The sequence below is a fragment of the Flavobacterium niveum genome (assembly GCF_055231775.1).
Genome location: NZ_JBUYSX010000003.1, coordinates 1 through 57,671, shown reverse-complemented (window position 1 = coordinate 57,671; position 57,671 = coordinate 1). Strand labels below are relative to the sequence as shown.

At 43.1% G+C, this 57,671-nt stretch carries 44 protein-coding genes, 1 tRNA gene and 1 pseudogene (1 of these 46 running past the window's edge); 25 read left to right on the top strand and 21 right to left on the bottom strand.

Annotation, left to right across the window (positions count from 1 at the left end; genetic code table 11):
• The 7 genes from ACZIX4_RS08655 to ACZIX4_RS08625 all read right to left on the bottom strand — a co-directional run.
• Positions 1-2,219 carry the 5' portion of an immunoglobulin domain-containing protein gene (locus tag ACZIX4_RS08655; protein WP_463335233.1) on the bottom strand. The gene continues 1,819 nt to the left of window position 1, outside the view, so only the first 2,219 of its 4,038 coding nucleotides appear in the window; it begins with the start codon at positions 2,217-2,219; its stop codon lies off the left edge, out of view.
• Positions 2,220-2,492: 273 nt separating this feature from the next.
• Positions 2,493-4,022: a RagB/SusD family nutrient uptake outer membrane protein gene (locus tag ACZIX4_RS08650; RefSeq protein WP_463335232.1), complete on the bottom strand. Its 1,530-nt coding sequence runs from the start codon at positions 4,020-4,022 to the stop codon at positions 2,493-2,495.
• A 29-nt stretch (positions 4,023-4,051) separates the two neighbouring features.
• Positions 4,052-7,078 (bottom strand): SusC/RagA family TonB-linked outer membrane protein, encoded by a 3,027-nt coding sequence (locus ACZIX4_RS08645; protein WP_463335231.1) that lies wholly within the window; start codon positions 7,076-7,078, stop codon positions 4,052-4,054.
• 259 nt (positions 7,079-7,337) lie between these two features.
• Positions 7,338-8,930, bottom strand: coding sequence for a solute:sodium symporter family transporter (locus tag ACZIX4_RS08640; RefSeq protein WP_463335230.1), 1,593 nt, complete (start codon positions 8,928-8,930; stop codon positions 7,338-7,340).
• On the bottom strand, positions 8,930-9,946 hold the full coding sequence (locus ACZIX4_RS08635; RefSeq protein WP_463335229.1) for a GntR family transcriptional regulator: 1,017 nt from the start codon (positions 9,944-9,946) through the stop codon (positions 8,930-8,932). Before ACZIX4_RS08635 ends, ACZIX4_RS08640 begins: the two co-directional genes overlap by 1 nt.
• A 76-nt stretch (positions 9,947-10,022) precedes the next feature.
• Positions 10,023-12,215, bottom strand: a complete 2,193-nt coding sequence (locus ACZIX4_RS08630; protein ID WP_463335228.1) for an alpha-galactosidase — start codon at positions 12,213-12,215, stop codon at positions 10,023-10,025.
• A 273-nt stretch (positions 12,216-12,488) separates the two neighbouring features.
• Positions 12,489-13,511, bottom strand: a complete 1,023-nt coding sequence (locus ACZIX4_RS08625) for an aldose epimerase family protein (RefSeq protein WP_463335227.1) — start codon at positions 13,509-13,511, stop codon at positions 12,489-12,491.
• A gap of 163 nt (positions 13,512-13,674) precedes the next feature.
• Here ACZIX4_RS08625 and ACZIX4_RS08620 point away from each other — a divergent pair, with 163 nt between their 5' ends.
• The 3 genes from ACZIX4_RS08620 to ACZIX4_RS08610 all read left to right on the top strand — a co-directional run bounded on the left by ACZIX4_RS08620 (position 13,675) and on the right by ACZIX4_RS08610 (position 19,422).
• The gene (locus ACZIX4_RS08620; RefSeq protein ID WP_463335226.1) at positions 13,675-14,559 is read left to right on the top strand and encodes an AraC family transcriptional regulator; all 885 of its coding nucleotides are present in this window, start codon (positions 13,675-13,677) and stop codon (positions 14,557-14,559) included.
• 127 nt (positions 14,560-14,686) lie between these two features.
• Positions 14,687-16,096, top strand: coding sequence for a sugar porter family MFS transporter (locus ACZIX4_RS08615; protein WP_463335225.1), 1,410 nt, complete (start codon positions 14,687-14,689; stop codon positions 16,094-16,096).
• 17 nt (positions 16,097-16,113) lie between these two features.
• Entirely contained in the window at positions 16,114-19,422 is a 3,309-nt protein-coding gene (locus tag ACZIX4_RS08610; protein ID WP_463335224.1) for a DUF5107 domain-containing protein, read from the top strand.
• Between the two features lie 156 nt (positions 19,423-19,578).
• Here the strand turns inward: ACZIX4_RS08610 and ACZIX4_RS08605 are convergent, their stop codons facing one another.
• Positions 19,579-20,619, bottom strand: coding sequence for a PLP-dependent cysteine synthase family protein (locus ACZIX4_RS08605; RefSeq protein WP_463335223.1), 1,041 nt, complete (start codon positions 20,617-20,619; stop codon positions 19,579-19,581).
• Between the two features lie 80 nt (positions 20,620-20,699).
• Positions 20,700-22,829 carry a S9 family peptidase gene (locus tag ACZIX4_RS08600; protein WP_463335222.1) on the bottom strand — a complete coding sequence of 710 codons (2,130 nt, stop codon included), beginning with the start codon at positions 22,827-22,829 and terminating at the stop codon, positions 20,700-20,702.
• A 73-nt stretch (positions 22,830-22,902) separates the two neighbouring features.
• Between ACZIX4_RS08600 and ACZIX4_RS08595 the strand changes: the two genes are divergently transcribed.
• The 12 genes and pseudogenes from ACZIX4_RS08595 to ACZIX4_RS08540 all read left to right on the top strand — a co-directional run bounded on the left by ACZIX4_RS08595 (position 22,903) and on the right by ACZIX4_RS08540 (position 36,951).
• The gene (locus ACZIX4_RS08595) at positions 22,903-23,226 is read left to right on the top strand and encodes a YbaB/EbfC family nucleoid-associated protein (protein WP_463335221.1); all 324 of its coding nucleotides are present in this window, start codon (positions 22,903-22,905) and stop codon (positions 23,224-23,226) included.
• 16 nt (positions 23,227-23,242) lie between these two features.
• Positions 23,243-24,367, top strand: a complete 1,125-nt coding sequence (locus tag ACZIX4_RS08590; RefSeq protein ID WP_463335220.1) for a hypothetical protein — start codon at positions 23,243-23,245, stop codon at positions 24,365-24,367.
• A 182-nt stretch (positions 24,368-24,549) separates the two neighbouring features.
• Positions 24,550-26,106: a glycoside hydrolase family 32 protein gene (locus tag ACZIX4_RS08585; protein ID WP_463335219.1), complete on the top strand. Its 1,557-nt coding sequence runs from the start codon at positions 24,550-24,552 to the stop codon at positions 26,104-26,106.
• Positions 26,107-26,220: 114 nt separating this feature from the next.
• On the top strand, positions 26,221-26,718 hold the full coding sequence (gene tpx / locus ACZIX4_RS08580) for a thiol peroxidase (protein WP_463335218.1): 498 nt from the start codon (positions 26,221-26,223) through the stop codon (positions 26,716-26,718).
• Positions 26,719-26,721: 3 nt separating this feature from the next.
• Positions 26,722-27,096 (top strand): diacylglycerol kinase, encoded by a 375-nt coding sequence (locus ACZIX4_RS08575; protein ID WP_463335217.1) that lies wholly within the window; start codon positions 26,722-26,724, stop codon positions 27,094-27,096.
• Between the two features lie 35 nt (positions 27,097-27,131).
• Positions 27,132-29,714 carry a DNA translocase FtsK gene (locus ACZIX4_RS08570; RefSeq protein WP_463335216.1) on the top strand — a complete coding sequence of 861 codons (2,583 nt, stop codon included), beginning with the start codon at positions 27,132-27,134 and terminating at the stop codon, positions 29,712-29,714.
• Positions 29,715-29,718: 4 nt separating this feature from the next.
• Complete coding sequence (gene lolA1, locus ACZIX4_RS08565; RefSeq protein ID WP_463335215.1) at positions 29,719-30,369, top strand: outer membrane lipoprotein periplasmic chaperone LolA1; 651 nt, start codon at positions 29,719-29,721, stop codon at positions 30,367-30,369.
• A gap of 8 nt (positions 30,370-30,377) precedes the next feature.
• A pseudogene (locus tag ACZIX4_RS08560) lies at positions 30,378-31,814 on the top strand (LptF/LptG family permease); the annotation flags it as partial.
• Between the two features lie 565 nt (positions 31,815-32,379).
• A complete protein-coding gene (ribB, locus tag ACZIX4_RS08555) occupies positions 32,380-33,525 on the top strand; it encodes a 3,4-dihydroxy-2-butanone-4-phosphate synthase (RefSeq protein WP_463335214.1) in 1,146 nt (381 codons plus the stop codon).
• A 150-nt stretch (positions 33,526-33,675) separates the two neighbouring features.
• Positions 33,676-33,763: transfer RNA gene (locus ACZIX4_RS08550), tRNA-Ser, on the top strand.
• 193 nt (positions 33,764-33,956) lie between these two features.
• The gene (locus ACZIX4_RS08545) at positions 33,957-35,489 is read left to right on the top strand and encodes a prolyl oligopeptidase family serine peptidase (protein WP_463335213.1); all 1,533 of its coding nucleotides are present in this window, start codon (positions 33,957-33,959) and stop codon (positions 35,487-35,489) included.
• Between the two features lie 160 nt (positions 35,490-35,649).
• A complete protein-coding gene (locus ACZIX4_RS08540; RefSeq protein WP_463335212.1) occupies positions 35,650-36,951 on the top strand; it encodes a BNR repeat-containing protein in 1,302 nt (433 codons plus the stop codon).
• A 39-nt stretch (positions 36,952-36,990) separates the two neighbouring features.
• On the opposite strand, the gene obgE is transcribed toward ACZIX4_RS08540, so the two are convergent.
• From obgE to rlmD, 5 genes are all read right to left on the bottom strand, one after another.
• Complete coding sequence (gene obgE / locus ACZIX4_RS08535; RefSeq protein ID WP_463335211.1) at positions 36,991-38,001, bottom strand: GTPase ObgE; 1,011 nt, start codon at positions 37,999-38,001, stop codon at positions 36,991-36,993.
• A gap of 99 nt (positions 38,002-38,100) precedes the next feature.
• Entirely contained in the window at positions 38,101-39,054 is a 954-nt protein-coding gene (locus tag ACZIX4_RS08530; RefSeq protein ID WP_463335210.1) for an alpha/beta hydrolase, read from the bottom strand.
• A gap of 118 nt (positions 39,055-39,172) precedes the next feature.
• Positions 39,173-39,964: a DUF6048 family protein gene (locus tag ACZIX4_RS08525; protein WP_463335209.1), complete on the bottom strand. Its 792-nt coding sequence runs from the start codon at positions 39,962-39,964 to the stop codon at positions 39,173-39,175.
• Positions 39,945-40,475, bottom strand: coding sequence for a DUF6452 family protein (locus ACZIX4_RS08520; protein ID WP_463335208.1), 531 nt, complete (start codon positions 40,473-40,475; stop codon positions 39,945-39,947). Before ACZIX4_RS08520 ends, ACZIX4_RS08525 begins: the two co-directional genes overlap by 20 nt.
• 13 nt (positions 40,476-40,488) lie before the next feature.
• Complete coding sequence (gene rlmD, locus ACZIX4_RS08515; protein WP_463335207.1) at positions 40,489-41,901, bottom strand: 23S rRNA (uracil(1939)-C(5))-methyltransferase RlmD; 1,413 nt, start codon at positions 41,899-41,901, stop codon at positions 40,489-40,491.
• A gap of 67 nt (positions 41,902-41,968) precedes the next feature.
• On the opposite strand from rlmD, the gene ACZIX4_RS08510 reads away from it, so the two are divergent.
• The 6 genes from ACZIX4_RS08510 (at position 41,969) to ACZIX4_RS08485 (ending at position 46,253) form a co-directional block, all read left to right on the top strand.
• Complete coding sequence (locus tag ACZIX4_RS08510; protein ID WP_463335206.1) at positions 41,969-42,523, top strand: DUF1697 domain-containing protein; 555 nt, start codon at positions 41,969-41,971, stop codon at positions 42,521-42,523.
• 6 nt (positions 42,524-42,529) lie between these two features.
• The gene (locus ACZIX4_RS08505; RefSeq protein ID WP_463335205.1) at positions 42,530-43,507 is read left to right on the top strand and encodes a helix-turn-helix transcriptional regulator; all 978 of its coding nucleotides are present in this window, start codon (positions 42,530-42,532) and stop codon (positions 43,505-43,507) included.
• A 130-nt stretch (positions 43,508-43,637) separates the two neighbouring features.
• On the top strand, positions 43,638-44,882 hold the full coding sequence (gene rocD / locus ACZIX4_RS08500) for an ornithine--oxo-acid transaminase (RefSeq protein ID WP_463335204.1): 1,245 nt from the start codon (positions 43,638-43,640) through the stop codon (positions 44,880-44,882).
• A 13-nt stretch (positions 44,883-44,895) separates the two neighbouring features.
• A complete protein-coding gene (locus ACZIX4_RS08495; RefSeq protein WP_463335203.1) occupies positions 44,896-45,366 on the top strand; it encodes a DUF5362 family protein in 471 nt (156 codons plus the stop codon).
• Between the two features lie 109 nt (positions 45,367-45,475).
• The gene (locus tag ACZIX4_RS08490; RefSeq protein ID WP_463335202.1) at positions 45,476-45,706 is read left to right on the top strand and encodes a hypothetical protein; all 231 of its coding nucleotides are present in this window, start codon (positions 45,476-45,478) and stop codon (positions 45,704-45,706) included.
• The gene (locus ACZIX4_RS08485) at positions 45,696-46,253 is read left to right on the top strand and encodes a Smr/MutS family protein (protein WP_463335201.1); all 558 of its coding nucleotides are present in this window, start codon (positions 45,696-45,698) and stop codon (positions 46,251-46,253) included. Before ACZIX4_RS08490 ends, ACZIX4_RS08485 begins: the two co-directional genes overlap by 11 nt.
• A gap of 57 nt (positions 46,254-46,310) precedes the next feature.
• Here ACZIX4_RS08485 and ACZIX4_RS08480 read toward each other — a convergent pair whose 3' ends face one another.
• The 5 genes from ACZIX4_RS08480 to ACZIX4_RS08460 are packed head-to-tail and all read right to left on the bottom strand — an operon-like array spanning position 46,311 to position 50,916.
• Complete coding sequence (locus tag ACZIX4_RS08480) at positions 46,311-46,949, bottom strand: alpha/beta hydrolase (RefSeq protein ID WP_463335200.1); 639 nt, start codon at positions 46,947-46,949, stop codon at positions 46,311-46,313.
• Between the two features lie 2 nt (positions 46,950-46,951).
• Positions 46,952-47,278, bottom strand: a complete 327-nt coding sequence (locus ACZIX4_RS08475; protein WP_463335199.1) for a hypothetical protein — start codon at positions 47,276-47,278, stop codon at positions 46,952-46,954.
• Positions 47,279-47,281: 3 nt separating this feature from the next.
• Complete coding sequence (locus tag ACZIX4_RS08470; RefSeq protein ID WP_463335198.1) at positions 47,282-47,731, bottom strand: hypothetical protein; 450 nt, start codon at positions 47,729-47,731, stop codon at positions 47,282-47,284.
• Positions 47,732-47,735: 4 nt separating this feature from the next.
• The gene (locus tag ACZIX4_RS08465; protein ID WP_463335197.1) at positions 47,736-48,989 is read right to left on the bottom strand and encodes a dihydroorotase; all 1,254 of its coding nucleotides are present in this window, start codon (positions 48,987-48,989) and stop codon (positions 47,736-47,738) included.
• A gap of 1 nt (position 48,990) precedes the next feature.
• Positions 48,991-50,916, bottom strand: coding sequence for a BatA domain-containing protein (locus tag ACZIX4_RS08460; RefSeq protein WP_463335196.1), 1,926 nt, complete (start codon positions 50,914-50,916; stop codon positions 48,991-48,993).
• A 117-nt stretch (positions 50,917-51,033) separates the two neighbouring features.
• Here ACZIX4_RS08460 and ACZIX4_RS08455 point away from each other — a divergent pair, with 117 nt between their 5' ends.
• Entirely contained in the window at positions 51,034-52,140 is a 1,107-nt protein-coding gene (locus ACZIX4_RS08455; RefSeq protein ID WP_463335195.1) for a lactonase family protein, read from the top strand.
• Between the two features lie 110 nt (positions 52,141-52,250).
• Here the strand turns inward: ACZIX4_RS08455 and ACZIX4_RS08450 are convergent, their stop codons facing one another.
• Positions 52,251-52,778, bottom strand: coding sequence for a DUF7935 family protein (locus ACZIX4_RS08450; RefSeq protein WP_463335194.1), 528 nt, complete (start codon positions 52,776-52,778; stop codon positions 52,251-52,253).
• A gap of 163 nt (positions 52,779-52,941) precedes the next feature.
• Between ACZIX4_RS08450 and ACZIX4_RS08445 the strand changes: the two genes are divergently transcribed.
• On the top strand, positions 52,942-55,287 hold the full coding sequence (locus ACZIX4_RS08445; RefSeq protein ID WP_463335193.1) for an ATP-dependent helicase: 2,346 nt from the start codon (positions 52,942-52,944) through the stop codon (positions 55,285-55,287).
• A 294-nt stretch (positions 55,288-55,581) separates the two neighbouring features.
• Here the strand turns inward: ACZIX4_RS08445 and ACZIX4_RS08440 are convergent, their stop codons facing one another.
• Positions 55,582-56,925: a DEAD/DEAH box helicase gene (locus ACZIX4_RS08440; RefSeq protein WP_463335192.1), complete on the bottom strand. Its 1,344-nt coding sequence runs from the start codon at positions 56,923-56,925 to the stop codon at positions 55,582-55,584.
• 142 nt (positions 56,926-57,067) lie between these two features.
• Here ACZIX4_RS08440 and ACZIX4_RS08435 point away from each other — a divergent pair, with 142 nt between their 5' ends.
• Entirely contained in the window at positions 57,068-57,328 is a 261-nt protein-coding gene (locus ACZIX4_RS08435; protein ID WP_463335191.1) for a hypothetical protein, read from the top strand.
• Between the two features lie 23 nt (positions 57,329-57,351).
• Positions 57,352-57,621 (top strand): hypothetical protein, encoded by a 270-nt coding sequence (locus ACZIX4_RS08430; RefSeq protein ID WP_463335190.1) that lies wholly within the window; start codon positions 57,352-57,354, stop codon positions 57,619-57,621.
• The last annotated feature ends 50 nt before the right edge of the window (positions 57,622-57,671 follow it).

Here is a 57,671-nt window from a genome sequence, read left to right as displayed (position 1 = left end):
TTGTTTATTTGTGTGTATGAAGCGAAGTCAGCAGTTGATGAACGCTCCCAACGTACTACGCTTCCTGTATAACCTGTAAGGCTTATAGCGCTTGGCAGGTCACCGTTACATACGTTTTGGCTTGGTGAAAGCGTACCTGCATTTACAGGGGCAGTTACTGTTACCGGGCTTACAGCTGAAGTAGCACTTCCGCAAGTTCCGCTGGTAGCTACAGCCCTGTAGTAGGTAGTAGTGGTAAGCGCAGCAGTAGTGTATGTAGCAGTTGTAGCACCATTTATATCAGCCCAAGTGCTGTTGTCAGTAGATTGTTGCCATTGAAGGTTACCAGTATAACCGGCTGCTGTAAGTGTTGTAGTGTTACCAGAGCATATTGTAGACTGTGCAGCAGTTATTGTACCCGCAGCTGAAGTTGCATAAACAGTTACCGGTATTGCAACCGAAGTTACAGGAGCACAAGCGTAGCCTGAAGGATAAGCCTGAACGTAGTAGTATTTAGTACCTGTAGTAGTTACAACCGGGTTGTAGTTAGTAGCAGTAGCACCGCTTATAGCTGTACCGCCTGTAGTGCTGTTGCTGGCACCGTCGTTAGCGGCAAGGTACCATTGGTATTGAGGTGCGTTACCTTCTGCGCTGGCAGATAGTGTTGTAGCTGTACCTTGGCATGTAGCTGCGCTGGTAGTTGTAGAAAGGAATACTGAGTTAAGGTATGCCATGTTACTGAAAGCTGCACCTGTAGCGTTAGTTACCACACAACGGTAGATACCGTAATCTGAAGCAGTAACGTTAGATATTGTAAGGGTTGCTGTGGTAGCGCCGCTTATATTGCTGCTGTTGCTTATTGCAACACCATTCCTTTCCCACTGGTAAGTAGGAGTTTCTGTACCTGAACCTGTTGATGAGATAGCGATTGTAAAGGTTGCTGAACCACCAGGGCAAACTGCCTTGCTTACAGGTTGGCTAGTAATTTCCGGGGCAGGTATGGTAAAGGTATCCCTGTTGTAAGCCATGAAAGCCATATCGTCTGTACCGTTTGTAAGCACTTTAAACTGTGCTACCTGGGTCCTGTTAGTTTCGTTGATACCGAAATCTGAAAGCTTATAGGCAAGCATCCTTATATCCCTTGTAGAACCACCCGGGTTACCTACTCCACTTACTGTAGCAGTATTAAATGATTGTCCGGCAGTAAGTGTAAAGAAGTCTGTCTTATAAGTTCCAAGTTTAGAAATTGAAGACATGTTGATTTCTACAGGCTTACCTACAATGTTACCGTTAACATCTATAAAGCAGTAAGTTGTAAAAGCAGAGGTAGTAGGGTCAGCCACCTGGGTAACCATGATGTCCGGGACGTTGTCACCAGCTTTGTTTTCAAGGATGTTGCCGGCACTAAAAGTAAGTGGGCTTGTAGAAGGAAGGTTAGTTAAACCTGTACCAAGGCCAAGGCCACGTGTACCGTCGATTAGCACGTCGCGGGCAGAAAGCCCCACAACCGATGGAGCTGTGTGTACAGAAGCTGTAGCGCTACCATCTATGAGGTTTGCAAGTACAATGTATACAGCTGAACTTACTGAAGGCACAGTACCTGAAATGTTATTTACCGGGATAGCCCTCCAGTTACCGGCAGTATAAGTACCTGTTGAAGTACTGCTGCTTAGTACGTTTGTTATTTCAGTTTCGCTACCGGTACTGTAAAGTGTACCATTGTAACGGAAAGCCATAAGGCTGTGTTGCTTGTCGGGCTGGGTGCCGTTTGTAGCATAACCGCTTCCGGCTGTACCACTGCTCCAGTAGCCATTGTAGTTAGTAATAATCCTGTCTACAACTGCACCTGAAGGAGTTTGCGCAGGCGGAGTGTAAGTATAAGATGCTGCCGCACTGGTATACGTAACATTTGATACTACCTTAGATACTGTGAAGTATTTGGTAGCAGCAGCGTTACCTGAAGCAACTACGGCAGGAACCACAACGGTCATTTGCGTAGGAGATACATAAGTAGTACTTAGTGCAGCTACAGTAGTACCACTGGTACCATCAACATAAAAGTTAACCGTAGCACCAGATGCAAAGTTAGTACCGGTTATGGTCATTGTTGTCCTGTAGGTTACATTAGTAGGCACAGTTGCCGTAACCGTAGGGGTGTTAGTGCTCTGGGCGTAAGCCGCTGCTGTAACAAACAGCACAAGCGCTAAACATAAATTCTTAATTGGGGTAATACTCTTCATGAAAAACTGATTTTTACTATTTCTGAAGCAAAGGAACTACAGAAAAGCAGGCTACACGGGCGTTTTTCGCTGTAGGATTAGCCAAGTGTAGATGAATGGCGAAGTTTACCCGTTGAAATAATTCGTCGAAAAACACCTTTTGCCGATGAATGGTGTTAAAAATCATTTTATAAATATCAAAAAAAACAGGGAGCCGTAACCCGGCTCCCTGTACATAGCTATACTGTAAAATAACATTTTACAAATGCTAACCCAAACTAATAACTCTAAACACTAATATCCCGGATTTTGATCCTCTGGGCCTATTTCATCATTTTGTTTTATCTCTTTAAGAGGTATAGGATAAAGCACATGATTTTGATTAATGGTTCCATTTTCCAATGCCCATTTATTTCTTACACTTGTAAGCTCAACAAATTTGCCTGTACGTATCAAGTCCATCCTTCTCCAGCCTTCAAAAGCTAATTCACGCATACGTTCATCAAGGATTTGATCCCTGAATTGTTGTTGTGAAAGCCCACTCCACGACATACCTGTGGGCAATGTACCACCAAATCCGCGTGTGCGTACCTGGTTTACGTAATTGATAGCATCACCTGTTTGTCCAAGTTCATTAAGGCATTCTGCGAGGCTAAGCAAAACATCAGCATAACGGATGAATGGCTTGTTTTTACCTGAATTCCAAAACGACTGCGAGCCCTGTGTACGGATATCCTCATATTTCTTAATGTGCGGATCCAGTTCGTCTCCACCTGAAGGTGATGGTAATGCCGGATTAATACCCTGATAGGTAAAACTGTAACGTATACTTGCATTTTTACGGGTATCACCTGTTTCCCATATACCGCCGGCTGTTTTATCTTTATAACAATACTGCGTAGGTAGGATAAGGTCATATCCCCCGAAATAAGCATATTGGTTTAAGTTTGCTACTGCCCTTGAACCGGTTTGCCATTGTATCTGGTTGTTATCCGGCCAGGTATTGTTATATTGCCATTCATATAATGACTCCTGGTTGTTGGCATAGTTAGGCTCCCACAGGTTGGCATAGCTTGGCAACAGGCTAAATTGTCCTGAGCTTATAACAGCTTCAAACTGTTGCTTAGCAAGGTTGAAATCCCTGTATCCTGATTCTTGCGGAGCAGACATATATACTTTGCCTAATAGTGCCTGTGCTACCCACTTTGTAGGTAACGAATGATTTTCCTGCGTTGCCGGAAGTTTAGCAATAGCCGTTTGTAAATCGTTTACTATATACGAATAAACTAAATCCAGAGGTTGCCTTTTATAACCATATTCTTCAGCATGTGCCGGATCCAGTACAGGTATCCTACCCCAGTACATGGCCAGTTCAAACATGGTTGTTGCCCTTAAAAAGCTTGCTTCTCCTATAAGAAGGTCACGCCTTGCAGCATCTTCCTCTGTATTAAGGCCAAGATAGTATATGGCTTTTGCAGCACCACTCACCACAGGCCAGCGGTCATCCCACTGCACAGTTATGGCGCTGTTTTCTGCTCCTTTATAGCCGTTATAACGGTCAAGCTCTGCCTGGTCAGGATCAGTCTGTACCTGATAAGCACCTTGCTGCGTTTCATCATTACCAAGAGAAAACCTAAGCCCTCCCCTATCCTTTTGTAAATTTCTCCATGAAGTTATTAAGCCTAATATATATGGATCAACGTTATCCATTTTAGAGAAGACTTCTTCTTCGGTAAATGCTGTTTCATTATCATGGTCCAGATAATCTGTACATGAAACCAAAAGCAAACTACAGGCCAGAGCTGTTAATATTATTTTTTTCATAGAATTATATTTAATTTTTTTCATAGCCTTTACAATGAAACGTTAACACCCATTACATACATGCGTGACAGTGGATAAGAGTCTCCCCCCTCCGGATCATAACCTTTGTATTTTGTAATGGTAAACAGGTTAGAGCCTGTAACATAAAGTTTCACGCCTTTCAGATACACTTTCTCTGCAAGAGTAGACGGCAGGTTATACGAAAGCGTAAGTGCATTAAGCCTTAAGTACGAAGCATTTTGTATCGCTTTATCTGTATCGCTCAGGTTAAAACGTCCACCGGCATAATATGCCCTTGGTATGTCGGTATTTGTATTGTCCGGTGTCCATCGGTCCTGAAGATCAGAATATGCGGCGCCCATACCATTTGAGTTCATGTAGCCACTATAAATACCGCTAATCCTTTTACCACCAATTGTGTAAGCAAATACAGCATTCAGCCCAAAACCTTTCCATGTAAAGTTGGTATTAAAACCACCATAAAAATCAGGGTTGGTATTACCTACGACATAACGGTCTGAATCGTTTATTTTACCGTCATGATTGCGGTCTACCACCATAATATCTCCCGGTTTTACAATACGTCCGCCGTAGTCAATTTGGCTTACTGCATCCATATCACTTTCCTGGGCTATTTTTTGATACTCGTATACATAAATAGAGTTTACAGGTTTACCAAGGAAGAAGTTTCCTGTTTGCTGTATATCCGAATTGTTGTAACCTCCATAATTCCATATGGTATCAACATCACCATGCAGTTTTGTAACCTTATTTCTTGCTGATGAAATATTTGCTGAAATATCCCAGTTGATATCATTACTCCTTATAATACTTCCATTAACACCTATTTCAATACCTTTATTTACCATAGAGCCAATATTGTCAAGTTGGTACTCGTAACCAGATACCGGCGTAATGTCCCTTAGCATAAGAAGATCGTCATTGTGCGTATTGAAATAGTTTACATTAAGGCTCAACCTGTTGTTAAATGCTGCAAAATCAACCCCTATATTTAATTGTTTTTGTTTTTCCCATTTAAGGTTAGGGTTACCTAAAACATTGTTTGATGTATAGGTTATAGTGCCATTGGTATAGCTTGGATTATATAGGGTATGGTAATAACCTATTGGTATATTTTGGTTACCTACTACACCATAATCTACACGCAGTTTCAACTGATTGATTGCTTGTACATCTTTAAGGAAATTTTCTTTAGACACATCCCAGCCCAGTGCAGCAGAAGGGAAAGCCCCCCATTTATTATTCTCACCGAAACGAGATGAACCGTCATACCTAAGAGTACCGGTAATAAAATACTTATCCTGGTAGTCGTAATTAGCACGGCCGAAATAAGACATTATACTTGAGGTTACAAAACTTGAACCCACACTAAAATTAGGCTTATCTGAAGCTGCACCCAGGTTTAAGTAATAAAAATCATCACTTACATAACCTTTAACTGTAACATCTGTACTGTTATTAGTATTCTTTGATACTGAGTAACCTCCAATAACACTAAAGTCATGGTCATTATTAATTGTCTTGCTATAAGTAATGGTGTTGTCCCATTGATAGTTATATTCCGAATATCTCCAGTGATGCCCTATACCATTATTATTGTTCTGAGCATTTCTTATAGATTGCCCAGTGTAAGTAGGTGTGTAATCAAAATTAGCCTGGTCAATTGCCGTAGCACTAAGCGTACTCCTTATATCAAAACCTTTGGCTGGTTTAATGTTTACAAAATTACTGCTGGTAAACATATTCCTCTTACTTACACTCATAATATCAAGGCTAAGTATAGGGTTATATAAGTTTGGATCAGGAGTTTCACCATAACGCAGGTATGTTGCTTCACGGTCTATAGGCAATAGTGGATTCGCACCAAGGGCAGTAGGGAATGCACTTCCCTCCTGATACGTTGCTTCACTGCGTGAAAAAGTAGTATTAGTACCTATTTGAAGCCATGACTTAACGTCCTGTGTAAGGTTCACTTTTCCGTTGTACCTTTTAAAACCAGAATTTTTTAACAAGCCCTGGTTATCAACATAGTTAAGGCTCACATAGTAACTTCCTTTTTCTGTACCACCACTAAAGCTAAGGTTATGGTTCAGCTGCACACCTGTACGGGTAACTTCGTCCAGCCAGTTGTAGCTTTTACCTGCCCTATATGAATCAAGTTCATATTGCGCAAATATCGGTGAGCCATCTGAGGTTACCAGATTGGTAAAATCTGCCCTGCTAAGCCCTGCAGGCACTCCGGTATAAGTTCCGTCCATATATGAATTTGCAAAAGCATCAACCCTAAGGTCAAAAAGTTGTTTCCCATTCATAAGCGGAACTTTATTTGCAAATTCTGAAACTCCTACCCAAGCATCATATTCAATTTTGCCTTCGCCTCCTCTTGAACCTTTTTTAGTTGTTATAACCACAACACCGGCTGCACCACGCGAACCGTAAATAGCTGTAGCAGAAGCACTTTTAAGAACATCGATACTTGCAATATCATTTGGGTTAATATTTTCAAAATTGCCTTCCATAATAAGTCCGTCTACAACAAACAGTGGGTTACCACCAAAATTCATTGAATTGATACCACGGATTCTTATTGATGCCGAACCGGCCGGGTTTGGATTCTGCTGAATGTAAACACCCGCAATACGTCCCTGAAGCCCTTGCACTACATTTGGCGTAGGTGTCTCTTTAAGCTTGTCACCCGAAAGACTCCCTACAGCACCCGTAAGGTCACTTCTTTTAACTGAAGCACCTACCAGTACAATCTCGTCCAACTCGTTGCTCGCTGATTTCAGTGTTACATTAATTGTAGTACGTCCGTCAACCGCAATCGATTGCGAGGTGAAGCCAATAAAACTGAACTGAAGCACAGCATCAGCAGCTACGTTTTGCAGGGTATAGTTACCATCCATATCGGTAACAGCAGAATTGGTGGTTCCTTGTACCAGTATAGTAGCGCCCGGCAGCGGAAGATTGGTATCATCCGTTACGGTACCACTTATACTCTGGGCCATGGCAGTGCCGCAGCACAAAAGAACCATACATAAGCATAAATGTCTTATCACATTTCTCATAAGGGTTTGGTTAAAATGTTAGGTTAATTAAATATTAATTGGGTATTTGTAATAGTAAAAAACTATATTGTACTATACTATTCTACTACAACACAAACATACAAATATTTTTATAACCTCCAAACTTAATTTTTGAGATTTGATAATATTTTTAAATAAATTTTTAGGTATTAAAAGTTTAAGCCTTTATATAAATAAAATACTTAAAATGAAGCAAAGAGATATACTATGCTATACCATATTTTGAAAACAAAATAAATATAGCCAACATACATATAAATAGTACAGCATAGGTAGCATAGCGATTTTTCCACGGGGCGGTAGGTACCTGCTGCATGTTTATTTCAGAGTAGTTAAAAACAGGAAATAAACGCGATGTAACCAGCATAAATACGGTGGTAAGCACAAACAGTATAGCCAGCATATGCAGGTAATGGATGTCTGCATCTATTATATAATTAATAGTAATGTAGCAAGCTATAAAAAATATAATACCCATTTTGGCCGATTGTGGCGGTACCCTCTTGCTTAAAAAGCCTATAAGCACTATGGTAAATACCGGCACACAAAACATACCCGACAGCTGCTGCAGGTAAGTATAAAACCCTGACTGCGCAAATAAAATAAACGGCGCCGCAAGCATGGCAGTTAGCGATATGGCTATTTCAAACAGACGGCTGGCGCGGAGTAGTTTTTGTTCGGTAACGGGCTGGCTCTTTTTTTCCAGCCAGGGTTTGTACAGGTTTAACGTAAAGAGTGTGCTGCTGCTGTTCAGCCCGGCATTAAATGTGGTTATAGCCGCACCCAAAACTACAGCCGCCGTAAGCCCTATAAATACATAAGGCAATGTATTTTTTACCACCAGCGGAAATACTGTAGCAGTATTATCTAAATGTGAAAACATGTGCACGCCTATAAGCCCGGGTATGTTTATAATAAAAGGCCCTGCAAGCTTACCTATACAGGCAAGCGCCATACCCTTTTGGCTGTCTTTAAGGCTTCTTGCAGACAGTGCCTGCTGTACAATAAACTGCTCCATACCCCAATAGTACAGGTTAATAATAAACATACCTGTAAATATGGTAAAGAACGGCACCTCATCTTTAGGGCCGCCTATAGCATTAAGATGCTCCTTATGGTTGTTTAATATCATGTTGAGGCCTTCACTCCAACTGCCGTGACCCAGGTATTTGAATCCAAAATAAGGGAAGGCTACCCCCACCACTATAAGCCCAAGGCTCAGCACAGTATCAGATATGGTTATGGCACGCAATCCACCAAGTAGCGAATACATAGCTCCTATGATGCCTATTATCCACACCATTATCCATATATTTTGCCAATAAGTAAGATGTAGAGGTTCAAGAAAATTAAACATACCTGTAAAAGCTACAGCCCCTCCGTATAACACTGACGGTAAAAGATTTACAAGATAACTACACAAAAAAACCAAAGAAACCAGCCTTTTTGTGGAAGCATCATAGCGCTTACCCAAAAAATCAGGTATGGTCATGGAACCGGTACGCAGGTAAATGGGTAAAAAATATTCGGCTACTATGAGCATAGCCAGCACAGAGCTTACACCCCAGGCTATGACACTCATATTATTAATGTAGATGGATTCGTTTTCACCAATAAACTGGTTAGCGCTTATATTGCTCAGCAGTAATGCACCTCCTACAATAACCCAATTGTTTTTACGGTCGGCAAAAAACAAACCCGAAGTGGTTTGTGCTATCCTCCTTCGGGTTTTTAAATATGATATTACGGCAATAAGGCCGGTAAAAAATAAAAAACTTGCTATGGCTGTCAGTTCCATTACAGCGAATTGCGTTCTATTAGTACGGTAGGTATTACTTCATGTATCGCCTCCCTGTTTAATACAAAATCAGCAGCCTTACGCCCCATTACAGAGAAATCGGTAGAAAACGTGGTAACACCGTCAAAGATAATTTCCTTAACAATATCATCATTATGCGAAATAAAACCTATGTCCTCCCCTATCTTCAGGCCTTTCAGCTTACTGTCTTTCAGCATTTCCCAAAGCTCAAGGTTGTGGATGGTAAAATACACTTTGCCTTTTTCCAGCGAACCCGATTCGTATTCCTGCTTTATAACACCATTAATATTATAATCCTTCATGAATTTTGCAAACGAATCCAGTATCTCAGACGGTTCTGCTGACGATGGCTTAAAGAAAAATATAAGCTCGTCATACTTTTTGATTTTATCTTTCAGCTTTTCAAATGCCCTGTACGATGAATCGCCAAACTCCTGTACCACATAGTTGTAGTCTTCATCGGTTTCCACATAGCGGTCTACCAGCAGCACTCGGCTTGTAGGCAGTTGCTTCAGCACATCGGGAGTTTTTTTATTAGGTATCGGTGCCACTACATACATGCCGTATTTCCCCTTAATATTCTGCACCACATTTTCAAACGTGTCAAAATTATTATGGTGGAAAAATATATCAAGCTGTACGTTACTGCCCAGCCCCTTCCTGAAGTTTTCGTAAAACGTCTCCTGGAAAATATCAAAGGCAAAGATAAGCAGTGCCACCTTCAGCTCCTGCTGTACATCGTTTGTGGCTACAAAATACCCTAAGCGGTTTTTACTTTCTATAATACCCCTGTGTACAAGGTCTTTATAGGCTTTTGCTATGGTTTCGCGTGCAAAACCGAGTTCGTTTATAATAGTATTTACAGAAGGCAACAGGTCGCCCTTTACTACCACCTTTTCGTCTATAGCGTTTATAATACCCTGCACCAGCTGCTCGTGCTTAGACAGGGAATTTACAGACTCCAGGCTTTTGATCTGCTTAATGATCTCCTTCATATATATTGTTACTTACTAAAGTAGGTTAGGTGGATTATTTTCAAACAAATTACAAATATATTACTAATAATGTAAACTACACACGTGTTAGTTTTAAAACCACACTGGTATGGTATGTATTTACATTAGGGTTAATACCTACCTTCATTAAAAAGTCGCCACTGTAAGTCGCTGCATTTATAACAGGTGTAGTACCGGGATACACATTAATCTCCTCAACTTTATAATTTGCTTTTGCATCAAGCCCCTTTAGTTTTACAGGCGTGTGTGTGCCGGCCTCGTACCTGTTTTTTACCAGGTAGGTAAATACTACCGCCTCATCCTTGCTTTTATTTACATAAGAAACTGATGCGGCATCTGCATCATAAGGGCTTAGCAAACGATACTGGTCACCCTGCCATATGGTACTGCGCAGTGCATTGTAGTTTTGTATGGCCTGTTGGCAGTATTGTAAATCACCATCACTAAGATGCTTTACTACAATATCAAACCCAAGCCTGCCCATCATGGCCACATCGGTACGGAATTTTATCGGCTGCTTGCCCCAGTCTGTAACGTGGGCTGCAGTGGCCAATGCAGGGTAAAAATATGAGTACTCCCACTGCATATAAATACGTTCCATAGGGTCAGTGTTATCACTCGGCCAAAACTCTGTGAAATACTCCAGCGTACCGTAATCTACACGGCCACCACCACCTGAGCAAAGCATCATAGGCACTTTAGGGTATTTCGCCCTTATGCGTTGTAGTACAGAGTACAAACCTTTTACATAGTCGGTATAAAAATTACCCTGGTTTTCTTTCAGGTATTTAGAATTGGCATTGTACACCACAGCGTTACAATCCCATTTTATATAAGCCAGTTCCGGGTTTTTGGTAAAAAGGTTGTCTACCATCCCAAAAACAAAATCCTGCACTTTCGGGTTGGTTAAGTCCAGTACCAGCTGGTTCCTGAAGTAATATTCCGGCCTGCCGTCTTGTTTCACTACCCATTCAGGATGATGCTTGTACAGGTCGCTTTTCGGGTTCACCATCTCCGGCTCTATCCATATCCCGAATTTCACCTTATTATCTTTAGCCGACTGTACAAGTGTACCAATGCCGTTCGGTAGTTTCTTTTTATTTTCCTGCCAGTCGCCTAGGCCGGCAGTATCGCCGTTACGCGGATGGGTATTGCCAAACCAGCCGTCATCAAGCAAAAACAGGTCTACACCCAGCTTTTTACTGTCGGCTATCAGCTCTTTAAGCTTGGTTTCATCAAAGTCGAAATACGTAGCTTCCCAGTTGTTCAGCAGTGTCATACGGTCGCCATTGCCATCCAGTATTTTATAATCGCGTGCCCAGTTGTGTATGTTTCGGCTTGCCTCTCCCTTGCCATGTGCAGAAAGCGTATACCAAAATTTAGGTGTGGTAAACGTTTCTCCTTTTTTAAGCACATAGTTTGCCGAAGCATTGTTAATGCCCGATATAATACGCAGGTTGTTAAGCGGGTCTACTTCAAACTCATTACGGAAGTTACCGGCCCATTCCAGCCCGCCCATTAGCACCTTGCCCTCATCTTCACCTGCCGGTTTTTCCAGCGACACCATAAACACTGGCGGCTGAAAAAGGTCGGCGCGGGTACCCAACTTAGAATCAAGCACTTTAATGCCATGGGTAAGATGGCTTTCTTCAGGGTTCATTTCCCTTGCCCAGTCGCCCTGGTATTGCCCCAGATAAAAATCGTTGTTCCCTTTAAGGTACAGGTTAGCCGAAGCATATTTGTTCAGGATTACACTCCCCTTTTCGTTATGCTTTATCGTAGCCCACTGTTCTATAACATCATTATCGTAAAAAGTTTTTATAAATAGATGTACTTCAAAGGCATACACCTGATCTTTCAGGATAATCTCGGTTTGCGAAACATTCTTTGCAGGCGAAGTGGTTTTATGCGAAACATAATGCAGGCTCAGCGAAATATTGCCATCAGCATGGGTTACGGCTATAGCAGGCTCAAACAGGTTTTTAGATCCCGCAGGCGTATAAGCCGAATTGTAAATACCGGTATACTCACTACCCTGGCGGTACTGTGACGATACTTTACCATAATCGCCCTCGGTAGCCAGTTTTTCACCAAAATACAAGGTACCCAGCTCTTTGTCTTTATTTACTTCAAGTACCAGGGCATTGCTTTTTGTGTTAACGGTAATAAGCTGCTGCGCCAGCAAAGGCATTCCTCCTCCGGAAAGTACAAACAGTAACGAAGCTACTGACTGCTTTATGTTTTTCATATTGTGTATATTGTTTATAACTGGTTATTTAAATAAGGTGATGTATACCATAAAACTGTTGCAAAAACAGGGAGTTTTATTATACTATTCTATTCTACAATAATACAACAAATTCTTTACAAAAAAAGTATTTGGTAAAAAAAAGTATTTTTTAGCAGCTTTTTAATTCTTTATACGCAATAATACTGGCAATAAATTATATAAACAGCAAACAAAAAACCCTGCACAATGTGCAGGGTTTTGGTAACAAGTAAAAACTATCTAACGCAAAATTTATCGTGTACCAAATTTACAGATGATGGTATGGTTATATATTTCGCCCGGACGTAGTGTGGTATCAGGGAAATGTGTATGGTTAGGGCTATCGGGATAAAACTGGCATTCAAGACAAAGCCCGTCAAATGGCTCGTACTTTTTACCATGAGCAGAAGCATGTTTCCCAGTAAGGAAATCACCGGTATACAGCTGCACACCCGGATAGCTTGTATACACCTGCATAAAACGGCCGGATGCTTCATGGTACAGTTCGCAAACTGCATCTGCACTGTCCTTATCGCATATATAATAAGAGTTGATACCACCTCCACGCATTACATCCTGAAGCAATTGTCCATCGAAGCACATAGTACCTACGGGCAATACTTTCCCTGTGGGCACATGGTCTGCGGCGGTTTCCAGCATAAAATCAGCATCTATATCCAGGTTATGCCTGTGTATGGTTTCTTTACAACCCGAGAGGTTAAAATACGCATGGTTGGTAAGGTTAACCGGTGTAGGCGCATCGGTAGTTACGGCATAATCCATAATCAGTTCGTTATCATCAGTCCAGGTATATTTTACAGCTACATCAAGGTTCCCCGGAAAACCTCCTTCCCCATCAGCAGACTGCAATGTGAACACTACACTACCGTCTTCTTCCGCATAGCCAAACACCTTTTTATTAAAACCCGCACTGCCACTGTGGTTATTATTTTCACCGTCGTTTTTATCAAGCTGATAGGTTATTTCGTCCACTGTAAAACCGGCATCTTTAATCCGATTGGCAAACGGCCCTACCGTAACCCCCATATAACAAGGGTCATCCACATATCCTTGTAGCGAAGGGTAACCCAGCACCACATTATCTTTATCCCCAAAACGGTCATTAACTACTATGGATTTTACTATTGCACCATAATTGGTTAATTCAACGTAATTTCCGTGAATATTTTCAAGCCTGAAAACTTTTATATCTTCAGAAAAAATTGCAATGTCATTATCAGTAAAAAAACTTTGAATTACTTTATTTTTAAGCATATTAAATTAAAAACCGTTTATTTGTGAATGATAAAATGTGTGGATGTTTAAAAAACAATTAAATCGTTGTAGTTTATTTCAAAAGTAATTTTGAATTTTGTACCGCGAATGGACATTAATTGCCAAAATATGGATTAAATTACGTTGGCATACCACTAATACTATGGAATCAGTAAAAGAAGGCTTCCTGGGGCAGCGCATGATAGTGTTGCCGAAAAACATTGTTTCGGGCATAAAAAAGAACGAGCTTATCAGTAAATTATATTTTACCGATGTTGGCTTTTTTCCTAATGCCATACACCACCACATACGCCGCAAAAACGGCAGCAAGCAGCACATCCTTATATATTGTTATAAAGGCGAAGGCGTAATTATTTGCGACAATAAACCCATAACGCTTAAAGCTAACACCTTTTTTATTATACCGCCGGGTGTGGCACATGAATACTATGCCCACGAAAACACCCCGTGGAGCATTTATTGGATACATTTTACAGGCGAACAGGCCGTGCAGTTTTACCAAAAGTTCGAAATGCTTTCCGGCGGGCGATCAGTCTCAGTTTCATTAGAGGAGCGCCGCATAGTACATTTTAACCGTATTATTGATTTCCTGGAAAGCGGCTACAGTGAGGCCAACATAGAAATTGTAAACATAAGCCTGTGGCAGCTGCTGGGTTCGTTTTTATACGAGCAGTATTATGAAGATAAAGACAAAAATTTATCAGAGAATAATACAGTTGAAGGCGCTATAGAATACATGAAGAAAAACCTTGATGCCCCCCTTAAAATAGATGAAATAGCCCAGAAGTTCAGTTACTCTTCATCTCACTTTTTTACCCTGTTTAAAAAGCAGACAGGGTACTCACCCATACACTACTTTAACCACCTTAAAATACAGAAAGCCTGCCAATACCTTAGCTTTACCAATATGAGTGTAAAAGAGATAAGCTTTATACTGGGCTTTAACGACCCGCTGTATTTTTCGCGCCTTTTCCGCAAGATAATGAACACCCCGCCGCTGCGCTACCGCAAAGAGTACCGCCATTAGCGCAATTGTTTTCGTTGTTTTACAACAGGCAGGTTATAATTAATAGAATAGTCCATTTATTCAAATAAAATATCCATAGCTATAAGGTTGTAGCCCACTAATTTTACAATCGCTATAATAACCTTATATGAAACAATTTAATTATACATTTTTACTCTCTATCAGCCTTGTGGCTGCACTTGGCGGACTGCTGTTCGGTTACGACTGGGTTGTAATTGGTGGCGCCAAGCCTTTCTACGAAGTTTATTTCGGAATTACAAATTCGCCTGCCTTACAGGGCTGGGCCATGAGCAGCGCACTTGTAGGCTGTGTGGCCGGTGCTGCCGTAGCAGGTAAACTTGCCGACACCTACGGGCGCAAACCGCTCCTTATAATAGCCGCCGTGCTTTTCAGCCTGTGTGCACTGGGTACCGGCCTCGCCGAAAGCTTTAATGCCTTTATAGCCTGGCGTATTATAGGCGGTGTGGGTATAGGTATAGCCAGTACTATTTCGCCTTTGTATATTGCCGAAATAGCCCCAACCGAAACCCGCGGGCTGTTTGTTTCCATAAACCAGCTTACCGTAGTTATAGGTATACTCGGTGCACAAATAACCAACATGTACATTACCGAAAAAATACCGGATGGCTTTACCGATATAGATATTTTAACCTCATGGAACGGGCAAACCGGCTGGCGCTGGATGTTCTGGGCCGGGCTGTTCCCTGCGGTGCTGTTCTTCGTACTGATGCTTTTTATACCCGAAAGCCCGCGCTTTCTATCAGGTAAAGGCAAGTATGACAAAGCTGCTGCGACACTTAAAAAGATAGGTGGTGATGAGTACACCCAAAAAGAACTTTCGTCTATAAAAGAAACCGTAACCGGCGAAGGCCACACCGGCAGTCTTAAGGAATTGCTTGGCAAAAGATCAATATCAATACTTATTATCGGTATAGTGCTGGCAGTTTTCCAGCAGTGGTGCGGTATAAATATCATTTTTAACTACGCGCAGGAAATATTTGTTTCGGCAGGCTACAGTATTAACGACCTGTTTATGAACATAGTAATTACCGGCGGCATCAACCTGATATTTACCATTGTTGCCATGGGTACTGTAGACAAGCTTGGCCGTAAAAAGCTGATGCTTATAGGCAGTGGCGCCCTGGCTATTATATATGCCGTAATGGGATATTTCTATTACACCCATGTTACAGGCTTGCCTATGCTGATACTGGTACTGGTAGCTATAGCCATCTACGCCATGACACTTGCCCCTATTGTATGGGTTATACTTTCGGAGATATTCCCGAACCGTTTCCGTGGTGCAGCCATGTCCATAGCCACCTTTGCGCTATGGATAGCCTCTGCCCTGCTGGTACAAACCTTCCCGTACCTTAACGAAAACCTGGGCACATCGGGCACATTCTGGATTTACGGCGTTATCTGCGCCCTCGGGTTCATATTCGTACTGAAAAAACTTCCTGAAACCAAAAACAAATCACTTGAGGAAATCGAAGAGATACTCCTTGAGGGAAAAGTTCCATCTGATAAAAATTAAAAAAAATCCCCGCAGTTATGAAAAAAGTAAACGTATGGAAGGAGACGGTGGTACTCCCTACCTATGAAGTGGGCAAACCCGAAAAAAATCCCGTTTTTATAGAGAAACGTGTATACCAGGGCAGCAGTGGTTCGGTGTATCCCTACCCCGTTATTGAAAAAATTGCCGACGAAAAAACCGATAAAGAATACCAGGCTGTTTTCCTTGAAAACGACTTTGTAAAAATAATGATACTACCCGAACTTGGCGGGCGTGTGCACATGGCATACGACAAAACCAAGCAACGCCACTTTGTGTACTACAACCAAGTGGTAAAACCCGCGCTTGTAGGCCTTACCGGCCCGTGGATAAGCGGCGGCATAGAATTTAACTGGCCGCAGCACCACCGCCCAAGCACCTTTGACCCCGTAGATTTTACCATAGAGGAATTTCCCGATGGCAGCGCCACCATATGGTGCAGCGAGGTAGAACGTATGTTCCGCACCAAGGGTATGGCAGGCTTTACCCTGCATCCTGACAAATCATATTTGGAAATAAAGGCAAAACTTTACAACCGTACACCGTTCCCGCAAACGTTCCTTTGGTGGGCTAACCCTGCCGTTAAGGTGAACGATGACTACCAATCGGTTTTCCCGCCCGATGTAAATGCGGTGTTTGACCACGGTAAGCGCGATGTGTCGTCGTTCCCTATTGCAAAAGGGACGTATTACAAAGTAGATTATTCTCCGGGTACCGATATTTCGCGATACAAAAACATACCGGTACCTACCTCATACATGGCTATTACTTCGAAGTATAACTTTGTGGGCGGCTATGAAAATGACTCAAAAGGCGGGCTACTACACGTGGCTAACCACCATGTTTCTCCCGGCAAAAAGCAGTGGACATGGGGCCACGGCGATTTCGGACAGGCATGGGACCGCAACCTTACCGACGAAGATGGGCCATACATAGAGCTTATGTGCGGTGTGTATACCGACAACCAGCCTGATTTCTCGTGGCTGATGCCGGGCGAGCAAAAGGATTTTGTTCAGTACTTTATGCCGTACCGCGACCTTGGTGTAGTGAAAAACGCTACCAAAAATGCCATGGTTAACCTTGAAAAAGAAAATGGGCAACTGATAGTTAAAACTTATACAACAGGTGTTTACCCTAATACTACCGTAACGGTTAAAGACGGTAAAGAAGTTTTGCTGAGCAAACAGTATGATGCATCTCCGGAAGTATCGTATGAAGCCAGTATAAGCTTTGCCAAAGATACGCTTGAAGGCTTGTCTATAGTTGTTACCGATGAAAAAGGTAATGTATTGGTCGACTGGAAATGGGAAGGTGAAAACACCAGCGAAATCCCTGAACCTGCCAAGCCCGCACTTGCCCCCGAAGATGTGGAAAACAACGAACAGCTGTTCCTTACTGCACAGCACCTGGAGCAGTACCGCCACGCTACCTACAGCCCGATACCTTATTATGAAGAGGCTCTAAGGCGCGATGCTGGCGATGTACGCAGCAACAATGCCCTCGGCCTTTGGCTGATGCGCCGTGCCAAATTCAGCGAGGCAGAGCAGTATTTCCGTGCGGCAGTAAAAACACTTACTCAGCGCAATCCCAACCCTTACGAGGGCGAGCCGTACTTTAATCTTGGCCTGAGCCTTAAATTCCAGCGTAAAAATGTTGAGGCATACGATGCTTTCTATAAATCGGCATGGAATGCCGCATGGCAAAACCAGGCGTATTATAACGTAGCACAAATAGACGCCATAAATAGTGATTACCAACTGGCCCTTACCCATGCTGAAAAATCGATATCTAAAAATACCAATGACCAAAAGGCACTGCACTTACAGGTAATACTGCTACGCAAGCTGGGCAATACAACCAAAGCATTACAGCTTATAGAGCAATATCTTGCTGACGACCGCTTTAACTTTGGCCTGCTGTATGAAAAACACCTGATAACCCATAGCGACGATACCCTGAAACAGCTTAATAAGCTGATGCGTGGCAACATACACACCTATATAGAATATGCACTAGATTATGCAGGTGCAGGATTCTACAATGAAGCCATTTCACTGTTAGGCGAAGGCCTTAATGTAGGCGAACAATACCCTATGGCATGGTATTACTTGGGCTATTTCTACGAGCTTAACGGTAATGCCGCACGCGCACTTGAATGTTATAAAGCTGCTGCAAACGCCAATCCGGAATATTGTTTCCCGAACCAGCCAGAAGCTGTTATAACGCTAAATGCTGCCATTAAGGCAAACCCAACAGACAGTAAGGCCTGGTACTACCTGGGCAACTTCTGGTATGCGACACGCCAATATGCTGAAGCCATAGAGAGTTGGGAAAATTCAGTTGCCATTGACAACACCTTCCCTACGGTACACCGCAACCTTTCGCTGGCATATTATAACAAGCTTGAAAATCCTGAGAAAGCGCTTGCAAGCCTTGAAAAAGCATTCAGCCTTGATACAGAAGATGCCCGTATACTTATGGAACTGGACCAGCTGTACAAGCGCCTTAACAAAGACCTTGTGTACCGCCTTGCATTCCTGGAGCAACACCTGGAACTGGTTATACAGCGCGATGACGTGTACCTGGAGCGTATAACCTTGTACAACCTGCTTGGTAAGCACGAGAAAGCCTTTACACTAATCCAGAACCGTATTTTCCACCCGTGGGAAGGCGGCGAAGGCAAAGTAACAGGCCAGTATATTATAAGCCTCACCGAAATGGCAAAACAAGCCATACAAACCGGAGACTACGATAAAGCCATAAGCTACCTGGAACAGGCGCAGGTATATCCGCACAACCTGGGTGAAGGCAAGCTGCACGGCGCGCAGGAAAACGACATCCATTACTGGCTTGGTGTGGCATACGACAAAAAAGGCGAAACAGAATTAGCGAAACAATGGTGGACACTTGCCGGCGAAGGCCTTAGCGAGCCGGCAGCTGCAATTTTCTATAACGACCAGCAGCCCGACAAGATTTTCTACCAGGGGCTTGCGCTTATAAAGCTTGGCGATACAAACGGGGTCGAAACCCGCTTCAGCAAGCTGGTGAGTTATGGTGAAAAGCATATCAATGATAATGTAACTATAGACTACTTCGCCGTATCGCTGCCCGACCTTATGATATGGGAAGATGACCTGAACAGGCGAAACCGCATACACTGCCTGTACATGCAGGGGCTTGGCTTATTTGGCCTTGCTAAAAAAGAAGAAGCCGAAAGCGCATTCAAGGCCGTCCTGGAACAGGAAAAAAGCCATTCGGGTGTAACCATTCACCTGAACATGCTGACGAAAGAAGAAGTAAATGTGTAAGTTTGCTTAGAGATAAGTTTATCTGATGTAAAAATCCGTTCCTGGCAGGGAACGGACTTTTTTTGTTCCATGTTGGATTTACATTTTTAAATAAATAAAAAAACCTCCGGTAATTACTTACCGGAGGCTAACGTATATAAAAGCAGAAATTAATTCTTACTTGATAAATTCAATCTTTTGTGCTTCTTCTATGTTGATGCTGTCAAAGAAACCCTGTTCGTTCATCCACTCATCACTGAATACTTTGCTCATGTAGCGTGAACCGTGGTCAGGAAAAATAAGCACTACATTGCTGTTTTCGTCAAACTCGCCGACTTCGTCATACTGTTTTGCAGCCTGAAGCGTAGCACCGCTGGTATAACCTACAAACAAGCCTTCGGTTTTGGCGATATGGCGGGCAGCATGGGCGCTGTCTTCGTCAGACACTTTCATAAACTGGTCTATCACTTCAAAATCTGTAGCGGTAGGGATAAGGTTCTTGCCAAGGCCTTCTATGCGGTACGGGTAAATTTCTTCGCTGTCAAACTCACGGGTTTCGTGATACTTTTTAAGCACTGAACCGTAAGCATCTACACCCAATATACGGATGTTTGGGTTTTGCTCCTTCAGGAAACGTGCAGTACCGCTTATGGTACCACCTGTTCCGCTGCAGGCTATAAGGTGGGTAATTTTTCCGTTAGTCTGTTCCCAGATTTCAGGGCCGGTGGTCCTGTAGTGGGCATCCATGTTAAGGTCGTTAAAATACTGGTTGATGTATACCGAACCTTTCATTTCTTCATGAAGCCTTTTAGCTACGCTGTAGTAAGAACGTGGGTCGTCTGCAGATACGTTTGCAGGGCAAACATATACTTTGGCACCCATAGCACGCAGCATGTCTATCTTGTCTTTAGACGACTTAGAGCTAACCGCCAGTACACAGTCATAACCTTTAATAATGCTTACCATGGCCACACTGAAACCGGTATTGCCGGAAGTAGTTTCAATGATGGTATCTCCCGGTTTCAGGATGCCCTTCTTTTCTGCTTCTTCTATAATATATAGCGCAATGCGGTCTTTGGTAGAATGTCCCGGGTTAAAAGCTTCAACTTTTGCGTAAAAATTTCCCTTTAATCCGTTGGTAACCTTATCGATCTTAACAAGCGGTGTATTGCCTATTAATTCCAATACGTTATTATAAGCTTTTATTTCTTCTTTCATAAAAAAAATAAGTTAGCAAGGCCTTTGTGTGTTTACGTTAGCAACCTCAAAACCTTGCAAAGCTAACAAAAAATTTTAAACTATTTTTTAATTCCTTCCAAATCTAATAAAAAACTGTACTCTTTTGCAACCTCCTTAAGCGCTTCAAAACGCCCTGAAGCCCCGCCATGCCCTGCCTCCATGTTAGTATCAAGGAACAGCTGTTTGTTTCCGGTTTTCAGTGTACGCAGTTTGGCCACCCATTTGGCAGGTTCCCAGTATTGCACCTGGCTATCGTGCAGGCCGGTTGTAACCAGCATATTAGGATATTCCTGCGCAGCAAGGTTATCATACGGAGAGTACGATTTCATGTAGTCGTAGTACTCTTTTTCGTTAGGATTACCCCACTCATCGTATTCGCCGGTAGTAAGCGGAATAGTATCATCAAGCATAGTGGTAACCACATCTACAAACGGCACCTGGGCTATAACGCCATTGTACAGCTGCGGCGCCATATTTACCACAGCACCCATAAGCAGCCCCCCGGCAGAACCGCCTTCTGCATATAAATGCTTAGTTGACGTGTAGCCCTGGGCTATTACATATTCAGAACAGTCTATAAAATCGGTAAATGTGTTTTTCTTTTGCAGCAGCTTACCGTTATCATACCAGTCACGTCCCAGGTCTTCCCCCCCGCGGATGTGGGCTATGGCGTAAATAAAGCCCCTATCCAGCAGGCTAAGGCGTATAGATGAGAAATACGGGTCCATAGATGCACCGTAAGAGCCGTAAGCATACAGCAGGAACGGGTTGCTGCCGTCTTTCTTAATGCCTTTGCGGTATACTACAGAAATTGGCACTTTAGTACCGTCTTTGGCTGTAGCCCAAATACGTTCTTCGGTATAATTATCCTTATCGAATTTACCGCCTAAAACCTCCTGTTCCTTCAATACGGTTTTCTCTTTCGTCTTCATATTAAAGTCGATAACCGAAGACGGCGTAGCCATACTCTGATAGCTGTAACGCAGTACATCCGTATCAAAATCAGGATTGGCAGCCGTAGCCGCAGTATAGGTTTCTATACCAAAAGGCAGGTAATACTCCTCCCCTTTCCAAGGCATAATGCGTATGGTGTTAAGGCCGTTTTCACGCTCGCTAACCACAAGGTAATCCTTAAAAATATCAACATCCTCCAGCAGCACATCGGCCCTGTGTGGAATCTGGTCTTTCCAGTTTTCCTTGCCGGTAGCGGTTTCAGGCGTAACCATCAGTTTAAAGTTGGTTGCCTTATCCTTATTGGTCACCACATACCACTTATCGCCATAATGGCTTATGCTGTATTCCAGCCCGCGTGTACGTTTTTGGAACAGCGTAAATTCGCCATCAGGCTTTTTGGCATCAATAAAACGGAACTCGGTAGTAAGCGTACTACTCGAACCGATTACTATGTACTTGCGTGATTTTTCTTTGTAAACAAACGCATTGTAGGTGTCGTCCTTTTCGTGGTACACCAGCGCATCATCGGCTACATCGGCACCCAGTACGTGCTTGTATATTTTTTCTGAACGCAGCGTTACAGGGTCTTTACGGGTATAGAAGAACGTTTCGTTATCGCCCGCCCATGTAGAGCCGCCGGTAGCATTCTCTATTTTAAACGGCAGGATCTCGCCGGTTTGCAGGTTCTTTACCTGTATGGTGTACTGCCTGCGCGATACGGTATCTACACCAAACGAAGCCCACTTGTTGTCTTCGCTGATGCTAAGCCCGCTAAGGTGGAAATACGTATGTCCCTTGGCCATTTCATTACAGTCGAATAAAATTTCCTCAGGCGCTTCAAGCGTTTCTTTTTTACGGGCGTATATAGGGTAATCCTTGCCTTTTTCGTAGCGGGTTATGTACCAGTAGCCGTTATATTTATAAGGAACCGAAGAATCGTCTTCTTTAATGCGGCTTCTCATTTCCAGGAAAAGCTCATCCTGAAACGCCTTGGTATGGGCGGTATTTTGCTTGTAATATTCGTTTTCGGCTTCCAGGTAGGCTATAACTTCGGGGTTTTCCCTCTGGTTCAGCCAGTAGTAGTTATCTATGCGTACATCGCCGTGTTTTTCCAGCTTTTCGGGCTTTATGGCAGCCACGGGCGCGGTTATTATTTCTGTCATTTTTATCGTGCTGTTTTGAGCATTTCCTGCAAAAGTAACAATAACACCAATTAAAAATAAGTGTTTTTTCATTCTTTTCAGATTATGATTTGGTAACCCAATTTAATACTTTTGCATACAACAGAAACACTAAAACCGGAAAAAAATGTTTGGAGACCTTATGGGAATGATGGGTAAGCTACAGGAAACCCAGAAAAAAATGGACGAAACCAAAAAAAGGCTCGATACCGTACTGGTAGATGAACAAAGTACTGACGGCCTGCTAAAAGTAACCCTTACGGCTAACCGTACGCTACGTTCTATAAGCATAGACGATGCGCTTTTAGAAGACAAAGAACAACTGGAAGATTACCTTGTATTAGTACTCAACAAGGCCATTGCCAAAGCCACAGCTGTAAACGAAGCCGAACTGGCTGCTGTGGCAAAAGATGGTATGCCGAACATACCGGGCATGGATATGTTTAAGTAAATATCCCCTACCTTCTATGCTGCTACGATACCTGAGTGTACTATTGTTATTTTTTGCATGCACAGCTATCTGCGCACAGGATAGTATTGCTGTAAAAGTATATGTTACCGATATAGAAACAAGCAAGCATGTAGAAAAAGCTGAAGTTACCCTTGAAGGATATGAAATACCATCTATAAAAGCGAAATATAATAAAGCGGAAAAGTTTTATTATTTCGAAAGTGTGCCGTCGGGTTATAATACTGTAATGGCAAACCATAAAAAATATAACGAAAAAGGGTTTCAGGATATAAATGGACTACCACAGAAAATTTCGCTGGCATTGCATGACAGGCTGAATATGATGTATACTTTCTCGTACTATCCCGAAGTATATGTGGAAGACCCCTATAAAATGGTAATCGTTTCAGACAGCATTAAGGATTACAATGCATTTACAGCGTACATTGAAAAACAAATTGCAGAAAAAGCAGGCAATCTTGAATTAATAAACCCCTGTGCTGAATCAGCTAAAATATGGTACCCCAAACAAAGATTGTCTGTAGATTACACAAAACCCTACCCGGTACTTGGTCCCCCTGAATATGAAAACTTACCTTTTTATAATATCCCTATGGTGAGTGGACACGATCTTTACGATACTGATATCCGGGCGCCCTATTTTACAGCAGACAGGGTTGCATATTTTGTTAGAAAAAAAGATGGCACAAAATTTAAGCGTTATAACGACCCCAACATACTCTCGCTGAACAAAATAAACGGGATTAGGTTTTTTGCGGAAGTCATAATAAAACTTCCGCGAGGTGAAGTCGCGGTTCCATACGATAAAAAAAAGACAAAAGTTATAGACAGGGCAAACCGGAAGTATAAACACCATGACCCATCGACGTTTTTCTTTTATGTCAATTTCGGATATACTCTAATGGATGATGGGAGTTATGCAAAAAGCCATTATATCGGCCCTCCTGACCCATACTTTATTCCTAAACCACATTTTGTATTGGTCGAACGCACAAATTATGAAATAAAAGATGGTGACCTTGAAATTATCCCGCTACAAGACAATAGTATTGGCTTAGGTATTATAGATTATTACGAATACATATACGCTAAAAGCAATAAAAAATCCGGGTTGAGATAATTGCGGGTTCAGTTTACATTATGCTGATTTACACCACAGGTATAATTTACCTGGCTTATATGGCTAATTTTGTTTTACAGTAATATGCGTGCATATTTTGAACGGTTTTCGGGTTTAAAGTTTAAGGTTCGGTTACCATTTGTATATAAAATACTACCTTGCAGCCAATCAACAAGTAAACCATGACACTAAAAAACCTGCTTTTCTATAGCCTGAGCCTTGTTACATTTTCAGGCGCCACGGCTCAAAATATCAATGAAGAAGCCGCTTACAGGCCAAACTTTCACTTTACACCAAAAAAGAACTGGATGAACGACCCCAACGGCCTTTTTTATGCTGATGGGGTTTATCATTTATACTTCCAACACTGGCCATATGGCAATATCTGGGGGCCTATGCACTGGGGCCACGCCACCAGCAAAGACCTTGTAAAATGGGAAGAACAACCCATAGCCCTCTACCCTGACCGGTTCGGCTACATCTTCTCGGGCAGCGCGGTTTATGATGTAAATAATACCAGCGGATTTGGCAAAGACGGTAAAATTCCGGCCATAGCCATGTTTACCTACCACGACCCCACTAAAGAAAAAACAGGCAGCAATGATGTGGAAACACAGGGCATAGCCTATTCACTTGATAAAGGCCTTACCTGGACCAAGTATGACGAAGGCAACCCTGTTATTAAAAATCCCGGGATTCGTGATTTCAGGGATCCAAAGGTTACCTGGGACTGGGTGAATAACCAATGGATAATGGTGCTTGCCGCAAAAGACCGTGCGCAGCTCTATACATCTGCCAACCTTAAGGAATGGAAATACCTGTCTGATTTTGAAGATAAAATCAACACGCACGGTACTTGGGAATGCCCTGACTTTTTCCCTATTAAAGTAAAAGGGACCGAAGAAGTAAAATGGGTGTTGATACAAAGTTACAATCCCGGCGGGGCAAACGGCGGCAGCGGCACACAATACTATGTAGGCGATTTTGACGGAAAAAATTTCACCCTCGATAAATCGTTCGCACAAAAGCTTGAAAAGGAAAAAGGCATCTGGATGGATTATGGCCGGGACAACTACGCCGGTGTTACCTGGGGCAACTCGCCAGATGAGCAGCGCAAAAAATACCTTATCAGCTGGATGATAAACCTTGACTACGGTTTTGAACCGCCTACAAACATCTGGCGCGGCACCAATACCGTAGTAAGGGAACTGCAACTTATAAAAGACAAGGGCAGCTACAGGTTTACCATTACCCCTGTTGATGCGTTGAAAAAATATATTTCGGGCACCGAAACCGTAAAGAAAATAGCAGTAAACGGAAATGCACAGCTTATAACAGACGGCAAAACTGACCTTACGCAGGCAGAAATAAACTTTAACCTGAAGGGGCTTAAAAATGAAAAGTACACCCTTACCCTATCAAATGATTCGGGCGATGCGCTGAAATTTGGCATAGACAACAACTCTAAAACGTTGTTTATAGACCGCTCTGCATCAAGCAACAGCACCACATTTAAAAACCGCACCACTACCCCGTCAAAAGCTCCGTTAACCGGAGAGGTTAAAGAGGCTTCGTTTAAAGTGTTACTGGACAAAACATCTATAGAAATATTTTATAACGACGGCGAAAGGGTAATAACCGAAATTTTCTTCCTCAAAAAACCATTTACAAACCTTAGCATTGAAGGCAATGGCAAATTCACGGTAGAGAACCTGGTTATCAACCAATTTAAATTTTAAGCGCTTACCGGCTTGTATTTTGCCTGTTCACATAGCTTTTAAAAAGAAATAAACTACAGGTGGCATACCACATTATTTGTTATTTTTGCGTTGACATTATAATAAAACACAATTATGGCTACAATAACATTGGGTGGAAACCCTGTACACACAAGCGGTAACCTTCCTGAAAACGGTACTAAAGCTGCTGATTTTACACTGGTAAAAGGCGACCTTTCTACCACTTCACTATCTGACTACAAAGGCAGCAAGCTGATTCTTAACATATTCCCAAGCATTGATACGGGCACTTGCGCTGCATCGGTAAGGGCTTTTAACCAAAAAGCGGCTTCGCTTGAAAACACTAAAGTAGTATGCATATCACGCGACCTTCCGTTTGCACAGACACGTTTTTGCGGTGCCGAAGGTATTGCAAACGTAGCTACTGCTTCGGATTTCAGGGATGGCAGTTTTGGTAATACTTACGGGCTTACTATTACCGATGGCCCTCTTGCAGGCCTGCACTCGCGTGCCGTTGTGGTTATTAACGAGGAAGGCGATGTGGTATACACCGAGCAGGTAGCCGAAATAAAAGACGAGCCAAACTACGATGCAGCTTTGGCAGCACTTTAATAAATGAAAGACAACCGTTTTGTTAAAGGCAGGGTAAAAAGTGTTTTTTATTCTGTAAAAGGGGCATATACGCTTATCACCAGCGAGCACAGCATCATGGTGCAGTTTGGCTTAGGCATACTGGTTACCATAGCAGGGTTCTACTTTGGCATAAGCCGTGAGGAGTGGATGATACAGACTATGGCCATAGGCATGGTTATGGCTGTAGAAGGCGCCAATACCGCCGTGGAAAAGATATGCGACTTCATACACCCCGACTTTAATGAAAAAATAGGCTTTATAAAAGACGTAGCCTCAGGCGCTGTGTTTTTTGTAGCAATTGCCGCTGCAATAGTGGGTGTTATAATTTATTACCCGAAAGTGGCTGGATTGTTTTGATTTTGATATTTTTACAGAAGCGGAATACATAATATATGGCAAAAACGAAAAAGAGCACTGCAAAGACAGAAAAACCAGAAACAGAAAAAAGGCCCTGGCGCGTATCCCGGAAGAATAAAGTAATCTTCGGGGTATTTTTCTTTTTGTTTTCGGTAGCCATGCTGCTGTCGTTTGTGTCGTATTTTTTATACTGGCAGGAAGACCAGAGCGCCGTATCGCAACTTACCAATAGGGATGTACCCGTAGAAAACTGGCTGGGCAAGTTCGGTGCTTTTATAGCCGACCTTTTCCTGTACCACGGTTTCGGGGTGGCATCGTTCATCCTTATCCGTTTCTTTTTCCTGCTGGGCTCGCACCTTGTGCTTGATTTACCTGTAGGCAAACTGAAAAGGACTTTGTTCTGGGATTTGTACCTTACCATAATCGTATCGGTACTGTTTGGCTTTTTTAATGTTTACATTCCAGAGTTGGGCGGCGTTATCGGCTACGAAATGAACCTGTTCATACAAGACTACATCGGCAAAAGCGGTACATTATTAATACTGATGTTTGCCCTTGCAGTATTCCTGTTCCTAAGGATAAAGATTTCGCCCGATGCCATTAAAGGTTTCTTTGAGCGTAAGCCTGAAGAGGAAACTGATGAAACCGAAAATACAGCTACTGCCCCGGTTGCCGAACCACGCGTACAAACTACTGTAGTACCTGCAGCTGTGGTAGCAGAAGCACAGGCACTATCAGCAGAAAATGGAGAGGAAGACGAAGAATACCATCCTAACTTTGAGGATATGCCTGCCGACGACGAGGAATACGAGGATATTGTGGATGACCTGGAACTGAAAATACTTCCGGAGACTCCCCTAACCACTGCCCCGCCGGTTGTAACGCCTCCGGTATCAAAATTTGAAATCAACAAAGACACACTGAAGCCTACTATTGAAAAAGCTTCGGAAATAAAACTTGATGTACCCAAAGCTACCACTTTTGTAGAACCGGCACCTCAGGTACACGAAATCATTGAAACAGACGACGAAAACTTCGTAATAGAAAAAATAGAAGACGAAGCTGTAGTGGAAGAAAACCTTGCCTCCCGCCTGGTGCGTGATTTTGGTGAGTTCGACCCTACGCTGGAGCTTTCGCACTACCAGTTCCCACCGCTAGATTTATTAAAAGAATATACTACAGGCGGTATTACCATAGACCAGCACGAACTGGAGGAAAACAAAAACCGTATTGTAGACACGCTGCGCAACTATAAAATAGACATTGCGCAAATAAAAGCCACCGTAGGCCCTACTGTTACGCTATACGAAATTGTACCCGAAGCAGGTATACGTATCTCTAAAATCAAGAGCCTTGAAGATGATATCGCCCTGTCGCTTGCGGCACTGGGTATCCGTATTATTGCCCCTATACCGGGTAAAGGCACCATAGGTATTGAAGTACCGAATACCCGCCCTACCATGGTTTCCATGAAAAGCGTTATCGGTTCGCCTAAATTCCAGACTGCGGAAATGGAATTGCCTATCGCCCTTGGAAAAACCATCAGTAATGAAACCTTTGTAACCGACCTTGCCAAAATGCCCCACTTACTTATGGCGGGTGCTACAGGTCAGGGTAAATCGGTGGGGCTTAACGCAGTACTTACGTCGCTGCTGTATAAAAAGCACCCTGCCGAGGTTAAGTTTGTACTGGTAGACCCTAAAAAAGTGGAACTTACACTGTTCAACAAAATAGAACGCCATTACCTGGCCATGCTGCCCGATGGCGGCGATGCCATTATTACAGATAACAGCAAGGTTATAAACACGCTGAACTCGCTGTGTATAGAAATGGACAACCGTTACAGCCTGCTAAAGGATGCAATGGTACGTAACATTAAGGAATACAACGAGAAGTTTAAACAGCGTAGGCTGAACCCTGAAAACGGCCACCGTTTCCTGCCGTACATTGTACTGGTAGTAGACGAGTTTGCCGACCTTATCATGACTGCCGGTAAAGAGGTAGAAACGCCTATAGCGCGTCTTGCACAGTTGGCACGTGCCATTGGTATACACCTTATCATCGCTACACAAAGGCCGTCGGTTAACGTAATTACGGGTATCATTAAAGCCAACTTCCCGGCTAGGATAGCCTTCAGGGTTACATCTAAGATTGACTCACGCACCATCCTGGACAGCCCGGGCGCCGACCAGCTTATAGGCCGAGGTGACCTGCTGTACACACAGGGCAACGACCTTACCCGTGTGCAATGTGCTTTTGTAGACACCCCGGAAGTAGAAAAGATAACCGAATTCATTGGCGGGCAAAAGGGCTACCCCGAAGCCTACCAGCTGCCTGAATTTATTGGAGAAGAAAGTGGCACTAATCTTGATATAGACATTGGCGAAAGGGATTCCATGTTCAGGGAAGCAGCCGAAGTGATTGTTACTGCCCAGCAGGGTTCGGCATCGCTGCTGCAACGCAAGCTAAAACTGGGCTACAACCGCGCCGGAAGGCTTATAGACCAGCTGGAAGCAGCCGGTATCGTAGGCCCGTTTGAAGGCAGTAAAGCCCGTAACGTTATAATACCTGACCTGGTAGCCCTGGATCAATTTTTTAAGAATGAAGAAAACGACTAATACAATGCAACGTTTCGCCAGGATACTATTATTATTTTTTACACTATCAGCAGTAAGCCTGCATGCTCAGGATGCCCAAAAGGCTAAGAACATGCTCGATGCGGTTTCGGCTAAAATAAAGAGCTACAAGAACATAACCATAGATTTCCGTTACCAGGTAAGTAGCCCTAAAAAGAACATGAACCAGGAAAGCCGCGGCAACGTGGTACTACAGGGGGATAAGTATGTACTGAATTTTATGGGCGTTACCCGTATTTTCGACGGAAAAAAGGTATACAACGTAGTACCTGAAGACGAAGAAATAACCATATCTAAGGCTGACGACCAGAAAAACGACGGCCTTACCCCAAGCAAAATGCTTACATTTTTCAGCAGTGGGTACAAGTACAGTATGGATATTTTGCAACCGGTAAAAGGACGAAAGATACAGTACATAAAGCTTACCCCTACCGATACTGACAGTGATGAAAAGTACGTGCTTATAGGTATAGACCAGCAAACAAAGCATATTTACACGCTGATACAGGTGGGCAAAGACGGTACCAAGACTACGTTTACCATAAATTCTTTCAAGACAAACCAGCCTTTGTCAAAAAATCACTTTACCTTTACCGAAAGTAAATACCCTAATTATTACATTAACCGATTAGATTAAGCATCCCGGTGAAAATACTTGACCGTTATATACTTACTTCCTTTGTAAAAACTTTTGCGTCGGCATTTACCATCCTGTTCTTTATATTCATACTGCAGGGTATCTGGCTGTTTATAGACCAGCTTGCCGGTAAAGACCTGGATTTTTTTGTAATAGTTAAGTTCCTGGCATTTTACTCGCCTACCATGGTACCGCTGGTACTGCCGCTATCCATACTACTTGCTTCGATAATGACGTTCGGCAGCTTCTCAGAAAACTATGAGTTTGCCGCCATGAAATCGTCAGGCATATCACTGGGCAGGGCTATGAGGTCGCTTACGGTTTTTATCCTGCTGCTAAGTGTAGTAGCATTTTTCTTTGCTAATAACGTAATCCCGCAGGCACAATACAAGTTTACCAGCCTCAGGAAAAACATCATACAGAAAAAACCCGCCATGGCCATTGTTGAAGGCCAGTTTAACGCCGTGGGTACCTTCAATATTAAAGTAGACAAAAAATCAGGTGAAAACGGCGAAAAGCTAACGGGCGTTACCATCCACAAAAAGAAACTCGGTTCAGGTACGGGTACCATTATCCGTGCCAAGAAAGGCCTTTTAAAAAGCAGCGAACAAAGCAATCTGCTTCAGCTGGAGCTTTATGACGGCTATTACTACGAAGACATACAGGGAAATTCACCGTCTGACAGGGAAAAGATGCCATTTGCCAAGAGCAGTTTCTCGCGTCAGCTGATGAATATAGATCTTACTGCGCTGAACAGCGACAACCTGGACGACGAACAGATTACCCACACTAACAACATGCTGAACCTGAATGAGCTTAGCTTTACGCTGGACTCGCTGGAAAATAACTATAAACGTGAGGCAAAAAGCGTTGCGGAAAACCTTGCCATACGTCCATCAGGGGCGCTTACCTCTACCTTCAAAATAAAAAGTGATTCCATCAAGGTTGAAAAAGAGAAAAAAACAACACCGAAGGATCTGCTGACCATATTAAAATCTAAAGACGACAAGGTCCGCGTACTGGAACTGGCTGCCAATAACGTAAGCAGCACCGACTATGTAATCACATCGGGCAAAAGCGGCCTTGAAGAAAAAATAAAAAACATTAACGGCCACTGGATAGCCTTCTACGACAAGTTTGTTATCGCCTATGCCTGTATTATGATGTTTTTCATCGGGGCACCGCTGGGAGCCATCATCCGTAAAGGGGGGCTTGGCCTTCCTATTGTATTCGCAGTACTGATATTCATTATCTTCCACTTTATCAATACCTTTGGTAAAAAAGTAGCACAAGAAAACGGCATACCTCCGTTTATGGGTTCTTGGATGTCGAGCTTTGTGCTAACACCGTTTGCCATACTCTTTACCTATCGTGCCACAAACGACATGAACCTGGTAATAAACATGGACTGGCTTACAGTGCCGCTTGCCAAGCTGTTCAGCAAGAAAAAGCTATATATACCTGTGGTGCGTCTGGATACCTTTATACCAGTAGAAGATGAGGAATGGCAATTGATGAACAGTTATGACGATACTGCCCTGAAGCAGATTATAATGACATCTAAACAATACAACTACACCGAAGTTTACCGCAAGAAAGCGCTGAAGATACTGGACAACCGTGGCATTACACAAGACATGCTGAAAGAAGAAGGTTACCTGTATGACCGTGACTACCTGGAAATAGAAATACTTGCCGAGCGCTATAAAATTTATTCGGTTATAGGGCTTGTGGTGTATGCCGGGGCAATATTGCTGGTTATAGCCAAGTTGAAACCCGCTGTTATGGCGGTACGTTTTGCTGTTATAGCGCTTTTATATGTAATTGTATTTGTATCTGAAAAGAACCTGAGGGGCGTATTCAGGATAGCAAGCCGCAAAAACAGCCTGCCAGCTGTATTGGTTTGGATATTCGGCCCCATATTTTATATCATCCTGTATTTTTACAACAAAAAGAACCTGAAGGGCGCTATTGAACAATACAAAAGCCCTGCAGTAACTAACACTAACTATGACAACTACGATAGCAGAGAACAAGATCAGGCTTAATACCATAGAAGAAGCCATTGAAGACATCCGCCTGGGTAAGGTGGTTGTGGTGGTAGACGATGAAGACCGCGAAAACGAAGGCGACTTTATTGCCGCTGCCGAAAAGGTAACCCCTGAGATGATTAACTTTATGGCTACCCATGGCCGCGGGCTTATCTGCGCACCGCTTACTGAAGCGCGTTGCGATGAGTTGGACCTACACCCTATGGTGACCAACAATACCGTACTGCACCAAACTGCTTTTACAGTATCTATAGACCTTATAGGCCACGGCTGTACCACAGGTATATCGGTACACGACAGGGCTAAGACCATTAAATCGCTTGTAGACGAAAGCACCAAGCCGTATGACCTTGGCCGCCCGGGGCATATTTTCCCGCTACGTGCCAAAGAAGGCGGCGTACTGAGGCGTACCGGCCACACTGAGGCATCTATAGACCTGGCACGCCTTGCAGGCCTTAAACCTGCCGGTATACTGGTAGAGATACTTAACGAAGACGGCTCTATGGCCAGGCTGCCACAACTGGTGGAAGTTGCCAAAAAATTTGACCTGAAACTGATTTCCATTGAAGACCTTGTGGCTTACAGGATGCAGCACGACAGCCTGATAAAAAAGAAAGAGGATTTCCAGATAGAAACACGATTCGGTTCGTTCAGGCTGCGTGCGTATGAGCAGACTACAAACAAACAGGTACACATAGCCCTTACCAAAGGCAGCTGGAACACCGGCGAATCTATACTTACCCGCATAAACAGCACACAGATAAACAACGACCTGCTGGGTACGCTTACAAACAATGCCGATTCTAAACTGGACGGTATGTTCCGTAAGATAAACGAGGAAGGCAAGGGCGCTATATTGTTCATTAACCAGGATACAGAGCCGTCGCACCTGCTGAACCGCATCACCGAACTGAAAACGTTGCAATCTGAAGGCGTGATGAAAGCACCACAACCTAAAATGGACGTGAAGGATTTCGGTATCGGTGCGCAGATATTACACGATATTGATGTATGTAAAATACGCCTGCTAACCAATTCTGAGCACGGAAAACGTGTGGGCATGATAGGTTACGGCCTAGAAATTACCGAATACGTAACTTTTTAACCCAACTTGCCTGAATTTAAATTTCAGGTAATGAAACGGTTAAGTAAAGTTGAAAAATAACCTTGCTGTTTTGGCGGCAAAGTACTTGCAAAACCCAAAAACGTTACTATATTTGCAACCACAATAAAGCACGTAAGTGCTGTGCTTACTGGAGAAATGGCAGAGTGGTCGAATGCGGCGGTCTTGAAAACCGTTGACTGTAACAGGTCCGGGGGTTCGAATCCCTCTTTCTCCGCCACTTCTAAACACAAACCCTTGTAAAAATTTAATTTACAAGGGTTTTTTATTTTCAGTTGCCGGTAGGCTAAACATTGAGAGGACAGTAGTACTTTAGATTTTTTTCCGAAAATAATTGGTAGTTTTTATTTTAGTCCGGTGATATTTGTATTTTTAGATTCCATAGCTAATGTATCTGGGTTATACTATAAATGATGAGAATAACAATTTTAGTGACTTTAATACTTTTTCAAGTATGGTCTGTGAAGGGACAGACATCTTTAAAAGAAATACGGTTGAATAGTGGAAAATATGAAGTAGGCTTCACACACTATACAATTATCGATAGCACCAGAACTTATCAAATCAAAAATGATTTTAACAATCAGTACATAAATAGACCAATTCCTGTTAGCATTTGGTATCCTGCTACAATTAACAATAGTAATTCCAGGCAGTTAACTGTCTTAAATTACCTGGAGGTTCTAAAAGAGGAGGAAGAATGGGAAAACCTGCCAAACGAATTTTTGTTGGATTGGTTTCCTTACTTGGAGAACACACCACAAAACAAAGCCCATCTTTCTGAAAAAGCGAAAGCCTATTCTAATCCAGCTTTTTTAGACGGTAAATTTCCAGTGATAGTTTATGCACCAAGTTATCAAGCCTCGTCCATTGAAAATTTTGCACTATGCGAATATTTAGCGAGTAATGGCTTCATTATAATATCAAGCCCTTCAAGGGGAACTGATACAAGATGGCTAGAAGGTGGAACTACAAAAGATATGGAAACACAATCCAGAGATATCGAATTCCTTTTAAAGGAAATTCATAGCTGTAAGAATATAGATTCCGATAACATTGGATTAATGGGATTTAGTTTTGGTGGCCTATCAAGTACTATAACGATTATGAAAAATAAGAACATACGTGCAATAGTGAGTTTGGATGGAACAGAAAGGTACAAGTATACTGTCTTGGAAAAATCACCGTACTTTGGTTTAGACAAGTTTACTATTCCTTATATCCATTTTGCTCAAAAAGAGATTCCAAAAGAAATTTTGACTGTTGATAAAATTCCTGCTGAATTGAATTACAAATTTCAATTGTACGATTCGTTAAAATTTAGCAATATGTATAGTTACAGATTTCATGACCTAACACATTCCTACTTTAGCACTATGGGTGTATTGTTCTCCAACAGGGATATAAGACAAGATAAAAGTGATGATAAAATAATGGCTTCCTATAAGTTACTTTGTGAGTACGCCTTACAATTTCTAAATGCTACACTAAAAAATGAAAAAAAAGCGAAAGATTTCATTGAAAATAAACCTGTAGAAAATGGTTTTTCCGAAGTTTTGATTTCTAAAAAAATGAAAAAGGCACTTGAAAAAGAATTTACATATAAAGATTTCAATGATTTAGCACTTGAACAAGATTATCAAGATTTAATCCCACTATATGAAAGAACAATCGCTAAACATCCAAATCTAAAACTTCAAGAAGGCATGCTAAACACGCTCGGTCTGCGATTATCTTTTAATTCTAAAAAAAACGAACAAGGAATCAATGTCTTTTTGTTAGCTTTATATATCTATCCAAAATCAGCAAATTTATACGATAGTTTAGCTGAAGCATATTTGCATAGTAATAATAATAAAAATGCAATTTTGAATTACAAAAAGTCGTTGGAATTAGATCCAGAAAACCAAAATGCGATTGACAGATTAAAACAACTTGAAAAATAAAGTAGACAGGTAACATCGGTTTTTCAAAATAGAAAACGGTGAAACTTCAAACGAAACTATATTTCATTACAAGCAAGTTGGTATTCTTTTCTTCATGCGTTTGATGAAATGCCGGGGATAATAGTTGCCGCATCTTGTCACCTCAACCATAAACAACATTATGAAAACAGCTCTGAGCCTGAAAAATATACTTTATATCTTAACAATCACCCTCTGCACATCTGCCTGTAAAACCCTTACAATAACTGAATCGAATATAGGCAAGGCCTGGAGTAACAACTCCGTAAATACCGTGATATTCCGTAATAAGGCTATTACATCGTATAAAGATTACCAGTTTACCGCTTATTATGATGCCGATGGTAAAGTAGTCCTTGCGAAGCGTAAACTGCCTTCAGGACCGTGGGAAACGCATACAACACAGTATTCGGGTAATGTAAAGGATGCACACAACAGCATCAGCATCATAATAGATACAGACGGTTACCTGCACATTAGTTGGGACCACCACGACACCAAACTTCGTTATGCCAAAAGCACTGTGCCTTTCGGGTTGGAACTTACCGGTGAGCTTTCCATGACAGGCCAGCAGGAAGAACGCGTAACCTATCCTGGGTTTCACACCCTGCCCAATGGTAACTTACTGTTTTGCTACCGTTCGGGAAAATCAGGAAGGGGAAATATGGTAATTAACCAATACGACACCAAACTTAAAACCTGGAAACAGCTGCAAAACAACCTGCTGAATGGTGAAGAACAACGAAGTGCCTACTGGCAAATGACCGTTGGGCAAAACGGTACATTATACCTGTCGTGGGTGTGGCGCGAAACGTGGGATGTATCTACCAACCACGATATTTGCTTTGCTAAGTCTGAAGACGGCGGTATTACGTGGCTAAAATCTACCGGGGAGCACTATACATTACCTATTACGGCTGCCACAGCTGAAGTAGCATGGCAGGTGCCGCAAAACAGCAGCCTTATTAACCAGACTGCCATGACAACTGACAAGCAGGGCAACCCGTATATTGCTACGTATTGGGAAACGAATGGTGTACCACAATATAAAGTGGTATTTTTAAAAGATGGCAAATGGCAGCTTAAGGAAACTGATTTTAATACTACAACATTTCATTTGGGTGGTGGTGGCACCAAGAGCATCCCCCTCTCCCGCCCTAAGATATTTATCAATGGCAAAAAAATATACCTGTTGTACCGTAACAGCACACAGGGCAGTAATGTAATGCTGGCAGGTAGCGACATTGACAAAGCAACCTGGAGTGTACAGCCGCTTTCTAAACAAAGCGTAGGCCAATGGGAACCTAATTATGATGAAGAGCTTTGGCAACACAATAAGCAACTCCATATTTTCTCCCAAAATGTGGTGCAGGTAGACGGCGAAGGCCTCAGCGAAACCGAACCGCAACCGGTTAACATTATTGAAGTGAAGCACCTGCCCTAAAACCGGGCATAAAAAAACCGCCCAAAGGCGGTTAAATTATTATTCTGCGGTGGTGTTAAGCATTTGCCAAAGCCTGTCCTTAAGTTCAGTAAGGCCCTGTTGTGCTACAGACGATATAAACATATATTGTGTACCGGCAAGTTCCTTATCCAGCTGCACTTTCATTTCAGCTTTAAGTTCTTCATCCAGCATATCGGTTTTACTTATGGCTATCAGGCGGTCTTTATCCAGTAATTCAGGATTATAGCGCCTTAGCTCATCCAGCAAAATATCGTATTCTTTTTTAATATCCTCAGTATCGGCAGGTATAAGGAACAGCAGTGTACTGTTTCGTTCTATATGGCGTAAGAAGTAATGGCCAAGGCCCTTACCTTCGGCAGCACCTTCTATAATTCCCGGAATATCGGCAATTACAAAACTCTGGAAATCACGGTAGGCTACAATACCCAGGTTCGGCTTCAGCGTTGTAAACGGATAATCGGCAATTTTAGGCTTGGCCGAAGTCAGCACACTAAGCAACGTACTTTTGCCCGCATTCGGGAAACCTACAAGGCCCACATCGGCAAGTACTTTCAGCTCTAGCAGCACGTCGATTTCCTCGGCAGGCATACCCGGCTGTGAGTAGCGAGGTGTTTGGTTTGTACTGGTACGGAAATGCCAGTTACCCAGTCCGCCCTTACCGCCTTTTGCAAGTATCTTTTTTTCACCGTGCTCGGTAATTTCAAACAATACCTCACCGGTTTCAACGTCCTTTACTACAGTACCCAGCGGCACTTCTATAAATTTATCTTCACCATCGGCACCGGTACTGCGCGAGCTACCGCCGTCGCCACCATGGCCTGCCTTAATGTGTCGGGCAAACTTAAGGTGGAACAATGTCCACAAACTCTTATTACCCACCAGGAACACGTGGCCTCCACGTCCGCCATCGCCACCATCGGGGCCACCTTTTTCAATAAACTTTTCACGGTGCAGGTGCGTAGATCCCTTCCCTCCTTTTCCGGAGGCCACATATATCTTTACATAATCTACAAAATTCCCTTCTGTCATTTGTTTAAAGTTTACTGTTCAAGGTTTAAGGGCGCAAAGGTACATTTATTTTGCGTATTATGAAATGCCGGGGGCGTATTGAACGAAAGAAGCCCTATACTACAGGAACTTGTTCTCTGCCAACCATTTAAGACAACGCTCAAACCACTCATCTGTAGTGGTTTTGTTATTAAGGCCAAAGCCATGGCCGCCTGCCTGGTAAATATTCAGTTCGCCTTTTACATTTTGCGCCAGCATACTTTCATAAAACAGGATGCTGTTTTGCGCAGGCACGGCCTTATCATCCTGCGCGTGGATAAGGAATACGGGCGACATATCGGGCTTTACCTGGGTTTCATTTGAAAACAGGCGGATATTTTCATCTGAAGCATCCTTACCTATGAGGTTATACTTAGAACCTCCGTGCGTATAGGCTCCCATACTTATTACAGGGTATACCAATATCGAAAAGTCAGGCTTTACGCTTATGCCTTTGGTTTCAATAACAGGCTTGTCGTAATGCGTAGTAGCTGTTGCAGCCAAGTGCCCTCCTGCCGAAAAGCCAAGAATGCCGACTTTAGCCGGGTCTATATTCCACTTTTTGGCATTTTCGCGTACCATTTGCAGTGCACGCTGCGCATCCTGTAGCGGCCCTATAGAACGGTCTTTCATAATCTCATCGCTGGGCAGGCGGTATTTCAGTACAAAAGCAGTAATACCTTTTTCATTAAACTTTTTAGCTACAGCTATACCCTCATGGTCATACGCCAGCATACCATACCCACCGCCGGGACATATAATTACAGCAGTACCGTTTGCCTTGCCTTTTTCAGGGAAAAATGGTTGTAATGTAGGCTGGCTCACAAACCTTATGTGCCAATTTTCGTTAACTTCTTTATAAGTATCGGGTGTGGGCTTGCTGTTTGGTATTTCCTTGTACAGGGGTATTGCATTTTCCTGTGCGAAAATAGTTTGCACAGGAAACAATGGCAATATTGCAAACGCTATATATTTAATAAATCGTGATACATTGTATCGATACAGTTTTTCTGCCGGTATAAAATTTCTGGCCATGTGATAATGAGGTTAATGTTATTTTGGTTATGCGCTTACAAAAATATACTATTAATCTGATATGCATACAAAAAAGCCGTAACGGTAAGGTTACGGCTTTATATGATGTATTTATTTTCTAATTCTTCGGTTTAGGTGTAGCTTCTTGCTTTTTGGCTTGTACCTCTTTCTTTTTATACAACGGTATAAAATAAGAAAGCGTATAGTTAAATCCTACACCAAAACTACCGTCATACGTACGGTTAAAGCCCGGTATATAAAGGTTGTCAAACCCTGCAGGTTTCTTGTTTGAAATAAGGTTGTTAAGCCTTACACTAAAACCAAGGTAAATATTGCTAAACAGCTCTGCCTTGACACCGCCCACAAATTCCAGCCAGTGTGCCGATAGGCCGCTGTACTGGCGGTTTACGTCTACAGTAACATCATCAAAATAGTTTGGCACCTCATCACCTGTGGAAATATCGCTGTTTTGGTAAATTGTATACGAATTAAGCCTTTGGCTGAAGGAAGAAAAACCATAACGGAAACCTACGTAAATCATGTTTTCCATATCCAGCCAGTTTTCGTATACGTTATAGTCGAAACCTGCCTTAAGGTAGCTGCCTTTTGTAGTAAAATCAAGACGTGTATCTTGCTTATTGAAGGTAACATTACCCAGTTCGGCGGCGGCGTACCACTTTTTTGTAAGCCTGTAGTCGCCTACCAGTTCTACTCCTTTAAAGCCATCGTAGTAAAACGAACGGCTTATCCTGTGCAGGTCTACACCCACACGCAGGCCGTAGCGCTGCTGGGTAGGCTTTACGCTAAGCGGAACTTTTACGGTATCGGCTTTTTCCACTTTAAGTTCCTGCTGTGCAGATACACCTAAAACAGAAAAAAGCAAAAAGAGGCTAAAAGTATATTTTAACATGTGTGTCATCTTCGTTTTCTATTTCAGGATTCACTACTTCAGTGTCCTGTATCCAGGTATCGCCATCATCACCGGCAGTAATCACCGGGTTAGGTGTTGGTGCAACATCAGGGTTAAGCGTAAACAACGTTTTAAAGCCACACGCACGAGACACATACTCATCACGTGTAGTGTAACCAAACTCCAGGTAATCTATCTCTTCCTGTTTTACCCCTAAGGTATTTGTAAAGGTATATTTAAAACCCCATTTTACCGATGTAGTATCTACACGAAGCGGTACCAGCGCAGTACTGTCTACCCTGCCTATATTAATAGTATCCTGGAAACCTTCCACAAAAATCTTCAGGTTTGCTACAGTTTTAAATGCCCCCCTGTTGCCACTGTTGTAAAATGTAACTACCATATTTGGCGTGGTGGGTGTACCTTCAGCGCAAATATCATCTTTTTCGCAGCTAATCATATAGCCGCAAATGATGCATAATACTACCACACTTAAAATAAATCTTTTCATAGCGTTTTTGGGTCTATCGTTTTTCCAGCAACACCACATTTTCTACGTGGTGCGTTTGCGGGAACATATCTACAGGGCGCACACGCGTCACCTTATACACCTCGTCCATCAGGGCAAGGTCGCGCGCCTGAGTAGCCGAGTTACAGCTTACATACACCACTTTTTGCGGTGCTATACGTAGTATCTGTTCTACCACATCCTTATGCATACCGTCGCGCGGTGGGTCGGTAATAATAACATCGGGGTGGCCGTGCGTTTCTATAAACTCAGCGTTAAACACATCCTTCATGTCCCCTACAAAAAACTCACAATTGGTAATATTATTGCGCAGGGCATTTTCCTTGGCATCGGCAATAGCCTCAGGAACTGCCTCTACCCCTACTACCTTTTTGGCTTTACGCGATACAAACTGCGCTATAGTACCGGTACCGGTATACAGGTCATACACCAGCTCATTACCGGTAAGGCCTGCAAAATCGCGGGTTATGCTGTACAGTTCGTATGCCTGGTCGCTGTTAGTCTGGTAGAATGATTTGGCATTAATTTTAAAGGTAAGCCCTTCCATTTCTTCCAGTATATAATCACGTCCTTTAAATAGTACCACCTTCTGGTCGTACAGGGTATCATTAGCCTTTTGGTTCACCACATATTGCAGCGAAGTTATACCCGGGAATGCCTCTGCAAGATAATTCAGCAGCAGTTCACGCTGTTCTTTATTATTATCGTAGAACTGGATTAACACCATTATTTCACCTGTACTTGCGGTACGTATCATAAGTGTACGCAGCAAGCCGCTATGTTCACGTGGGTTAAAGAATTCCATACCGTGCTGGTTTGCAAAATCACGGATGCTGTTTCGTATGGCGTTGCTCGGGTCTTCCTGAAGGTGGCAGTGGGTTATGTCCAGTATCTTATCCCACATTCGTGGAATGTGGAAACCCAGTGCATTGCCACGCTCTATCTCCTCGCCGCTTTGTGCTTCGGCATCAGTAATCCATCGGGCATTGGAAAAAGAAAACTCCATTTTATTACGGTAATAAAATTTCTTTTCGCTGCCTTTTATCGGCTCGAAATCAGGCAACTCTATTTTACCGATACGCTTAAGGTGGTTGTACACCTCATTGTTTTTATAGTACAGCTGCTTTTCGTAGTTCATGTTCTGCCACTTACAGCCACCACACGAACCAAAATGCTGGCATTGCGGTATTACCCTGTCGGCGCTGTATTCATGGAAATGTACAGCTTTACCTTCATAATACGCTTTTCGTTTTTTAAAGGTTTGTACATCAATTACATCGCCTGGCACTACATTCGGTATAAAAATAACCTTCCCGTCCGGGGCTTTGGCTACAGAAACACCTTTGGCACCGGCATCGAGCACATCAACATTTGTAAAAACGATCTTGTCTGTTTTTCTTTTTCCCATGCGGCAAAAATACGTTATTGGTCATTAAATTTAAATAAATTTGTAATTAATCATTATTCCAAATAACATGCCTTCATACCTTGCCTTATTTCGCGCCGTAAACGTTAGCGGCCACAACATTATAAAGATGGAACACCTGCGTAAGGTTATGGAAGCCGTGGGCTATAAAAACGTGGCTACCTACATACAAAGCGGTAATGTGGTGTTTACTACCGATGAAACCGACAAGGCCAAAATAAAACGCGAAATGGAAACACTGCTCTATAAGGAGTATGGCCACGATGTGTTCAACTTTATTTTAGACGAAGCCGAACTAAAAAAGGCTGTAGACAACAACCCCTACACCGGGCCTGAACCGGAAGGCCAGGGCGTGAAAAAGTTTTTTGTAACCTTCCTTTCGGGTGAAGCTACCGTTCAGGGGCTGGACCAAATGAAAAAATACAACCGCAGCGATGATGAATTTAAGGCCATAGGCAACGTCATGTACCTGAAGCTGTCACAAAGTGCGGCCGACTCTAAGCTATCCAACTCATTCATTGAAAGCAAAATGAGTTTAAAGTCGACTACGCGAAACTGGAATACAACATTGAAACTGCTGGAAATGCTTCAAAACCTTAAATAGCCTGTGATGAACCGTTTCGATCGCATAACTGCCATACTTATACAGCTGCAATCTAAAAAGGTTGTAAAAGCACAGGACCTGGCCGACCGCTTCGGTATAAGCCTGCGTACAGTGTATAGGGACATCCGTTCGCTTGAAGAAGCGGGTGTACCCCTGTATGGTGAAGCCGGTGTGGGGTATTCGCTGGTAGACGGTTACCGCCTGCCCCCGGTTATGTTTACACCCGAAGAAGCCATGGCATTTATTACCGCAGGCAAGCTTATGGAAACCTTTACCGATAAAGGGCTGAAGGATAATTTCGCATCGGCTTTATTTAAGGTGAAGGCTGTATTGCGCAATAACGAGAAAGATTTGGTAGATGCATTGGAAGACCAGATAGATGTGCTCGACCACCATAAAGCCATCCCCCCGCAAACCAATGCCCTTGACACTTTACTGAAAGCCACTGCCGAAAAAAAGGTAGTGGAAATGATATACAAGGCTTTTGGCAAAGAAAACGAAAGTACCCGCATGGCCGAACCTATAGGCATTTTCCATGAAAACGGTTACTGGTACACTATAGCCTGGTGCCACCTGCGTGGTGAATACAGGCAGTTCAGGCTGGACAGGATTATATCTATAAAGCTTACCAATGTGCAGCAGCAGGAACATGTAAGCCTTAAAGAATACCGTGAACGCTACCCTAAGGCATGGGAAACCTATCCTGTAGAAAAAGTGGTGCTGCGTGTGGTAAAAAGTTCGGTACCGTTCCTTACCAGCCGTAAGCATTTTTACGGTTTTTCATCGGAAACGGATAACGGCGATACCATAGACATGACGTTTTATACCCAATGGGCCGAAGAAGGCCTGCTGCGCTGGTACCTTATGTTTGCCGACCGTGCCGAAATACTGGAGCCTGAATGGCTTAAAGACAGTGCCGTTACACTCCTGCAGCGTATTATAGAGAAGAATAATTTCGATATTGAAGTACAAACCGAAATATAGATTCATTATTTACATTTAATACGCGTTTCCCCAAAAATATTTGCAAATTTTATTAATTTGCAGCTGCAAGGATGATTTCTCTCCTATAAGAAGGAATTGACGATTTTTATATTGAAAATTCACAATCCAAATGCCGGTTTTACAACAAACAAATACCGAAAAAGCCATTGCCCTTGAAGACAAATACGGGGCGCACAATTACCACCCGCTTCCTGTAGTACTTTCGCGCGGCGAAGGTGTATACGTATGGGATGCTGAAGGAAAACGCTATTATGATTTCCTTTCGGCCTACTCTGCCGTAAACCAGGGGCACTGCCACCCGAAAATTGTAGGTGCGCTTACCGCACAGGCACAAACGCTCACCCTTACCTCACGTGCTTTTTATAACGACCAGTTGGGACGCTATGAGGAGTTTGTTACCCGCTACTTCGGGTTTGATAAGGTATTGCCTATGAACACCGGTGCCGAAGCCGTAGAAACTGCCATAAAGCTGTGCCGTAAATGGGCGTACGAAAAGAAAGGCATAGCCGGACATGAAGCCAAAATAATAGTATGCGAAGGCAACTTCCACGGGCGTACTACTACCATAATATCATTCAGTAACGACGAAAATGCGCGTAAAAACTTTGGCCCATATACTGCCGGGTTTATAAAAATACCATACGACGATATTGATGCACTGGCTGAAGTCCTTGCTTCAGAAAAAAATATAGCCGGTTTCCTTGTAGAACCTATTCAGGGTGAAGCCGGTGTATACGTACCTGCCGAAGGATTTTTGGCCAAAGCCAAATCCCTTTGCGAAGAAAATAATGTATTGTTTATTGCCGACGAAGTGCAGACGGGTATAGCCCGTACGGGCAAGCTGCTTGCCGTACATCATGAAAACGTGCAGCCCGACATCCTTATTCTGGGTAAAGCGCTATCAGGTGGTGTGTACCCTGTAAGTGCGGTTTTGGCAAATGATGATATTATGAACGTTATAAAACCCGGGCAGCATGGCAGTACCTTCGGGGGGAACCCTGTTGCGGCGGCAGTAGCTGTTGCAGCCCTTGAAGTGGTAGAAGAAGAGAAACTTGCCGAAAACGCCGAAAAACTTGGTAAAATTTTCAGGCAGAAAATCAGTGCTTACATTACAGGCAGTAACATAGTATCGCAAGTGCGTGGTAAAGGTTTGCTAAACGCTATAGTAATTAACGATACCGAAGACAGTTCTACCGCATGGGACATCTGCGTAGCCATGATGCATAACGGACTGCTCGCCAAGCCCACGCATGGCAACATTATACGCTTTGCACCACCATTGGTGATGACTGAAGAACAATTGCAAAGTTGCGTAGACATAATTATTGAAACACTAAAACAATTTGAACAATAACCAATTATTTTCTATGGAGGATTTTTCTACCCAATCATCATTTGAATCATTTGAATTACAACTTAGCCAGGATGCTAAGGATTTTATCAGGGAAACTGCAAAATGGGCCAAGTTCCTGTCTATTTGCGGATTTATTTTTATCGGCTTTTTTGTGCTGGTATCTTTGTTTATCATGACACTGGGTTCTACTATGGGTGCTATGGGTGGGGCTTTTGGTACTTTGGGTGCTGCGGGCGGTGTACTTATTGGACTTGTTTACCTTTTTATGGCGCTGCTGTATTTTTTCCCGGTGCTGTACCTTTTCAAATTTGCCAACAAAACTAAAGCTGCTTTTGAAAGCAACGACAACCAAGCACTTACTGACGCTTTCCAAAACCTGAAATCGCACTATAAGTTTGTAGGTATACTTACTATTGTAGTACTTGGTTTCTATGCCTTAATGCTGTTTATTGCAGTTATTGCAGGCACCGCAGCTTCACTATAATCATAGTTTCACAATATATTATCAATCGGGTTGCTATAAAGCAGCCCGATTTTTTTTATGTACGCGATATCAATTTTCTATTGTAAACACTTTACGCTATTTTTGCAACGTGAAGACAATATATATAATACTCATTTTTGCCTGTGCTTTTTTAGCCTTGTACGAACAGTCACTGCAAAAGCCTAATGTGCTGATAATGGTTCCTGCCATAGTAATTTTTATTGTTGGTCTTATGCGCATTATGAGCAAAGTACCCAGCAAATACGAACGTGAACAGCGCGACCAGCGCGAGCGCGAGGAATGGGAAAAACAACAGCAAAACGATAGCGATGAAGTTTAAGCCCGGCGATAAGGTAAGCGTGCTGGACGATTCTTTTACCGGTACGGTAAAATCGTATAAAAAAGACGGAAAGGTAGCTGTAATAACCGATGAGGGTTTTGAGCTGCTTTTTACCGAAAGCGAGCTTATACCCACCGGCGGCAGCCTTGGTGCCCTGTTTGCAGGCAAAAGCCTTGGTAGTGTTTTAAGGGAAAAAGAAACTCCAATAAAGCGCAAACATCCTGTACCCGATAAGAAATCGCGTAAGGATAATGTGGTACTGGAAATAGACTTGCATGTAGAAAAGCTGGTGCGCAACAAAAAAGGCATGAGCAACTACGACATCCTTAACATGCAAATGGATACTGCACGCCACCACCTGGAATATGCCATAAAAAACCGCATACCCCGTATCGTTTTTATACACGGTGTGGGCGAAGGTGTACTGAAATCAGAATTGGATTACCTTTTAGGCCGTTATGAGGAAGTGGTTTTCGGTGATGCCAATTACCAGAAATACGGCCTTGGCGCTACCGAAGTATATATAAAGCAAAACCCGGGAAGATAATTTTCTATGTTCTATTTTATATTGACTATTGACAATATAAAATAGAACATAGAAAATCTATAGCCACTTCAATAAATCATAAAAATTTTGCGGTGCTACGCCGTGACCTACAGGGTATTCGTGGTATTCGTTTGTAATACCAAGTGTATCCAGGAATTCCGGTGCCTTTTGTGCCCAGTCTACCGGGATTACCTGGTCTACAACACCGTGGGAAATAAAAAACTTCAGGTGTTGCAGTTGCCCCACATTTATATCTTGTGCGATAATCGGAGTATGCAGGTAACCGCTCAATGCTGCTACCCTATTTACTTTTTCAGGATATTTCAGCGCAACCGAATAGCTGAGTATAGCACCCTGGCTGAACCCGATAAGCGTTACATTATCTTTATCTACAGGGTAAGCTTCTACCGCCTCATCAATAAATTTAGCAATAAGGTCACGCGATTGTGCCGCCTGTACATCATCAGTAAACTTATTCATGTCGGCATCAAAATTTATGGCGTACCACGCAAAGCCATAGCCCGGCATGTTGTACGGCGCACGTACCGAAAGGATAAGATATTCATCCGGCAGCTCCTCTGCAAAGCCGAATAAGTCTTCCTCATTGCTGCCATAACCGTGTATAAGTACTAACAGTGGGTGCTTATCCTGTTTTACTTTTGGCTGGCGCACCAGGTGATATAATGATAATTCCATGATTACAGGTTTTTAAACACTTTTTGAAAAAGCACACCTACTAGTGGCGTGGGTTTTGTTTGCCCGGTAATTGCGGTATAAAAACCATATCCCCAAAGTACTACCATAAAAAGATAGAACGGAAATGCTATCATGGGTGTCCAAAAACCGCTAATGGTATAGCCTATGGCTACAAAAAGTATGGTAAGCCCCAGTCCCTGCCTTATATGAAATGACGCGAAAGGGTTTCTGTTTTCAGAATTCATAGACATGGCTATAAGTGCACCAACTCCCATTATATATGCGGTTATTGCGGCTCCTTTACCCTGCTCTATTATTTGTTTGTCCATTATTTAGTTTATTTCAATGGTGCTTTTAACTTCAATATCGGTACGCGGATCAAAGACAACATCGTAGTAATTGGCCGCACCTGCCTTGGTATCAAGTGCCAATTGGCTACGGCCAAATTCAGTACCTTTTTTATCCATCACCTTAAACGTAAGGTTTCCTTTAAAAGCCTTTTCGGTAATCAGGTACACCATTATTTTATTGTTGTGCCCCAGTGTATCGCTTTCTATATGGTATTTACCCAAGGCAATACCCTGCTGCTTTAACCCTTCCGATACAACTATTTTACAATCCAGGTTGCGCTCAACCCCTTCGGTTACTCCCTCGGTAAATTCGGTAGCCATTTCACCTACGGTTTCCCCGCCTTTGTTCAGGGTTTCCTTGGTTTTCTCCTTTACCTTGCTGCACGCGCAGGTTATGGCCAGTACAACTAAAATTGAAAATAGTTTTTTCATGGTGTTATGAGTTTAAAATCAGTTTACCCCTGTTATAAATACCGTATGGCTTGCCTTTAAGCGTTTGCCCAAGGAAAGCAGAGTTTTTAGATTTAGAACGGATATCCCTTTCGGCAAATACCCACTCCCCTTCCGGATTGAACAGTGTGAATGATGCTTCAGCGCCTTCGGTAATATCTTTATTGGCAAAACCGAAAATAGTTTTACCGGCAGTGAATTTCTCAATAACCGTTTCCAGTGGCAGTATACTGTTCAGTGCGCCGAAAGCACTTTCAAGGCCAATGGTGCCGTCTTTAGCAAGGTCAAACTCCAACACCTTAACCTCTACATCCAACGGGTTATGGTCTGAAGTGATGATATCGATAGTACCATCCAGTACACCATCTATAAGTACTTTGCGTTCCCCTTCCGGGCGAAGTGGCGGCAGTAGTTTATAATTACTATCAAAATCCGTTAGCACCTCATCTGTAAACAGCAGGTTATGCACCGCAACGCTACAGGTTACATTAAGCCCCTTTTGCTTGGCTTCACGTATCAATTGTACTGATTTTGCCGTGCTTATAGTAGGTATGTGCAGTTTACCGCCGGTATATTCCAGCAGGTAAAGGTTGCGTACTATTTGTAGTTCTTCGGCAAGCGTAGGTATACCTTTCAGCCCCAGCCGGGTACTTACAATACCTTCATGCACTACGCCTCTACCTTTAATTTTATCATCCTGGGCAAGGGCTATAACCAACCCGTTAAAATCCTGAACATATTGCAGGGCTATCTTCAGCAGGTTAGCATCCTGCAACGCTTTTTGGTAATCGCCAAAAGCTACCGCGCCTGCATTCTTCATATCAAAAAGTTCGGCAATATCCTTACCGTCACTGTGCTTTGTCAGCGCACCTATAGGGTGAATTTCCGTAGCCGTGTGTGCCGACTTGCTTTTCAGGAAGAAAATATCGGCCTGGTTATCCGCCACCGGTGCTCCGCTGGGCTGTACAGCCACATCGGTAAAACCGCTTTTGGCAGCCACATCAAGCCCGTTAGCTATGGTTTCGCGGTCTTCATGGCCGGGTTCTCCAAAGCTTACCGAACTGTCAAACCATCCCTTAGAGATGTGCAGGTTATCCAGTTCAACTGCCTCAAAACCGGCAGCAGGAAGATTAGTGCCTATTTTTGTAATAATACCGTTTTCAACCTGAATATCTACAGCCTGTTTGTGGTAGGGGCTGTTCGGGTCAATGATAACTGTGTTTTTAAAGATCAGGTTCATGTTATTTTACAAATTTTTGTATCAGTAGTTCAAGTACCAGGAATATCAGTGTGCCTATTACAAACCATTTCCACAGTTCGTTGGCAGTACGCGTCGAGGTAATATCGTTAAATACGGTAGCTATGGAATCGGCTTTGGTAAAACTGCCCAAAGCGCCGGTGTTTTCCTGGCTAAGGTCGCTCTCGGTTCGGGCATAGTTAAAGCTTACATCCTTCAGTTTTTCGTTGCCTTTATAAATGCTGTAATTGCCCGCCAGTTCAGGGTAATTGCCAAACGAAAGCTTCACCTTATTACTCAGCAGTTGTTGGGCAGGCACAAAATCGGTTTTATCGCCTTTTACACTTACCACTTCATCTTTGCCTAAAACCGTATCAATAAGCAGGTTTTGGTTACTGCCTATGGTTATGGCGCTGATGCCTGTTTTACCACTATTCTGTCCCATATTATAAAATGTAGGTACTATAAGCGGCGAGTTCTGGAAATTGGTATTCGTTTTATTAACCGGTGCAGCAAACACATATACATTACCCAGCCTGTTAGTCATAGAAGCCAGGAACGGCGTTTGGTCGTCGTATGTAAGCACCGGGAGCGTATTTCCCGAAAGGATAAAACTGTTGCTTACCTTAGGGTATTGGAAATTATCGGTCTTCTTTTCAAAAACAGTCTGGTAGAGCGGGTGGCTGAAGGAAATTTTAGTGATTTGTTTATCACCTTTGGTGTACGGTTTAAACTGGCTGTTGCCAAATGCCGCCATAAGGTTATTCATGCTTTGCAGGCTACAGGCCGCCGAAGGTATTATTATCACACTGCCGCCTTTGCCATAAAAATCCTTAAGGGTAGTAATAAGCGACTGCGGAATTTCGTCAAGCTCGTTCAGTATGATGGCATCCTGTTTTTCCAGCCCGTTATAATCAAGCCTGTTAAGCTGTGTATCTACAAAATTAAATTCGTCATTGGTGTAAATACGGCCCAGGAATTTATTTTTATCCGGTGTACCTATAGCCAATACATTCGACTTTTGCGGTTTTGATATGCTGAAATAGTACGTATTGTCATATGCAAGGCTGTTATCGGTTAACGACACATAGCCATGGAAGTCTTTTTTAGGAATGGTAAAGGTGCTGCTTTTCTTTTCTTCATCAAATTTCACCAGCGTTTTAGCTATCAGGCTGCTACCGTTATATAGGGCTACAGGCACATCGCCTTCGGCACCGCCATAGGCTTTCATGTCTACTTTCACTTCGTAAAAATTATCCATAACCTGTGAAATGTACACACTGTCTACCGCAATGTTATGGGTATTTTCGGCCTCAGGCGTAATGGCATAAGCAGTAGCATTTTCAAATCCCGAAACGTATTTACTATCCAAGCTTACACCGTCGGTAATTACCACAACATCTTTGCCCGTGGTAGGATTTTTAGCTTTGGCACGGGTAAATAAAAAGTCCGGCCTGAACGGTACATCAGTGTATTGCAGGTTTTGTAAATCTTTTTGTATCGACTTTACATCGGTATCCCACCAGGCACCGTTATTGGTAACCAACGAAAACTGTTGGCTTTCAGGGGTATTTTCTAAAATATCCTGTACAGCACGTTTCAGGAGTTCGCCACGGCTGCCTTTTGCCTGCATGGAGAATGAATTATCGAGCAATATTACCAGCTCATTACCCGTTTTATCATCATCTTTCGCCTTAAAATACGGTTGGGCAAAGGCTATAATAAGCGCAGCAAGCAGCAATAAACGCGTAGCAAGCAACAGCCATTTTTTAATGACCGAGCTTTTACGGGTTTGCATATTAAGCTCTTTAAGGAAACGGACATTGGTGAAATACTGCTTTTTAAAGCGGCGCAACTGAAACAGGTGTACCAATATCGGGATGATAAGCAGGAATAAGAAGTATAAAATGTCCGGGTGTTTAAACTGCATTCGCTCGAAAGTTTGTCAAAAATAAGCATTTTTATCTGAATTGAAAACGTAAAAACACTGCGCAAATTTCACATAACATTTAAATAAGTTACTTTTGCAATCACTAAATTGCCTACTATGAAATTAATCAAAGCCTTAGCTTTATTTGCTGTAACGGTTGCCACAGCGCAGGATAACTATAACCTTGTTGTGGGAACATACACCAATGCCTGCCAAAGCAAAGGGATATACGTATACGATTTCAATGTTAACACACTGGAATTTAAGCTAAAATCGAATACCGAAGGTGTTATAAACCCTAGCTACCTTACCGTAACAAAAGACAAAAAATACATTTACAGCGTTAACGAAGACGGTGCCAAAAGTACCGTGAGCGCTTTTAAATATACCCCTGCCACAGGCAAGCTGGATTTTATCAATAAAAAAGACAGCGGTGGTGCCGACCCATGCTACATAATCAATGACGATAAAAACGTGATTGTAGCCAACTACAGCGGTGGTACCATAGGTGTTTTTGAGCGTAAAGCAGACGGCAGCCTTGGCGATGCCAAACAGGTAGTAAAACACAGCGGCACCGGCCCGGACAAAAACCGCCAGGAAGGCCCACACGTACACATGGTGTACTTTAGCCCTGATAATAAGTATGTTTTTGCCAATGACCTGGGTACCGATAAAGTGTACATGTACAGCTATAACCCTAACGGCGGCGCCAAGACACTTATATTTAAAGATGCTTTTACCCTGAAAGCAGGCAGTGGCCCACGCCATTTGGTATTTAACCCGAACGGTACTTTTGTACACGTGCTTCAGGAGCTTGATGGTACCCTTACCACACTGGATTACACTAACGACAAGCTGACTAACGTACAGGAAGTGAATGTTACCCCTAACCTGCTAAACGGTAAGCACGGCGCTGCTGATATCCACTTTAGTAATGATGCCAAGTTTATATATGCTACTAATCGTGGCGATGCCAATACCATTGCAGTATACCGTGTACATGCTAATGGCCTGCTAAGCCTTGTACAACAGATAAGCACACAAGGCAGTGGCCCGCGTAACTTTATCATTGGCCCTAATGACGCTTTTGTACTGGTAGCCAACCAGAACACTAACAACATTGCTATCTTTAAACGTGATAAAACTACCGGCTTCCTAAGCTATACTAACAGAAAGATAGAGCTGTGCCAACCGGTTTGTCTGGTATTTACTCCTAATAAATAGATTTTAGAAGGTAGATTTCAGAATTCAGATTTAGCTTCACCGTAATATTATAAAACACAAACGCCCGCTTTGAAACTAAAGCGGGCGTTTGTGTTATTTATTGAAACAGCCTATTCATTCCATAGTTGGCTTACCTCCAGTTTAAGATGGGCAAGGGCTATGCTGCTTGGGCTTTGTTTTTCAAAAAGGTCGCTTAGCAATTCCTCACGTAGTTTGTTGGCACTGTCTATACGTGGGCTCATGTTGGTTTTACGTATCGTCTGTATGGTAGCGTTCTTGGCTGTGGTAATCACGTTCCAGCACTCGGCAGATACATACACCTGCTGGGTAAGGTTGTGCTCGTATTCCAGTTCTATCTGGGCTATGATGTAGTTTTCATATTCCGATTTATCGCTGCTCTGTGGGGTAAGGCGAATAAGCAGGCGCGTAGGGTCTATACGCTCCAGCAGCAGCGTAAGCCTTTCATATGCCTGTAGCCTTAACGGCAGGGCATGCTTTTGGGCATCCCTGTGCAACGCATAGCGACGGCGGCGGTCTTCATTCTGGAAAAAAGATTGGAAAAGGTAATACGCTACCACACCTACCACTACGGCCGGGAGTGCAGTAAAAAGCAGTTCTAAAAATTTATTGATGTTCATGGTTTATGATATACTGTTGCTATTTTTATTGTAAATACGCTATGTTTTTGCGAGAAGCGAAATTAGCGAAATAACTTTTTGCAGGGGAACACACCGGCAATTATTTTTGGGAAAAATTACCGCCGAAATTCGTTATTTTTGTGCGTTAAAGAAGGAAGAAGGAATGGACATCCATAAATATATAAGCGGGCTTAATGAGGCACAGCAGGCTCCAACCCTGCAAAAAGACGGCCCCATGATTGTTATAGCAGGTGCAGGCTCGGGCAAAACCCGCGTGCTTACGTTGCGCATTGCCTACCTGATGAGCCAGGGGGTAGATGCGTTTAACATACTTGCACTTACCTTTACCAATAAGGCCGCTAAGGAAATGAAGGAGCGTATCTCTCACATTGTGGGTAAAGGTGAGGCTAAAAACCTGTGGATGGGTACCTTCCACTCGGTGTTTGCAAAAATACTGCGTATGGAAGCCGACAAGCTGGGCTTTCCGTCTAACTTTACCATTTACGACAGCCAGGACAGTGTACGCCTTATTTCATCCATCATTAAAGAAATGCAGCTGGACAAGGACGTGTACAAGCCAAAGCAGGTACTCAGCCGTATATCATCATACAAAAACAGCCTGATTACCGTAAAGGCATACTTTAACAACCCCGAGCTACAGGAGGCCGATGCAATGAGCAAGAAGCCACGTTTGGGCGAAATTTACCAGCACTATGTAGACCGTTGCTTTAAGTCGGGAGCTATGGACTTTGACGACCTGCTGCTGCGTACCAATGAACTGCTGAACCGTTTCCCCGAAGTGCTTGCCAAGTACCAGGAACGCTTTAAATATATCCTGGTAGATGAGTACCAGGATACAAACCACAGCCAGTACCTTATAGTACGTGCGCTATCAGATAAGTACCAGAACATCTGCGTGGTGGGTGATGATGCCCAGAGTATCTACGCTTTCCGTGGGGCGAACATTAACAACATCCTGAACTTCCAGAAGGATTATGACGGGGTGCAAATGTACCGCCTGGAGCAAAACTACCGCTCTACCCGCAATATTGTAGAAGCTGCCAACGCCATTATTGATCACAACAAGGTAAAACTGGATAAGGTGGTGTGGACGGCTAATGACGACGGCCCGCTGATTAAGGTACACCGCAGCCTTACCGATGCTGAGGAAGGCCGTTTTATAGCGAGCACCATTTTTGAGCAGCAGATGCAAAAGCAGCTGAAGAACAATAACTTCGCTGTGCTGTACCGTACCAATGCCCAGAGCCGCGCCATAGAAGATGCTTTGCGCAAGCGCGATATCCCGTACCGTATTTACGGTGGGCTTTCGTTTTACCAACGCAAGGAAATCAAGGACGTGCTGGCCTACCTGCGCCTTGTAATAAACCCTAAGGACGAGGAAGCACTGGTGCGTGTTATCAACTACCCTGCAAGGGGCATAGGCGATACTACCATAGATAAGCTTACCGTGGCGGCTAACCATTATGGCCGCTCTATATATGAGGTGATGGAAAACCTGGACCGTATAGACCTGAAGCTGAACAGCGGTACCAAAGCCAAGCTACAGGACTTTGTGATGATGATAAAGAGTTTCCAGGTTGCCAATGAAACGCAGGATGCTTTCTACCTTGCCGATATGGTGACCAAAAAGACCGGCCTTGTGCAGGAGCTTAAAAAGGATGCCACGCCCGAAGGTATTGCCCGTATAGAAAACATTGAAGAGCTACTGAACGGTATGCGCGACTTTATTGAAGGCCAGAAGGAAGTAGACGGTGCACGTGGTGCGCTTTCGGAATTTCTTGAAGATGTGGCCCTGGCTACCGACCTTGATAAAGATACCGGCGATGACGACCGTGTGGCGCTGATGACCATACACCTTGCAAAGGGCCTTGAATTCCCGCACGTGTTCATTGTGGGTATGGAGGAAGACCTGTTTCCGAGTGCTATGAGCCAGAATACCCGCAGCGAACTGGAGGAGGAACGCCGCCTGTTTTACGTGGCCCTTACCCGTGCCGAGCACCAGGCGTACCTTACCTATGCCCAGAGCCGTTACCGCTGGGGCAAGCTGGTGGACAGCGAACCGAGCCGCTTTATTGAAGAAATCAATTCAAAATTCCTGGAATACCTTACCCCGGTGGAAACCAACTACCGCTACAAGCCAATGATCAATACCGATATTTTTGGCGATGTGGATAAGTCGAAATTACGCCAGAGCAAACCGGTAAACGGTACCCCGCCCAAGTGGGTTACGGGTGACGAACCGAAACATGATATGCCCATCCGCCGACTGAAGCCTATGGCAGGCAATGGCCCAGCTGCAACAAGCGGCCCGGTACTTTCGGACAGCAAGCTGCAAATAGGGAATATCGTACTGCACGAACGCTTTGGTAAAGGAAAAGTGCTTAACATGGAAGGCGTTGGTGCCGACCGTAAAGCCGAAATCAGCTTTGAAGTAGGTGGCATTAAAAAACTGCTGCTGCGCTTCGCGAAGCTGGATGTAATAGGGTAAGTCAAAAGTTGTAAAGTCGAAAGTCATAAAGTCCTGAACCTTTAAAAATGACTAATTAAATACCGAAAAGTGTAAATCTTTTAATATACCTCAAATGAGATTATATATAAACCACAAACGCCTGTTAATAACGGGCGTTTGTGGTTTATATATTCTAAATTACAGTCAAATCCGAAGCCGTCATTGCGAGGAACGAAGTAATCTCATCGTTGTAAAACTGGTAGTTTAGCTTTTTTATAAGATTGCTTCGTCGTTCTTCCTCGCAATGACAGAACGTATAGCTATCAATTGAAATTATTTTTTCTTTTTCTTCGCGGCACGCTTTGCTTCTACGGCACGGTTACGCGGGGCAGTTTTTCGCGGCTTGGTTTTACCCGGGCCACCAAGGTTTACTTTTTTGTTCTTTTCTGATTTATCATGGAAAGCCCCACCACCGTCAAGCTTTACCTTCTTCATCAGGAATTTTACTTTCTTTTTATCCTTTTCAAATTCCAGCAGCTTCTCCTCTATTTTAATGTCCTCAGGTAGTTGCAGCATTTCTATCTCCTTTTCCATCAGCAACTCGGCTGCCAGCTGTATCTCATCTTCTTTAGGCGAAACAAAGCTTATGGCAGTACCTTCCTTATCAGCACGGCCTGTACGTCCTATACGGTGTATGTACTGCTCCGGCACTTCGGGAAACTCCATGTTTATGACATGTGTAATATCTGAAATATCAAGGCCACGCGCCATAACATCGGTGGTAACAATACCCCTCAGTTCGCCACCCTGAAATTCGGCCATAGTATTAAGCCTGTAGTTTTGCGATTTGTTAGAGTGTATCACCCCAAACTGCCCTGAATAATCATCGTCAATAGCCGTCATTACCAGGTCGGCAGTTTTCTTGTTGTTCACAAAAACCAGCACACGCTCCATAGCCTCATCATTAAGCAGGCCTTTAAGCAAGTTTATTTTGGTAAGGAAGTTTGGCACCACATAACCCAGCTGGCTTATTTTTTCCAGCGGCGTTCCGCTTGGTGCAAGAGACACTTCCTCAGGAAATTCAAAAAACTCATTCAGCATTTCATCCACATCATCAGTCATGGTAGCAGAGAAAAGGATGTTTTGCCTTTTCTGCTTCAGCATGGTAAGGATAGACGTCACCTGGAAACGGAACCCAAGGTTCAGTATTTCATCAAACTCGTCTATAACTAGTTTTTGCAACGCATCAAAACGGATTACGTTGTCCAATGCTAAGTCCATAACACGCCCCGGTGTACCTACAAGTATGTCTACACCTTCATACACCTTCGTCTTTTGGGTGTTGATGTTTACGCCACCGTATACGCCCAGCACACGCACCGACATATATTTGGTAAGCTTCTCTACCTCTTCAGCCACCTGTACCACCAGTTCACGCGTGGGCACAAGTACCAATACACGCGGTGTATCGGTAGCCATAAATTTCCACTGCTTTAATATAGGCAGCAGGTAGGCAAAGGTTTTACCGGTACCGGTCTGTGCAATACCCATCATATCGCGGCCACTCATAATTACGGGCAGGGCGCGTTCCTGTATGGGTGTAGGCGTGGTAAACCCAAGCTCGTCTATGGCTTTCTGTAAAGATTTTGGCAGGTCGAAGTCTAAAAATGTAGGCATTATTGTTGCTTTTTGCTGCAAAGATAGTGCAAATAGTTTTGCGGCAGAAATTTAGCTTTAACAGCCTGTAAACATTCATTTAACAAAAGGTTGGAACAGTGCCGGGAATAAGATTGGTAACTTTAAATAAAAAAGAATCACCATGCCTAATCACACCACACTCGGAACCGAAATAAACGTAGCCGCCATACGCGACTTCTTATTTTCGGGCAATGTACAAAAGGGCGACAGCCTTGTACTCAATGAAACAGATTATAACAGGATTGCAGCCGAATTTAAGGCCGGAGACGAACCTGTAGAAATACCGCTGAACATACTGGGGCTTACCATAGTTAAGGACACCACTGCTACCGTACCGGCAGGAAAAATACACGTTATAAAAAACGACAGCACCATACAATAGTGCCTGTGTAAAACCATAACTAAATGAACACCGATTTCGAAATAATACATAAGGCATTTGAAAATGCGGGCATCATTACCAAACCCGAATATAGTATCACTACGTATTCGCTGAATACCCCGCTGAGTTTCAGGTTTAATAACCTACAGGAATTTATTTCCTTTTTAGAACTCGACCCCGATGAAGATACCGAAGCGGCAGAACAGATAAAACATCTTGTAAACAGTGCCGGTATTAAAGAACATAATTTCTTTTACGTAAATTTTTATAAGCCAAAAGTGGCCGAATTGTAAAAGAAGAAAAGCCGTTCAGTTTTGCTGAACGGCTTTTCCAATTAAAAAAC

Bases quoted from the DNA above. Each gene is read 5' to 3' on its own strand.
- ACZIX4_RS08625 (WP_463335227.1), bottom strand. From the start codon at position 13,511: ATGCTTAAAAATAAAGTAATTCAAAGTTTTTTTACTGATAATGACATT.
- ACZIX4_RS08525 (WP_463335209.1), bottom strand. From the start codon at position 39,964: ATGTTAAAATATACTTTTAGCCTCTTTTTGCTTTTTTCTGTTTTAGGT.
- ACZIX4_RS08610 (WP_463335224.1), top strand. From the start codon at position 16,114: ATGAAAAAAGTAAACGTATGGAAGGAGACGGTGGTACTCCCTACCTAT.
- ACZIX4_RS08545 (WP_463335213.1), top strand. From the start codon at position 33,957: ATGAGAATAACAATTTTAGTGACTTTAATACTTTTTCAAGTATGGTCT.
- ACZIX4_RS08460 (WP_463335196.1), bottom strand. From the start codon at position 50,916: ATGCAGTTTAAACACCCGGACATTTTATACTTCTTATTCCTGCTTATC.
- ACZIX4_RS08480 (WP_463335200.1), bottom strand. From the start codon at position 46,949: ATGGAATTATCATTATATCACCTGGTGCGCCAGCCAAAAGTAAAACAG.
- ACZIX4_RS08620 (WP_463335226.1), top strand. From the start codon at position 13,675: ATGGAATCAGTAAAAGAAGGCTTCCTGGGGCAGCGCATGATAGTGTTG.
- ACZIX4_RS08590 (WP_463335220.1), top strand. From the start codon at position 23,243: ATGCTGCTACGATACCTGAGTGTACTATTGTTATTTTTTGCATGCACA.
- ACZIX4_RS08575 (WP_463335217.1), top strand. From the start codon at position 26,722: ATGAAAGACAACCGTTTTGTTAAAGGCAGGGTAAAAAGTGTTTTTTAT.
- ACZIX4_RS08465 (WP_463335197.1), bottom strand. From the start codon at position 48,989: ATGAACCTGATCTTTAAAAACACAGTTATCATTGACCCGAACAGCCCC.
- obgE (WP_463335211.1), bottom strand. From the start codon at position 38,001: ATGACAGAAGGGAATTTTGTAGATTATGTAAAGATATATGTGGCCTCC.
- ACZIX4_RS08485 (WP_463335201.1), top strand. From the start codon at position 45,696: ATGAAGTTTAAGCCCGGCGATAAGGTAAGCGTGCTGGACGATTCTTTT.
- ACZIX4_RS08430 (WP_463335190.1), top strand. From the start codon at position 57,352: ATGAACACCGATTTCGAAATAATACATAAGGCATTTGAAAATGCGGGC.
- ribB (WP_463335214.1), top strand. From the start codon at position 32,380: ATGACAACTACGATAGCAGAGAACAAGATCAGGCTTAATACCATAGAA.
- ACZIX4_RS08530 (WP_463335210.1), bottom strand. From the start codon at position 39,054: ATGGCCAGAAATTTTATACCGGCAGAAAAACTGTATCGATACAATGTA.
- ACZIX4_RS08645 (WP_463335231.1), bottom strand. From the start codon at position 7,078: ATGGTTCTTTTGTGCTGCGGCACTGCCATGGCCCAGAGTATAAGTGGT.
- ACZIX4_RS08475 (WP_463335199.1), bottom strand. From the start codon at position 47,278: ATGGACAAACAAATAATAGAGCAGGGTAAAGGAGCCGCAATAACCGCA.
- ACZIX4_RS08585 (WP_463335219.1), top strand. From the start codon at position 24,550: ATGACACTAAAAAACCTGCTTTTCTATAGCCTGAGCCTTGTTACATTT.
- ACZIX4_RS08495 (WP_463335203.1), top strand. From the start codon at position 44,896: ATGGAGGATTTTTCTACCCAATCATCATTTGAATCATTTGAATTACAA.
- ACZIX4_RS08520 (WP_463335208.1), bottom strand. From the start codon at position 40,475: ATGAAAAGATTTATTTTAAGTGTGGTAGTATTATGCATCATTTGCGGC.
- rocD (WP_463335204.1), top strand. From the start codon at position 43,638: ATGCCGGTTTTACAACAAACAAATACCGAAAAAGCCATTGCCCTTGAA.
- ACZIX4_RS08630 (WP_463335228.1), bottom strand. From the start codon at position 12,215: ATGAAAAACATAAAGCAGTCAGTAGCTTCGTTACTGTTTGTACTTTCC.
- ACZIX4_RS08510 (WP_463335206.1), top strand. From the start codon at position 41,969: ATGCCTTCATACCTTGCCTTATTTCGCGCCGTAAACGTTAGCGGCCAC.
- rlmD (WP_463335207.1), bottom strand. From the start codon at position 41,901: ATGGGAAAAAGAAAAACAGACAAGATCGTTTTTACAAATGTTGATGTG.
- ACZIX4_RS08605 (WP_463335223.1), bottom strand. From the start codon at position 20,619: ATGAAAGAAGAAATAAAAGCTTATAATAACGTATTGGAATTAATAGGC.
- ACZIX4_RS08505 (WP_463335205.1), top strand. From the start codon at position 42,530: ATGAACCGTTTCGATCGCATAACTGCCATACTTATACAGCTGCAATCT.
- ACZIX4_RS08635 (WP_463335229.1), bottom strand. From the start codon at position 9,946: ATGAAGGAGATCATTAAGCAGATCAAAAGCCTGGAGTCTGTAAATTCC.
- ACZIX4_RS08455 (WP_463335195.1), top strand. From the start codon at position 51,034: ATGAAATTAATCAAAGCCTTAGCTTTATTTGCTGTAACGGTTGCCACA.
- ACZIX4_RS08470 (WP_463335198.1), bottom strand. From the start codon at position 47,731: ATGAAAAAACTATTTTCAATTTTAGTTGTACTGGCCATAACCTGCGCG.
- ACZIX4_RS08540 (WP_463335212.1), top strand. From the start codon at position 35,650: ATGAAAACAGCTCTGAGCCTGAAAAATATACTTTATATCTTAACAATC.
- lolA1 (WP_463335215.1), top strand. From the start codon at position 29,719: ATGCAACGTTTCGCCAGGATACTATTATTATTTTTTACACTATCAGCA.
- ACZIX4_RS08595 (WP_463335221.1), top strand. From the start codon at position 22,903: ATGTTTGGAGACCTTATGGGAATGATGGGTAAGCTACAGGAAACCCAG.
- ACZIX4_RS08600 (WP_463335222.1), bottom strand. From the start codon at position 22,829: ATGAAAAAACACTTATTTTTAATTGGTGTTATTGTTACTTTTGCAGGA.
- ACZIX4_RS08570 (WP_463335216.1), top strand. From the start codon at position 27,132: ATGGCAAAAACGAAAAAGAGCACTGCAAAGACAGAAAAACCAGAAACA.
- ACZIX4_RS08445 (WP_463335193.1), top strand. From the start codon at position 52,942: ATGGACATCCATAAATATATAAGCGGGCTTAATGAGGCACAGCAGGCT.
- ACZIX4_RS08450 (WP_463335194.1), bottom strand. From the start codon at position 52,778: ATGAACATCAATAAATTTTTAGAACTGCTTTTTACTGCACTCCCGGCC.
- ACZIX4_RS08640 (WP_463335230.1), bottom strand. From the start codon at position 8,930: ATGGAACTGACAGCCATAGCAAGTTTTTTATTTTTTACCGGCCTTATT.
- ACZIX4_RS08650 (WP_463335232.1), bottom strand. From the start codon at position 4,022: ATGAAAAAAATAATATTAACAGCTCTGGCCTGTAGTTTGCTTTTGGTT.
- tpx (WP_463335218.1), top strand. From the start codon at position 26,221: ATGGCTACAATAACATTGGGTGGAAACCCTGTACACACAAGCGGTAAC.
- ACZIX4_RS08615 (WP_463335225.1), top strand. From the start codon at position 14,687: ATGAAACAATTTAATTATACATTTTTACTCTCTATCAGCCTTGTGGCT.
- ACZIX4_RS08440 (WP_463335192.1), bottom strand. From the start codon at position 56,925: ATGCCTACATTTTTAGACTTCGACCTGCCAAAATCTTTACAGAAAGCC.
- ACZIX4_RS08435 (WP_463335191.1), top strand. From the start codon at position 57,068: ATGCCTAATCACACCACACTCGGAACCGAAATAAACGTAGCCGCCATA.